This window comes from Aeoliella straminimaris (assembly GCF_024054565.1).
Taxonomy (GTDB): domain Bacteria; phylum Planctomycetota; class Planctomycetia; order Pirellulales; family Lacipirellulaceae; genus Aeoliella; species Aeoliella straminimaris.
Map to the genome: position 1 here is coordinate 115,343 of NZ_JAMXLR010000076.1, position 49,325 is coordinate 164,667.

35 protein-coding genes, 3 tRNA genes and 1 pseudogene (1 of these 39 cut by a window edge) are annotated in these 49,325 nt (G+C 59.6%); 20 read left to right on the forward strand and 19 right to left on the reverse strand.

Annotated elements, in window-relative coordinates:
- The 4 genes in view from NG895_RS22130 to NG895_RS22145 are tightly spaced (each overlapping or abutting the next) and all read left to right on the forward strand, a layout consistent with a single transcriptional unit that may run on beyond the window.
- Positions 1 to 690: the 3' portion of a VWA domain-containing protein gene (locus NG895_RS22130; protein WP_252854720.1), read on the forward strand. The gene continues 348 nt to the left of window position 1, outside the view; the window shows 690 of its 1,038 coding nt (coding positions 349-1,038); its start codon lies beyond the left edge, outside the window; its stop codon occupies positions 688 to 690.
- Positions 687 to 1,625, forward strand: a complete 939-nt coding sequence (locus tag NG895_RS22135) for a vWA domain-containing protein (RefSeq protein WP_252854721.1) — start codon at positions 687 to 689, stop codon at positions 1,623 to 1,625. The genes NG895_RS22130 and NG895_RS22135 overlap by 4 nt, the downstream gene beginning before the upstream one ends.
- Positions 1,622 to 2,203 (forward strand): tetratricopeptide repeat protein, encoded by a 582-nt coding sequence (locus NG895_RS22140; protein ID WP_252854722.1) that lies wholly within the window; start codon positions 1,622 to 1,624, stop codon positions 2,201 to 2,203. The genes NG895_RS22135 and NG895_RS22140 overlap by 4 nt, the downstream gene beginning before the upstream one ends.
- Positions 2,203 to 3,459, forward strand: coding sequence for a BatD family protein (locus tag NG895_RS22145; RefSeq protein ID WP_252854723.1), 1,257 nt, complete (start codon positions 2,203 to 2,205; stop codon positions 3,457 to 3,459). Before NG895_RS22140 ends, NG895_RS22145 begins: the two co-directional genes overlap by 1 nt.
- Here the strand turns inward: NG895_RS22145 and NG895_RS22150 are convergent.
- The 10 genes from NG895_RS22150 to NG895_RS22195 form a co-directional block, all read right to left on the reverse strand.
- Entirely contained in the window at positions 3,456 to 5,048 is a 1,593-nt protein-coding gene (locus tag NG895_RS22150; protein ID WP_252854724.1) for a reverse transcriptase family protein, read from the reverse strand. The two genes, NG895_RS22145 and NG895_RS22150, sit on opposite strands and share 4 nt — an antisense overlap.
- A 292-nt stretch (positions 5,049 to 5,340) precedes the next feature.
- Entirely contained in the window at positions 5,341 to 7,044 is a 1,704-nt protein-coding gene (locus tag NG895_RS22155; protein WP_252854725.1) for a metal-binding protein, read from the reverse strand.
- Positions 7,041 to 8,816 carry a hypothetical protein gene (locus NG895_RS22160; protein ID WP_252854726.1) on the reverse strand — a complete coding sequence of 592 codons (1,776 nt, stop codon included), beginning with the start codon at positions 8,814 to 8,816 and terminating at the stop codon, positions 7,041 to 7,043. Before NG895_RS22160 ends, NG895_RS22155 begins: the two co-directional genes overlap by 4 nt.
- Positions 8,817 to 8,910: 94 nt before the next feature.
- A complete protein-coding gene (locus tag NG895_RS22165) occupies positions 8,911 to 11,712 on the reverse strand; it encodes a hypothetical protein (protein ID WP_252854727.1) in 2,802 nt (933 codons plus the stop codon).
- The gene (locus NG895_RS22170; protein ID WP_252854728.1) at positions 11,699 to 14,524 is read right to left on the reverse strand and encodes a hypothetical protein; all 2,826 of its coding nucleotides are present in this window, start codon (positions 14,522 to 14,524) and stop codon (positions 11,699 to 11,701) included. Before NG895_RS22170 ends, NG895_RS22165 begins: the two co-directional genes overlap by 14 nt.
- Positions 14,511 to 15,260 (reverse strand): hypothetical protein, encoded by a 750-nt coding sequence (locus NG895_RS22175; RefSeq protein WP_252854729.1) that lies wholly within the window; start codon positions 15,258 to 15,260, stop codon positions 14,511 to 14,513. The genes NG895_RS22170 and NG895_RS22175 overlap by 14 nt, the downstream gene beginning before the upstream one ends.
- The gene (locus NG895_RS22180) at positions 15,233 to 16,405 is read right to left on the reverse strand and encodes an AAA family ATPase (RefSeq protein WP_252854730.1); all 1,173 of its coding nucleotides are present in this window, start codon (positions 16,403 to 16,405) and stop codon (positions 15,233 to 15,235) included. Before NG895_RS22180 ends, NG895_RS22175 begins: the two co-directional genes overlap by 28 nt.
- 17 nt (positions 16,406 to 16,422) lie before the next feature.
- Positions 16,423 to 17,046, reverse strand: coding sequence for a hypothetical protein (locus tag NG895_RS22185; RefSeq protein ID WP_252854731.1), 624 nt, complete (start codon positions 17,044 to 17,046; stop codon positions 16,423 to 16,425).
- Between the two features lie 257 nt (positions 17,047 to 17,303).
- A complete protein-coding gene (locus NG895_RS22190; RefSeq protein WP_252854732.1) occupies positions 17,304 to 19,034 on the reverse strand; it encodes a LamG-like jellyroll fold domain-containing protein in 1,731 nt (576 codons plus the stop codon).
- Between the two features lie 51 nt (positions 19,035 to 19,085).
- Positions 19,086 to 19,649: a sigma-70 family RNA polymerase sigma factor gene (locus NG895_RS22195; protein WP_252854733.1), complete on the reverse strand. Its 564-nt coding sequence runs from the start codon at positions 19,647 to 19,649 to the stop codon at positions 19,086 to 19,088.
- A 415-nt stretch (positions 19,650 to 20,064) separates the two neighbouring features.
- Here NG895_RS22195 and NG895_RS22205 point away from each other — a divergent pair, with 415 nt between their 5' ends.
- The 4 genes from NG895_RS22205 (at position 20,065) to NG895_RS22220 (ending at position 29,592) form a co-directional block, all read left to right on the forward strand.
- Positions 20,065 to 21,150 carry a DUF1559 family PulG-like putative transporter gene (locus tag NG895_RS22205; RefSeq protein WP_261361708.1) on the forward strand — a complete coding sequence of 362 codons (1,086 nt, stop codon included), beginning with the start codon at positions 20,065 to 20,067 and terminating at the stop codon, positions 21,148 to 21,150.
- A gap of 117 nt (positions 21,151 to 21,267) precedes the next feature.
- Complete coding sequence (locus NG895_RS22210; protein ID WP_252854734.1) at positions 21,268 to 24,465, forward strand: beta strand repeat-containing protein; 3,198 nt, start codon at positions 21,268 to 21,270, stop codon at positions 24,463 to 24,465.
- A gap of 78 nt (positions 24,466 to 24,543) precedes the next feature.
- Positions 24,544 to 25,368 carry a PEP-CTERM sorting domain-containing protein gene (locus NG895_RS22215; protein WP_252854735.1) on the forward strand — a complete coding sequence of 275 codons (825 nt, stop codon included), beginning with the start codon at positions 24,544 to 24,546 and terminating at the stop codon, positions 25,366 to 25,368.
- Between the two features lie 96 nt (positions 25,369 to 25,464).
- A complete protein-coding gene (locus NG895_RS22220) occupies positions 25,465 to 29,592 on the forward strand; it encodes a sulfatase-like hydrolase/transferase (protein ID WP_252854736.1) in 4,128 nt (1,375 codons plus the stop codon).
- Positions 29,593 to 30,451: 859 nt separating this feature from the next.
- Here NG895_RS22220 and NG895_RS22225 read toward each other — a convergent pair.
- The 7 genes and pseudogenes from NG895_RS22225 to NG895_RS22255 form a co-directional block, all read right to left on the reverse strand.
- Complete coding sequence (locus tag NG895_RS22225) at positions 30,452 to 31,543, reverse strand: MamS/MamX family magnetosome protein (RefSeq protein ID WP_252854737.1); 1,092 nt, start codon at positions 31,541 to 31,543, stop codon at positions 30,452 to 30,454.
- A gap of 512 nt (positions 31,544 to 32,055) precedes the next feature.
- Positions 32,056 to 32,556 (reverse strand): cysteine dioxygenase, encoded by a 501-nt coding sequence (locus NG895_RS22230; protein ID WP_252854738.1) that lies wholly within the window; start codon positions 32,554 to 32,556, stop codon positions 32,056 to 32,058.
- 14 nt (positions 32,557 to 32,570) lie between these two features.
- The gene (locus tag NG895_RS22235; protein WP_252854739.1) at positions 32,571 to 33,233 is read right to left on the reverse strand and encodes a YeeE/YedE thiosulfate transporter family protein; all 663 of its coding nucleotides are present in this window, start codon (positions 33,231 to 33,233) and stop codon (positions 32,571 to 32,573) included.
- Positions 33,234 to 33,252: 19 nt separating this feature from the next.
- Positions 33,253 to 33,849 carry a YeeE/YedE thiosulfate transporter family protein gene (locus tag NG895_RS22240; protein WP_252854740.1) on the reverse strand — a complete coding sequence of 199 codons (597 nt, stop codon included), beginning with the start codon at positions 33,847 to 33,849 and terminating at the stop codon, positions 33,253 to 33,255.
- Between the two features lie 52 nt (positions 33,850 to 33,901).
- On the reverse strand, positions 33,902 to 34,474 hold the full coding sequence (locus NG895_RS22245; RefSeq protein ID WP_252854741.1) for a YeeE/YedE thiosulfate transporter family protein: 573 nt from the start codon (positions 34,472 to 34,474) through the stop codon (positions 33,902 to 33,904).
- A pseudogene (locus NG895_RS22250) lies at positions 34,467 to 35,003 on the reverse strand (YeeE/YedE thiosulfate transporter family protein); the annotation flags it as partial. The gene NG895_RS22245 and the pseudogene NG895_RS22250, both read right to left, overlap by 8 nt.
- Before the next feature lie 30 nt (positions 35,004 to 35,033).
- Positions 35,034 to 36,428, reverse strand: coding sequence for an MBL fold metallo-hydrolase (locus NG895_RS22255; RefSeq protein ID WP_252854743.1), 1,395 nt, complete (start codon positions 36,426 to 36,428; stop codon positions 35,034 to 35,036).
- 278 nt (positions 36,429 to 36,706) lie between these two features.
- Between NG895_RS22255 and NG895_RS22260 the strand changes: the two genes are divergently transcribed.
- Both NG895_RS22260 and NG895_RS22265 read left to right on the forward strand, forming a co-directional pair.
- A complete protein-coding gene (locus NG895_RS22260; RefSeq protein WP_252854744.1) occupies positions 36,707 to 37,012 on the forward strand; it encodes an ArsR/SmtB family transcription factor in 306 nt (101 codons plus the stop codon).
- A gap of 162 nt (positions 37,013 to 37,174) precedes the next feature.
- Complete coding sequence (locus NG895_RS22265) at positions 37,175 to 38,512, forward strand: APC family permease (RefSeq protein WP_252854745.1); 1,338 nt, start codon at positions 37,175 to 37,177, stop codon at positions 38,510 to 38,512.
- Between the two features lie 599 nt (positions 38,513 to 39,111).
- Here the strand turns inward: NG895_RS22265 and NG895_RS22270 are convergent.
- Positions 39,112 to 39,184 (reverse strand) — tRNA-Ala (locus NG895_RS22270).
- Between the two features lie 84 nt (positions 39,185 to 39,268).
- Positions 39,269 to 39,342: transfer RNA gene (locus tag NG895_RS22275), tRNA-Ile, on the reverse strand.
- A gap of 259 nt (positions 39,343 to 39,601) precedes the next feature.
- Here NG895_RS22275 and NG895_RS22280 point away from each other — a divergent pair.
- The 10 genes from NG895_RS22280 to NG895_RS22325 all read left to right on the forward strand — a co-directional run bounded on the left by NG895_RS22280 (position 39,602) and on the right by NG895_RS22325 (position 49,049).
- Entirely contained in the window at positions 39,602 to 41,506 is a 1,905-nt protein-coding gene (locus tag NG895_RS22280; RefSeq protein ID WP_252854746.1) for a thioredoxin-like domain-containing protein, read from the forward strand.
- A 1,329-nt stretch (positions 41,507 to 42,835) separates the two neighbouring features.
- Entirely contained in the window at positions 42,836 to 43,147 is a 312-nt protein-coding gene (locus tag NG895_RS22285) for a hypothetical protein (protein WP_252854747.1), read from the forward strand.
- A 232-nt stretch (positions 43,148 to 43,379) separates the two neighbouring features.
- Entirely contained in the window at positions 43,380 to 44,243 is an 864-nt protein-coding gene (locus tag NG895_RS22290) for a BON domain-containing protein (RefSeq protein ID WP_252854748.1), read from the forward strand.
- A 285-nt stretch (positions 44,244 to 44,528) separates the two neighbouring features.
- Complete coding sequence (locus NG895_RS22295) at positions 44,529 to 45,137, forward strand: hypothetical protein (RefSeq protein ID WP_252854749.1); 609 nt, start codon at positions 44,529 to 44,531, stop codon at positions 45,135 to 45,137.
- A gap of 93 nt (positions 45,138 to 45,230) precedes the next feature.
- Positions 45,231 to 45,917, forward strand: coding sequence for a MotA/TolQ/ExbB proton channel family protein (locus NG895_RS22300; RefSeq protein WP_252854750.1), 687 nt, complete (start codon positions 45,231 to 45,233; stop codon positions 45,915 to 45,917).
- A gap of 9 nt (positions 45,918 to 45,926) precedes the next feature.
- Positions 45,927 to 46,367, forward strand: coding sequence for an ExbD/TolR family protein (locus NG895_RS22305; RefSeq protein WP_252854751.1), 441 nt, complete (start codon positions 45,927 to 45,929; stop codon positions 46,365 to 46,367).
- Between the two features lie 5 nt (positions 46,368 to 46,372).
- Positions 46,373 to 48,151, forward strand: coding sequence for a hypothetical protein (locus tag NG895_RS22310; protein WP_252854752.1), 1,779 nt, complete (start codon positions 46,373 to 46,375; stop codon positions 48,149 to 48,151).
- A 212-nt stretch (positions 48,152 to 48,363) separates the two neighbouring features.
- Positions 48,364 to 48,540 carry a Sec-independent protein translocase subunit TatA/TatB gene (locus NG895_RS22315; protein WP_252854753.1) on the forward strand — a complete coding sequence of 59 codons (177 nt, stop codon included), beginning with the start codon at positions 48,364 to 48,366 and terminating at the stop codon, positions 48,538 to 48,540.
- Positions 48,541 to 48,592: 52 nt separating this feature from the next.
- Complete coding sequence (locus NG895_RS22320) at positions 48,593 to 48,898, forward strand: Sec-independent protein translocase subunit TatA/TatB (protein ID WP_252854754.1); 306 nt, start codon at positions 48,593 to 48,595, stop codon at positions 48,896 to 48,898.
- Between the two features lie 77 nt (positions 48,899 to 48,975).
- Positions 48,976 to 49,049: transfer RNA gene (locus NG895_RS22325), tRNA-Val, on the forward strand.
- The last annotated feature ends 276 nt before the right edge of the window (positions 49,050 to 49,325 follow it).

Below are 49,325 nucleotides of genomic sequence, written 5' to 3' on the forward strand. Positions count from 1 at the left end.
ATCGATCGGCTGACGGCAGTAAAGCAGGTGCTGGGCGACTTTCTCGACCGTCGACAGGGTGATCGCGTCGGGCTGGTGGTGTTTGGCGACGCACCTTACTTGCAGGCTCCCTTCTCCACGGACCTGGATCTCGTCCGCAAATTGCTCGACGAATGCCAGGTCGGGATGGCAGGGCCCCGGACAGCATTGGGCGATGCAATTGGCTTTGGTGTGGGCCTGTTCGACGAAAGCGACGCACCCGCCAAGACGATGATCGCTCTGACCGATGGCAACGATACCAAGAGCCTGGTTCCACCGGTGCAGGCCGCCCGCGTGGCCGCGCAGCGTGATATTCGCATCTACACCGTGGCCATCGGCGATCCAACGACCGCTGGTGAGGACAAGCTCGATGAGCAGGCGCTCCGCGACGTGGCGTCGGCCACAGGTGGTTCGTACTTCTTTGCCGCCGACCTGACGAGCTTGGAGGGCATCTACGACGAACTCGACAAGATCGAAACCCGCCAGGTGAAAACCGTGAGCCATCGGCCGCGGCGCGACCTCTTCTATTGGCCGCTGGCCGTGGCACTGGTGCTATCGGTGTGCCATCGAGCGTATACGTTGCTCGCGGATCGTCACCGAGCGCCCCAAAGGCATGACGGTCATGCTGTGCACGTCAATCCGGTCACGGGCAAACTGGAGTGGACGGCATGATCGAGCAGTTCTCCAATTTTCATTTCCTTCGCCCGTGGTGGCTGCTGATGTTGCCCGTGGCGGTGGTCGTCTGGTGGTTCTGGCAGCGACGTAGCGATGCCTTGAGTGGCTGGCGAAGTCAGATCGACCCAAAGTTGCTCGAGGCCCTGGTCGTCGGTCGAGAGTCGCACCGCGACTGGCGACCGTGGCTGCTGCTGGCGGCCTGGCTATTGGTGGTGCTTGCCGTGGCAGGGCCCACCTGGCGGTTGGAGCCGAATCCCTTCGCTGCCGACGCGCAGCCGCTGTTGATTCTGCTTAAGGCCGACGACAGCATGAACCAGACGCCTCCAGAGCCTTCGCGGATGGAACGCGCACATTTGAAGATCGAAGACCTGGCCGAGTTGCGGCAAGGACAGCCGCTTGGTCTGATCGCCTATGCGGGCTCGGCGCACCTGGTGCTGCCGCCAACACACGACACCGAAGTCGTTGCCAAGATGGCATCGCAAGTCAGCCCCGCGATCATGCCTAAGCCGGGCGACCGTTTGGATCTGGCGATCGAGCAAGCGACGAAGCTGCTGGCTCAACTGCAGCAAGGGGGATCGTTGCTGGTGGTGGCCGATACCGCGGAAATTGACACCCAGGCGGTCGCGGCACTGAGCAAGTTAGAGCCATCGTTTCCTATTCAGTTCCTTTCTCTGGGCGGCGACGACAGTCCAGAGGGGGTCAGTATTCAGCAGGCGGCCGGCAAGCTACACGCCGAAGTGCAGGCGCTGGCCGTGGATGACCAGGACCTAACGAGCGTGATCAGTTTTGCCGAACGGCGAGCCTTCCAAGGCCTGGCAGGTGAGAGCGACCGTTGGCAGGAGGCGGGCTACTGGCTCTCGCCTGTGATTGCCTTAATCGTGGCCCTTTCGTTCCGCCGTCGACGAGTCGTCACGCCGGAGGGGCAGTCATGAGCCGATACTTTTTAGTGCTAGCCATCACCTGGGCGGGCCTGTGGCTCACGCCCGACCAACAGGGCCAACGCCTCATGGAACGCAAGCAGTATGCCAAAGCTGCCAAAACGTTCGACGATCCCATGCGACAAGGGGTGGCCTGGTATCGAGCGGGTGAGTTCGAGCAAGCGGCGCAATCCTTTGCCCGCGTGCATACGCCGGACGCCCACTTCAATGAGGGCAACGCTTGGGTGATGCTCGGCAAATACCAGCAGGCCATCGTCAGCTACGACAAAGCCTTGAAGCAGCGTCCCGGCTGGCAGGCAGCTCAAGAGAATCGCGATTTGGCGGCGGCACGCGCGAAACGACTTGACACGCAAGGCGGAGATCTCGGCGATCAGGAGGAAGGTGCCGATGAGATCGTATTCGATAAAAACAAGCCTCCGGGGGGCGAGGAGACCGAAGTGGCGAGCGATCAGGCGGTGACCGACGCCGGGGTGCAGGCAATGTGGCTACGCAACGTGCAGACCAAGCCGGCCGACTTCTTGAAAGCCAAATTCGCCTTTCAGGACGCCGAAGCAGGCGAGGAGACGGATTGATGCCAGGACTCTGCCGAAAAGTGGTTGCTGCGATCGTCACCCTGATTGTGATGCATGCGTACGCGGCGTTGGCCGAGGTGAAACTTGTCACGATCGACGCTCCGAAGTCCGAGGCCTGGGTCGGGCAAAAGGTTGCTTTTTACGTCAAACTGCGGGGCAAAGGGCCGTTCGTAGGGGCCGCCTCGTTCTCGCTTCCGGCAGTGCCAAGGACCGTGATCCTCAAGGTGGGCAATCCCGTTGTGTCTAATGAGGAAATCGAGGACGAGTCGTGGTTCGTGCAGACTCACGAGTTTGTGTTGTTCTCACAAGCCGATGGTGCTTTAGAAGTCCCAGCGTTCGATGTTCGCTACGCCAGTCGCGATAGCTTCACGGGGCCGGCGAAAGATTATCGCGAACAGGTGCCAGCCATCCAGTTCCAGATCGAGCGGCCGCCAGAGAGCGATCCCGCGACGTTCCTGGTGACCACCGACTCGTTGAAGGTCACGGAGCAATGGGACCCCACTCCGGGCAAAACGCAGCAAGGCGCCGTGTTCCACCGCACCATCACGCAAAACGCCGAGCAGGTCACCGGTATGGCCCTGGCCCCACCACCGACCAAGGAGCCCGCGGGGGTGAGTGTTCACTTTGACGATCCGGTGATTACCGACGATACCGAGCGGGGAGCATTTGCAGGCAGTCGGTCGGATCGAATCACTTACGTTCTCGAGGAACCGGGCAACGCGACGTTACCAGCGATTCAGTACGTGTGGTGGAATCCTGACAAGCAAGAGTACGGCTCAACAACATTGCCTGCCGCCACGTTCGAAGTGACCGCAGTCGCCACTGCCGATGATTCGGCCCCGGCCAATGAGCGTGACCTCAGCTGGCTACTGTGGCTACTTGTCGTCCTGGCGGCAGGCGGGTTGTATTACTGGCAGCGCCGGCGGTTGCAAGAGTGCTTCTGCAGCCTGTGGGAGAAGCTCAATCCACTCGAGCGGCGCATCGCGCGCGAGTTGCTGCGAGCTTGTCGGCGGAGCGACGCCCCCGCTGCCGACGCAGCTTGGCTTGAGTGGCAGGCAACACTGTCACCTCCACAGAACGTCTCCCCACGCCTGGCCACCGCGGCCACGGAATTGCAGCGAACGCTCTACGGCTGTGGTGATCCCTCGACATGGAACGGCAGCGAGATGGCGGCCGCTTTCCGAGAAGCGACAGCGATGGACCACGAGAAGCGACCCGAAACCGGGGCGTTGCCTCGGCTGAATCCAACGCGCTAGCGAAGCTGCTCCAGCGCGTCGACAAGTGGCGCCGCTTGTTCGGGATTGACCATCCGCACGTAGGCGATCATGCCCTGCAGCCAGCCCTCGAAATCGGGATGATTCTCGCGGTTTTGCGCGGCCAGGCCGGTGCGTTTGGCGTTGTGCAGGATGGCCCGCAGCTTGCGAACGGTCTTCCTCGATACACCCGGGCGGTCGTTCACCACGATGCCAGTGACCGACTGCTGGGCGTTGCGTCGCTGAACGCGGGTCTTTTCGCGGTTTAGGTGAAAGCCTTCATCGTGAACGATATGGCGCAGGCGCGCGAGAAAATAGCCCACCTGCTGAGAGCACTCCCCTGATGAAGAAAAGGTCAGATCGTCAGCGTAGCGGGTGTAAGTCCAGCCGAGCTTATTGGCGATTCCCGTCAGTCGCTTGTCGAGTCGCCAGGCAATCGCGTTGGATAGTGCGGGACTCGTACACGCACCTTGCGGCAGCGACCGCGGGCCGGTGGCCACCCACAGTTCTCTGCCGGCGTAACGCACTTGCTGGCGGGGACACTCGGTAACTAGCAGGGCAAGAATCGTTGCCACGGCGCCAGAGTACCCCAGGCCGCGAAAGAAGCCTTCGACCCGCGGAAAGGTGATTGAGGGGAAAAAGTCCTTCAGGTCGGCGTTTACTACTGCCAGCTGTCCAACATGTGGCGCTGCATTGGTCACGGTGCCGCGGCCTACGACAAATCCATGCGCTGCGTCATGTACCGCTAGCTTCACCAATATGTGCTCCAGGATCCAGCTCTGAGCCTTCCGCAGCTTCTGATGTGGTGAAGACAGCACCCGCAGGCCACCGCTTTTTTTGCGGACCGAAAACTGCACGTAGTGAATGCGTTCGGCTGCCTCGGTGTGGTAGGCGAGCCAGCGAAGTTCACCGACCGAGAGCGACATGGCCGCAGCCAATTCGGCCGGTGTGTGGACGACGGGGAGTTCGCGTTCTGCTAGCTTTGCGATGTCCGACTTGCGATCCGCAAGACCGCGCGAAACTCCACGGCCCAGAAAAACGATATCGCTGCGGCGGCGCTCTGCCACGGCTGCGGCGTGCAGACGTTTCTTCTCAGCCGCTTCCGCTTTCTTCTCCGCTTTGCGCCGCTGCCGCTCTTCGCGATCGCGGGCCGCCGCTTGCTGGGCACGTTTTGCGGCGTGCAAAAGATCGGGCCGCAGTCGGTCCATCTCGGCGCCAACGGCGTGGATCTCGGCCAACTCATCCGGCGTGGTCAAACCTTCGGTGACCATCAGCCGATCGATTAGCAAGGTTCGCTGATCACTGCTAGGCGGGATCACATCGCGGCGTCCAAACCAGGGGTTAGTCCACAGCGGTCCGAGCGACTTGGCTTGCCGCTTGGCTTCGCTCGTGTCGAGCGGCGCAAACTGCGCCGCGTCGAGTCCCTCGAGCCGTTTTGATTCTGGCGGTTGGGGTTTGGGCCGGCGTGCCGGAGGGCTTTGCTGGCCAGGGGCGGTCGATGTCGCGGGGGGGCCGCCGCCGTTATGGCTCGAGTCGGGACCGCGTGAACTCGATCCGCCGAACAGATTGGATAGCCAGTCAAAAAGACCCATGTTGCCGTGTATGCGTTGCGAGAAATATCAAAACAGGGGTGGCCGGCTTCCCAACTTCGCAGCCGCGGACCAAGGTCGTTCACTCAAGCAGGTGTACGTTACCGTCGCACCGGTGAGTCGAAGGCTCGTCTTGGCCAGGTGCGACGGTAACGTACACCTGCAAACGAACAACGGCCTTGGGGAAGCAATGCTAACCAATTTCACCCACGGCGTATCGCCGCAGAAAAGTCTTGGAAAGCCGACGCACCCCACTTTGTGTTATCTATTGTGTTAATGTCCTGTATCTACAAATTCAGTTCTTCGACAATCGGAGCAGCCGGTTGTACCATTCCGTGGTCGACTTATCTTCCGGCGCCTGCCCGAGTGCCATGGCTCGCAGTGCCAGCAAGTGGCGGCAGGGACCACGGCGGATGCCAGCGCGACGATGGTGGCTGCAATCGCAGATGCCGCGTTTGATCGCCCCGTCGGCATCCAGCACTAGTTTCACGGATTTGCCATCCGCGTTGCCAACCACAATGTCCAAGCTGCTTGGCCCGATAGTTCGGCTGATGATGGCCGTATGGCGTTGCTGCAGGATTCTCCGCGAGGCGACCAGTTCGGGCGACTCGCTGCCGATCTCTGCCGGGCCCACTGGCATCGGCATCACTTGACGCCAGCGGTAGACGCCCGCCGCCAGGTCGTGAATCACCTGGCCCGACAGGGCGAGTTGGTTAAGCGTTGCCGCACAATCGCCCGGATTGCAGACCATCGCGGCCTGCAGGGCATCGAAGCTGAGCGCGCGATCTTTGCGCAGCAGGTTAGTCGCCGACTGTAAGCGCCCACTGCCTACCTCGCCGGGCGGCAACAGCGCTTCGAGCGCCGAACCGCTGCTCCAATCGTTCACGGTCCAGCCACTCAGCCCCAGGGTGAGCCGCATTTCGCCCATGCGTGCGACCCAGAAGCTCGGCATGCCGGTTCCCAGTAGATAGACGTCGCACGATTCCATTAGTGGTAGCAGTCTGGCCAGCGACAGTACGCGCCGTGCCCCCCAGATGCGGATCGGCTCGGTGGGGGAGCCATCGTAGGTGGTGCCGTAGGAGGTAAAGCGTTGCTGCCAAGGCTCGAGGATTACCTCCGGGGCCTGCCCTGGCGAGAGTGAAAATCGCATCGCCCGTGGACTCTTATGGGCTTTGTGTCGCTTGAGCCAGGCGAGGATTGAGTAAACCGCGTCGCGCGAAAGCGTAACGCGTCGCATCGGCAGCGTCATCGCGCTCTGCAATTGCATGAAGCCGCGGAGCCAGCCGTCCGGAAGATCGATCTTTTCTTCGCGGTGTTCGCCACCGCCCGTGGTGGTGGCCGCGACGCCATCGGGGTCGACCTTCAGTCGTGTCTCGCGATAGCTGCGTAGCGTTTGAAAGTGGTCGTACAGGGCCCACGAGTAGTCTACATTCGTGGTGCCCAATTGCAGGCTCGAACTACTACCAAATGCGTCGTCGCGATTCACCGTCAGGCAGCCGTAGCTGGACTGATCGGCCGAGAAACACTCGAAAAACACCACGTCGTCGGCCACCGTGACCACTGGGTCGCATGGCATCAGCAGCCGCCACATCTCGGGATTGCGACGCATCAGTTGCATGGAGTATTTTGATCTCAACTGCCAGTAGCGTCGCCGCAGTGCGTTATACTTCTTCTCGAATTCGGGAGCGATTTCCGGCTTGTTGTCCAGGATTTCCTTCTTCAAACGTTCGTACTCGGTACGCTGCACTTGCATTTCGCGAGACCGCTCAGCACGTTTCCAGGCATCGTAGGCTTCACGGTCGCGGGGCTTGAATCGCAGGTCGCTGATTACCACGTCGTGTAGCGCCGAGATGGCTTCGCGAAAACGCAGTGGCGTTCGCAGCGAGGCGTCGAAGGCCACCGCCTCGCGCTGCAGGTTGGCGGCCAGACGCAGCGATCGGGCTCCACCGGCGGCGGAGACCAGACCGCTATGTCCTTGGTAGGCGACGTCGAGGTTCATGCGGGCGCCTCCGCCGGAATAATTTCCAGCTCAGGTAGGTTCCGCGCGACTGCTCCGGCCAATTGAGGGTTGGTGGTCAGCGATGACACAATGGCCGCCACGCCTGCCCGGGCTTCGGGTTGTCGAACCGAGCGAACGGCCGCGGCCAGGACCGGCAGCAGATCATTCGCTCGCTCGGGATGGCGGATTAGCTCGTCGGCCAGCTGACGGGTCGCCTTGAGCTTCTGTCGGCCGCCACGATGCACGCCCAATAGGACCGATGTCCATACCGGAACGAGGCCGGGCCGGGCTTCGCCCGGTAGATTGCGTCTTTCCAGCAGATCGACCACTCGCAAGCGAAGGTCGTCGAACGGAGTTTCCAGCAAGCGACAGAACAACACCGGATCGTCTGCCCCAGGGCACTCGTCGCATTCAAGCCACGCCCAGGTACGGCGTCGCACGCCGGGCGAGAGGCTATCGAAAAAACGGGAGACATGGTCGCGGTCGTATTCCGCCCTGGAACCAACCAGGCCCAGCGCCCAGTCGGCCGCTTCTTCGGCGATCGCCACACACCGCACATCGGCGAGCCGTGCAACCAGTTCGTAGTCATCTTCAGACTGTATCGACTTGCTGCGCGACCAACGAAGGCCGAGCTGGGCGATCGAAGTTGGCTCGCGAAGGGCCAGCTCGACGCACTGCTGGAGCGACAGTCGCTCGGCGGATAGGTTGCTCTCGATCACTTCGCACACCGCTGGCAGGGCAGTGGGGGGAGCCTGATCGATCAGCTCGAGCCAAGCTTCGAGCGGGATATTGTGGAGGTGTGGGTTGTCCTTCAAGCACCGCGCGGCGAACTGCCAGAGATCTTCATCCTCGCTGGTGAGCAGTGCGAGCAATTTCGCAGCGGGCAGCGAGGCGATTCGTTCGCTGTGATCTTGCGCCAGGAGTTGCATCGCCCACACGCGAACCAGCCGACTTGGCGCATTGTCCATCAGTTCGATCAGTTGATCGAACGCCGCGGTGGTTTGCCAGAGTTTACGAAATCGCGGCGCCGCAGTGAGTTGGCCCAGCGAACCCCCTTCGGCCAGGCGGATCCGTTCGCGTCCGAAGCGGAGCGCGGGGTGCTCGCGGAACGCGAGCTGCAGCAAGGTCCAGCAGTCGAGGATCCGCTCGCCACGTTCGAAGTCGGCATCGCGATACTCACGCAGCAAGAGTACCGCAGCATCGACATACTGCTGAGGAGCGCGAAAGGCCAGGCGACGAAAATATCGCCAGGCCCGCCGCTGCAGGTAATAGCGTGTCCGATACGAGAAATAGATCGCGTCTTTGGGAGCCGGAGGCGGCGGCACATCGATGGGCTCGCCCGTGAAAGGGTTTCTGGCTTTTCTGGGCCGACTTCCATAGGGGAGTTTCGGGCTGGTTGTGGCGAGATAGTCCTCCGTCCAGCTTGTGCGACTTGGCCAGTGATATCGGTACCGAGTGCGTTTCACATGCCGCACCAGTCGGTCGAACAACGCGGCGCACGCGGCCACCACGGTGTGGTCACTGTCTTCCTCGGCTTGCTTGAACAGCCGCTTCACGACTGGCTGGTGCCCCACGCAGTTGGGCTCGCCCCGCAGGTATTCGACTTTCTGTGTTCGAGACCAGATCCGTTGGTCATGCTTCCAGCGGTCGGCAAACTGCGCCAGGCGATTCGAATCAGTGACCTTGCGCAAGGCTGGAATGAAACGACTGTCTTCGGCCGAGTAATACTCCTCGGCCAGCAGCAGGTCGTGCGCTGGGGCATCCTTGGCCATTTTCAGCTGCCGCGTTGTCGTAGTTAGCAGAAAACCATGTAGTCGCTCAACGAGCGCCATGCAGCACGTAATATCCGGCAGTCGACTGCCGATGTCAACTCTTTGCTTCGTAGACCGATATCACACCGGTCTCCGAAACAAGAGTGAAACGGTTGGTTTGTTCTGCGGGCAGGATTGCAATTGGCTTGCCGGTACTGTGGTTGGCTTCAGCGTAGCCTTGTTTGTCGCTGCGATAGGTTTTCAGCCCCCCCAGTTCATGCGATTGGATTGTGCCTTTGTCGGCCGCTATTAGAAAGCCACCCGAGTTCAGTAACGCCGTCGGCTTTTGAAGGTCCTGTGCCACGGTCCTGACGTATCCGTCGTAGCCGAGACGCACCACGGCAACGCCCGACTCCATGCAGGCCGCCAACACGGGTGCTGCGTAGGGGCTGCCACCAACCAGTTCGATCACGCGATCGGGTAGCACTTCCAATTGCTCCACCTGACCGTTCTTGACGCTGAGCAACTTGTAACCGACTGCGATTACCAGATGATCGCCCGTAGCATGCATGGGAATGGGGTGGGACACCAGGTCCCACGGTGCATCGACGGCGGCGAGCAGCGATTGGGTAGAGATTACCGCGCCCTCGGAGTCGACACATACCAGCGCGGGGTCGTCGCGGTTGGCGATGGCCCACGTGTGACCTGTCTTGCCCGCTGCGACGCCCCACACCACGTCCAGCCCGCGAGGAGTGCCGGCCGTAACGGCGCCGGTGCCCGAGCCAGTGATCGAGAAAACCTGCTTCTCAGGCAGCGCTGGTTCGCCGATCGAATAGACTCGCAGGGGCGACTGGCCGCCGTGCATGACAACCGCGGTGTCCGACGGAACCGCCATTCTCGGCCAGGCCGTCAGGCATTTCTCGACCTCGCCGTTGCCGTGCAGGCGGGCGAACACAACTCGCCCCTCCATGACTCCAGCAGCAATGATAAACTCGCCCAAGGAGATGGCCGACCGCCACACACCGTCCAGGCCGAGTTCGAAGCGGCGAACGAGTTGCAGCTGGTTCTTTTTTGTCCGAGCGAGGACAGGCTGCAACGGTTGTGAAGCATCGGAGCGCTTGTCGACGAATCTCCACCCATCGCGACGGAGCAAGCGATCACTCGGATCCAATCGCAAAAGCACGGTGACCAGTTGATCGGCCTCTGCGAGTCCGGCATGGCGCAGGCGATTGGCGATCAGGTTACGCGAAAGTCGCGCCGCCTCGCCCTGAACCTCGGACTCGGGGTAGTGCTCGAATACGTTGGCGAGCATCTCCGCAATATCCGCATAGCGGCCCAGCAACTCGGCGTCGGCGGAGAGCTCGGCGGTTCGCTGCTTGGCTTCGTCGTGCCAGCCGAGTCGACCCCGTAGGGCGAAGCTCGCGGCTGTGCAACGTTGAGCTTGCGAGGCACTTGGCCAACCGGCATCGAGCGTATCGAGCGCCAGCCGGCAATCGTTGAGCTTCTCTTCGTAGATCCGCGCGGCACCCAACAGGTCTTGGCGGCTCTTCAACTCGTCGGCTGCCAAGTGATAGGCGGCGGCCGCTTCTTCGTACTGTTCGATATGCGTCAGCAGGTCGCCCACCTTCTCGTGCCGCCCGAGTTGGCGGTACGCTTCGATGGCTTCGTTCCATAGTTCGCCGCGTTCCAGGCACTCCGCGGCGGCTGACGCATTGTTGAGTTTGTCCTTGTAGAGGACGGCCGCCTCGCGAAAGTGCCGTCCTTGTTCGAGCGTCGAGGCCGCGGAACGCAGGTCGCCCAGCAGTTCGGCGTAGATGTAGGCGGCGCGGCGGTGGCGTCCAAGGCGTGTCTCGCGGGCGGCAAGCTCTCGATACTTGGTGATGAGCCGCTGCTGATAATCGGGCGACATATTCCAAAAGTCGGCGGCCCCCCCACCGCCCAGACGGCCGAGGCTGAACTCGACGTTCCGCATCCCCAGCCGACCGCCAGGCGTTGCGAGCCCGCGATGCTGCCCACCCCCGCCAAAGGGGATGGCAAACTTCAGTCCCTGGTCGGGATCGCTCTCGAGCATATGCAGCAACCGGCCGATTTCCTTGTTCCGCTGTGCTTCGAGCGACTGCGAGATCTTGTTGAACAGTTCGTTGGCGAAATTGGACAGACCGCCCGAGCCACTGCGAGAGCCACCCGTCAGAGAAGGACCCGGACGTATACCACCAAGCGATGCGATGTTGCCAAGGGCCGACAGCATCCAGCCGACTCCCATGGCGGGTACCGCGGCCGCGCGCATCGCCGAACGCATGGCTGCGCCGGTGACGTTGGAGAGAGGTTCGTTAGGCGACTTCGGCAGATCCTTCAATTCGCCGGCTCGCTCGCCGATGTCGTCCCGGCCTTCGTCGATGACATCATCGAAGGAGGGAAGCGCGTCGGGCAGAATGGCGATGAGCCGATGAGCAAAGGCGATGCCGGGGACGGCCTGGCTCCAATCGACGCCCGCGCCCACGGGAAGCTCCATCAGGTCTGCCACACGGAGCATGTCAACGGACTCGGCGGCCGTAAGTCCCCGACCGGGTAGCCACACATAGACGTACTCGGCTGCCAGCAGTTCGACGACTTCGTCTCGCGGTAACGCGGGAAACAGTTCGGCATCGACTGGCAGGTAGAGGTTCTCACCCACCCGAGCGAGAGGGACGCACTTGCCGCTTGTAGCGAACTTCTTGTCGCCCGGAATCGCCACGGCGCCGGCGATTTCCGCGCCGCTCGATTCGCGGATCGCGATCAGGCGAATCGCCGCATGGGCGGTCGGCCACCGCGCGATCTCCTCCAGCCATTCGGCGGTATTGCCGCCGGGCAGGTACCAGGCGACGGCTTCCGGCGGGTCACTGCTGCGAGGTCGGATTGTCAGTTCAATCGTTGGCACGGATAGCCTCCACGAAGCGGCCGATCGTGTCCTCGTAGACCTTTCGTTGCGCCGACGCACTACGGGTGGGCGTCTTGTCGTCGGGCAAGAAGTACTCTTTGCCAAATGTTGTGCCGTTGTTGCACCAGCCGGTCATTTCACCCTCGGCCAGTACCAGGGTGACTTCGGGCAGCTCGGCGTCCACTGGTTGCAGATGCAATAGACCGCGCGAATCGAGCACGGCACGGTCACCACTCGGCCAGGTTGCCACCTGCAGACGATAGCGGAAGCCAACCTGTAGATCTGCTTCTGCAAAGTCCCGTTCGGCAGCGAACGGAGTAGCACGGGGGTGTTGGCGGAGGGTAGAGCCGCCACGGTACCGATCGAAAGCTACGACGCTCCTTGTTGCTCGCATCGCGAGCGATCCGTTCTTTGTGATGCCAATGGAACGGAAACGCTTGCGAAGCGATGCCGGGCGGGCAATCGCTGCGATGCGCTCGTCCGCCTCGTCGCTGTGCCAGGAGCGGAGATTTATTTCCGGAGTGAGGGTGAGCAGCAGTGTCTCGTGGGCCATTTGATTGCGATTGGTGAGCACCAGGCGGGTGCCGTCGTAAATCGCGGACAGTACTTCGAACCCAGCTAGCCGCGGCATGAATTGCAGCAACTTGTAGTCATCGGCTTGTGAAGTGAGTAGTTCGCCACGAATGGTTAGAGCCAGCGGTCCACTGAATCCAACGGCGTCCCAGACATGTATTACTTCGTCCCGTAATGTTCCGAAATGCGGTAGCGGATCAAGTGTGGCGGAGTGTCCGTCGTGGGATAGCGCCATCCAGGCTTGCCTTTTTCCATCCACAAAGTAGCGGCCGCCTACCCAGGTCAAGCTGGATGGCGTGGTTAATTGGCGGCCGGCCATTCCTGTGATGGGATTGATTTCCGTCACGCCAAAGGGTTGCAGGCAGAAGAGCACGCCGTTGTGGAACGTGACTCCCATTGCAACAGGACACTGAATGGGCGTGCCCCGCAGTTCGCGATTGGGGAGGTCCAAGTCGTAGAACACGAGTTTCTGGGAAGACCCGAAGACGAACTTGGTTGATCCTTGTATGCAATCGGGGCTGGCCCACCAGAGCTTGCCCTTGGGCATGCGGTCGTTGAGTTGCTCGCCACCTTTTTTGGGTTCTGTCCACCTCAGCAAGCGGCCGTCGCTGGAAACGGACAGCGCGCCCCAGTTGCCGATGGACCAACTGCTTTTGTTGTCCAGCTGAGCCGGCAACCGCAATGGAAAGCGCTCGACGCGGAAGATGGCCGGCAGTCGATCGAGTTCCTGGGTGTCCTTCACCTGAGAACTGTCCGACATCAATTGGTCGAGCGACAGTTTCGCGCGGCGAATCACTTTCTCGCCGCGCATGCCGCGTTCGCTTAGCTGGAATTCTCCTTGCCGATCGACGGTGGCCACATAAACTCGGGCGGCTACCAACGCGCGAAGCGATTGTTTGACGGCCGGATCGGCCAGTGCGTCGGCCGGCATGAGGACAATCGCCTCGACGGGGTCCTCCGACTTCTCGATGTGCGCGGCGAAGCCAGGGATTGCGTCGCCCAGGTGCGGGTCGGGCTCGAGCGCGGCGAGATGACCGATCAGTCCTTGGGTGGTGCAGAGGTCGACTTCCGAGAGATTCTCACCGGTGCCTCGCCACGCCCCAAACGTGGCACCTTTAGGTGTGTTAGCGGCCAGGGCCAGCGCCACTGACGCGGCGAATACTCGCTGCACGCCCCACGCCCGGACACCGGAGTCGATGAGCAACTCGCGTCGCAACCGGGGTATGCTGGGCGGCGTCTCGCGATGCAGGTACATGGCCTCGTTCATGGCCACGCGGACCGCCAGGGTCAGCCCGTCCTGGGCGAGTTCACTCAGTAGCAAGCGGTCAGGAGTGCCGCGGTTGGCGATATCGGAGTATCCGCCCATTTCGTGTTCTTGCGACTCCGACAATTTGCGTGGCAGCGTTGTGCTGGCGAGCAATTGCTTGGCCAATTTTGCCATGCCGGCGTGCTCGGGCGAGTCGAGCAGTTCCTGAATCACTGCCCGGGCCGATTCGCTGGGGGCGAGCTGTTGCTCCTCCTCTTCCTCCATTGGCACGGGGGCAGGCAACTCCGAGAGTCCCGTTTCCATCCGCAGGCGAACTGCTTCGGGGGTCACTCGATCGAGCCCGGACGCCAGATCGGCCAAGTCACGTAGCAGCAAAATAGGCCCGTAACCGCTCGACACGGCGTCGCTGGTCGACGAGATCAGGTTCAGCAAACCGGGGCGAATTGCATCGGCCACGAAGCGAGCATCCTTTGCCTCGACGGCGGGTTGGGTATCGCCGAAAACCAACGCTGCGATGGCGGCCTTGGCTTCCAGCGAGGCGCGAAGCTTGCTATCCAGGGCTCGCACCTTGTGCAGCCCTGTGAGCACTCGCTCGAGCAGCGTCATGCGCTTTTGGGCTGGCGTAAATGGCGACCTGGATGGCGCAGACTTTCCGCGTCGCAGGAGATTCACTACTTCGTCTTCTGCTTTATCTGTGGGATCTGGGGCCGACTGGATCATTCCGGTTAGCAGCCCCGCCTCGCTGCCGTCGACGGCCCAGTTTTTCCGTGTGGCCGCCATCAGCAGCAATAGTGCCCCGAGCCGTGGCAATCCGTTTGGCGCAAGTTGTTGGAGGCAATGCGTGATCTCTTCGTTAAAGGCGATGAGTTTGCCATCGGACCAGCCAATGGCATCGCCCGCTTTATCCCAACGCCAGAAGCCGTCGTCCGCTGCGCCGTAGTACTCGCGGATCAGGAGTTCACGGTGCTGCATGGCCGGCGCCCTCCGTCAGGCGGACTGCGGAACGCGTGGCGCCCACGAATTGGTCGCTGCGAATCACGCTACTTCCACCGTTCAACAGCAATAGCGCGATGTCTCCCTCGCCCAAGCCAAACAGTTCGCCCAGCACCGCGGCGTCGATTGCCGGCGCCCAACGCATGCCAACCGGGGCGGCGATGCCGTGGCGAATCCAGTAGAACTCGCCAGGCAGCGGGGGAAGGGGGTGCCCCATTACGACGGTTCGATTCGCACTGGTCGCGAACACCAACCGCTCGAGCCGCGCTAGCGGAGCCGTGCTGGCGTAAGCCAACCAATCGGACCGGGCTACCGAAAGCAGTGCGGCGGGCTGGAAGTTGCCGCTGCGAACGAGCGAGAGCGGGACAGAGTCCACGGCTCGCACGGCCATGCGTGATTTGGGCAGCGTGGTGGTCAGCCACTGTCGCAGCGACGTCCACGTGCCTTGCGGCTCGTACCCCAGCGGAACGGTGTGCCCTAGGGGAAAGAGTTGGCCATCGCCGTGTGGACGATAGAGTCGGCAGCCAAGAACCGATCGCAGGGTGTCGTGGGTCCGCAGGCCGAGACTCGTGCCACGCAGCCACACCTCGTGGCTTTCGGTGGCAAGCACTTCGACACCAGCCACCAGGCGGAGCGGACTCACACGGGCCACCCCCTCGGTCGGTAAGCAAGCGTACCACTGATATTTCAGGTCTGAGCGTCCAGGCTGCGCCATAGCTCGTTGGCTTTGTTCTCGAGGAAGTTCCGTTGCTGGGCATCGACCACCCACTGGCATCGGGCGGTAAGCAGCGTCAATCGATCGCGGAGCACGCTGCGATCACTCGCATCTGCGCTGGCGAGCATGGTAGCGGCGCGTGACAAATCGGCTTCGAGTTGCTCGACATCAGGAGCGTCCGACACCAGCGAGCGAGGGTGGCCCACGGCCCGCTCCTGATCGCTGGATGCGTCGAGCGCCTGTGACACCAGCGAGGCGAGCAGTTCCTGTTCGTCCTCCGTGTCCCAGATATAGCGGAGTACCCACATGTCGGTCAGGTTCGCCTCGAGCCGCCCGCATAAGAGCGCGCTGGCCGCCATCAGCCGCTGCAGCTTCACCGCCCGGCGATCGGATATGTTCACGCCTGCGCTCCGCAACTTTACCACGAGTTCCACATACTTGGGACGAATCGCCTCGAATGCCACTTGTGGCACCAGCCGCTGGAGCGCGCGCAGATCTTCGGCCGTGATGTCAGCCGGGTGAGCCTCGGATCGGCTATCCATTTTCCAGCCCGCCGCGAGCACCTCCCCCAGGCTCTCGTCGGAAACGTTGTTGCAGTTCACGCGGATGAGGAACCGATCGAACAGGGCTCCCAAGGCTTCGTCCTCGGGCAGGTGGTTGCTGGCGCCAACGACCATCAAGGTGGGCAGCGCGCGCGTCTCGCGTCCGCGGCGGAAGACACGTTCGTTGAGCACTAGCAGCAGACTGTTGAGGATCGCACTGTTGGCATTCAACAGCTCGTCCAGAAAGACAAAGTCGGCCTCGGGCAGCATCCCACTGGTGTTGGTCTCGAGTTCGCCTTCGCGGAGTTTGCGGATGTCGAATGGCCCGAAGATTTCGTTGGGCTCGGTAAAGCGGGTCAGAAGATAGTCGAACACTCGGCCATCGATTTGCCGCGCAAGCGCCTGAACCAGGGCGCTCTTGGCGGTGCCGGGAGGCCCGAGCATGAACAAGTTCTCCCGCGCCACCAAACAGAGGCCCAGAAGGTCGACGATTTCGTCCTTGCCAACGAAGCTGCTTTTGAGGGGCTCGAGCACCTCCGCGCGAAGTTGGTGCCCCAGCCGTTGGGTAGCTGGCTCGACGGGATCGGTTTCAGGATTTGACATAAGACGTTTACCGACGCTCATTTTTGCGTGAGTTTTCGAGCCAAGCGGGGGCTGAGCTCAGAATAGTCCCCAATGACTTGCCTGACCACCTCTGCGACGGCCGGATCGTCGAGTCGCGAATGGTTTTCTGCGGCGATCACCCGGTCGGCATAAAGACGCATCAGTGTTGGCGAGGTTCGCAGCGGTGTTACATCCACCTGTTGAACAGACTCCACGGCAACCGAAGAAAGGGGCCAGTCGGTCGCCCAGCGGAGGAGTCGATTCACTAGCGGATCGTCCGTGGCGGCCGACTTGGCGAGTTTCAGCAGGTCGGGCAGAAATCGCATCGTTAAGTCGACGGCGTAATGCGACTCAGCCTGAGTGCGATCGGGGGGAGCCGTGCCGAGCAGCTTTTCGATCGCGTCAGTCCCGGCGTCGCGATGGATCACCAGCGACGCCGCATAGTACATTGACTCGGCTGCCCACGACGCGGCCTGGATGTCGAGCGGCGGGGGATCACCAGGCAGACCAGTCCGGTAATCCCGCTCGAATTGAGCTATCACTGCTGCGGCGTCGCTGCGGTCCTCGCTGGACACGTGACGAGGGGTGCCAACGTGGACCTGCTTCCCGCCGAGGAGGTCATTCAGAAAATCCAACAGCACCCTTCATCTCCACGGCGAATTAATGCAAACACCCCTTCTCCCCATCACACTTTGGACAGCCAGCGTGGCGTAGTGGTTCGGCAACACCGAACCATGGTTGGGGAAGCACCAAGATAGCATGTTCCGGAGCCCGGCGGACCATGGCGAGAAACCCCCAACAGAACTTGGGAGTCGTGTTGCCGCAAATTGCCCAGAATCGCAGGGCTGCCGCTTTCAGGGCTGGCAGCCTGGAGTCGCTGCTCGAGTCGACTCCGGGGCTATTCAGGTGAGCCCAGATCAAATCGCTGCATTAAATAGTCGGAGACCTGCGCAACCTCCTCGTCAGGCAGCGCGCGGTTGAAAATCAGCAACTCGCCGACGTCGCCGTGAAATATCCCGTCTTGATTGTTAAAGATGGGGTGGCGTCCGATGATCTTACGCGACGTGATCGCGATGTGGTGTTCGGAGGATTCCGAAGCGGCCTTATCTCCATCAACGAAGAGCGTCATCCGACCCTCCTTATGGCTGTGGCGGAAACAAATGACCACGGGCTGCATCAGATTGACGCGATCGGATGCGATGGCTTCCGATACGATCGACTGCTGGCGATTGTCGGTAAACCCGGAAAACAGGTGACCCTTCACGTTGAATCGTCCGTCGTCGTTGTTGTTGTCGAGGAAGATTTGGAAGACAGCTGGATTGATCGTTCCACCCTGCGGGCCGGTAATACGTTGGGGAGGGCCGTTGTAGTTCAAGACTTGCTGGAAATGCGGTTCGGCAGCATTTAGCGTGCACACGACAAACGCGGTTTGCTCGTCCGTGGTATACAGTGGTGGCGTCAACAGGAAGTTGCCATTGCCACCGAAACGAACGGAAGGATGTCCGTTGATACCCTTTTGCGTCAGGTAGGGGCGGTACTCGGCCGCCGGTTGCAAGGCGTCCTCGGGGTAATTGTTCGTATCGACCAAAAGGTCTCGCCAGCATTCGACGCGTTGCTGGTCGTCGGTCTCCACAAATCGATCCGCGGCAAGCCACAAGACGAGATTATTGCGAATGGGCAGCGCCGGCACTTCGTTGGCCGAGAGAACGTCTCTACGTCGCCAAGCAAATTTCGCCTCATTGGCCTGAAACTGATCCAACGTTACTCCAGCCACCGAGTAACGGCACGCTTGATCCTTCGAAAGGACAATGGACTTCTTCTGCATGTCCCCCGGTCCAGTGGGCTGGAAAGCAACCTCCCCCTCGAATACGTGAACTTCGGAGTCGCCGGCGTCGTCCACGGACACTCCGAACGCGGTGCCCAGATCGATGACCACACCACTGGGCGTTATAACCTTAAACCCGAACGAGGCCTCGACAGAGACGTCGCCAAAGTTCAGGCGGAACGTGTTTTCATCTTCAATCTGCAACCGACACGGCCCCCGCAGGGACACTCGCGCCCCTTGGCCAAAGACCAGTTCGGCGCGGCCACTATCGAGCTGCACCTGCGATCCCACGGCCAGTTGGTCCCCTTCGTTCCGCTCGTTTGCCTGCCAGACACAGTTTGTCAGGCGTCCTACGTAGGCGACCACCGAATCTTCTTCAGCCCGCGGTGCTTGCGCTTCGGCCTGAGCGGGGGCGGCGGCAATCTGAACGTCGCCTGGGTTCGATGAGGTTCTTGCGTACCAGGCAACACCCGTGGCGATCAGCAGCAGACAAGCCACGATGGCGCTGATGGCCCAATACCGGGGATTGTTGGCTTTGTGCAGAGACGAACGCCGACGGTTCAAACCGGTGTGCGGACCTTGGCCTACCGAATCGAGCAGCCCTTCGCGGGAAAATACTTCCTGCATGTTGGCCAGCCGTTCCGAGTCGCGGAGCTGCGCTTGCCAGACAAACCACTCCGCAAACTGTTGGGCGTTCTCGTCGGAAGCGTAGAACCAAGCGACGATCGCATCGTAACCGTCCTGAGACAGCACACCGTCTGCGTAGTCCTCGAGATAGCCAAAGATGTCCTCAGGAATCTTCATCAGACTCGTCTTGTGTTACGTATGACCGCGCCTGGGTGGGGCAATGTCGTCTTATCGTGTGGCCAGCCGCCGCTGGACACACTTAGCCAGAACTTTCCGTACCCTGAATAGCTGGCCCTTCAACGCCGGGACGGAAACTCCCATCGACTCTGAAATCTGGACAAGGTTCATTTCACGACTGTATCGCATCTTAAGCAATGATCGTCGGTCCTGCGACAACGAGCGAAGGCATTCGAGCAGTGCCTCGCGGCGCTGGTCGTCGGACCGGCTGGGCATGGTTTCCAGGTGAGATGCCACGATTCGCATCATGTCTTCCCCAAAAGCAAGGCGATCTCGCTTTCGCTGCCGGTAGTACATCAACGCTTTGTTTCGAGCAATGCCCAGAGCCCACGCGACAAAGGAGTGTTCTCGATCATGCTTGTGAAAATTCTTGGCCACCGCGACGGCCACCTCTTGTAGCAGGTCTTCTGCGTCGTGGATGGTGCCAATCTCCGCCAATAAATAGGCAAAGATGGCGTCTCTGGCATTCTCCCACAGGGCAGCGAGTCCCACTTCTCCCGGCTTGAGACCGGGTTGCTCTTCCGTGTTGTCCTGCGACGCGCCTGTGTGATCCATCTCAATTCAAGTACTGGTTAGCCACGGTGCGGAACAGGAAATCACTGCACCCGAGCGATCGCGGGAAGCCGTGGCCAGTTCGCTGGAAGTTTCTTTTCCTCTTATGTAGTTGCCGTGGTCCCGCCGCGGTTGCGCTCTAACTGTGCGGAAACAGGAATTTCACCAAAAAAACATTTTGTGCGCAACCTTCGTCAAGTCGCGGCAACGAAGAGGGTGTGACGCCAGCAATTCAGAGTCCAAGGCGGACTTGTCCCAATCTTATCGTATTCGCTTCTCGCCGGAACCGAGTGGCCTTGCGTAATAGGACCGTCTGTCGCTGGGATTCTGCCGCATCCACCACACCTGCGCCTGGCCGTGCCTTTGGCGATTTAGCCGTCGCCTTGCGGAAAATCAGGCATCTCAAAGGAGTTCATCGATGACACGGAATCGGAGAAAAGGGAGCAAAGAGGGCAAATTGGAGTGCCCAGTCCGTCTTGTGCCGCAGAAGGCTTTTACCCTCGTCGAGCTTCTGGTGGTGATCGCCATCATCGGTATTCTGGTCGCCTTGTTGCTGCCGGCCGTGCAGGCCGCTCGAGAAGCGGCTCGCCGCACTTCATGCCAGAACAAGATTCGGCAGTTGGCTATCGCTACCCAAAACTATGAGAGTGCTCATGGCAGTCTGCCCGGCGAGCCCGGCGGTGGTTTGGATGGCCTGACTTTCTACATTCACATCCTGCCTTATATCGAAGCTTCAGTCCTGGCTGACTTGTATGACCCTTCGGTGCAACCGCGGAAGCAGTTGCGAAACGTCTTTAGTCAGCCCGACCCTACCATGCTGTGCCCGTCGGACCAGCCCGTACAGGTGCTCTACGCTAAGGGATTCGACGCCAATAACTCGGGTACTGGTGACACCGCGCACGACTATAAAGGCAATTACGGCATCAACTGGGGCACCGGTTACTACGACCAGTCCCGTCCCCTGTGGAACTTCGTGACCCAGAGCAACCAACCCGGTGAGCCGGGGCCCTTCCAGCCGGACAAAGAGATCGAGCTGCGTCGAATTACCGACGGCACCAGCAACACGCTGCTGTTGATCGAGATGCTGGCGGCACCAACGGGGGGACCCAGCGAAGGCAACGCGGGCATCGATCGACGCGGTCGGTTATGGATTCCTGCCACGGCGAGTCATCAAATCTCTACCCTACTGCTACCCAACAGCTCGCCATGCGACTCTGGCGGTGGCGGCCGGGGTGGCGGAAGCACGACACTCGATCCTCGCACCGGTTGCGGCAAAGACCGCGGTTTCTGTATCGATAGGCCCGATTTAGGGCTTCATTGCGATCGTGGTAGCGACGGTGCCGGCGAGGCCGCGGGTTACACGTTGGCCGGGCGAAGCAACCATTCTGGGGGCGTCAACGCGGCTCGCTGCGACGCGTCGGTGGAATTCGTCACCAGCGATATCGATTTGGCGGTTTGGCGCGCGTTGGGAAGTCGAGCTGGTAACGAGGTCATCACCGAATAACGAACAGCATCTTTAGAACTCATCACCTCTACAAATTCTTCTAGCGATCTCGTATCGCGATCGAACTAGCTTGTGCTCACCCTCCCTAGGGTGCAAATCAGACGGAGTAGAAACAACATGATCTTTCAACTGCGCGTGCAGAGACTACTTGCCGGTTTGGGTTTCTTGTTTGCCTTGGCAACGGCCCAGTGGGGCCACGCCGAAGCCCTCATTTGGAACGACGGGACAGGATCTTTCGTAGGTGGCGCCACCTGGTCGTATGACGATGGTGGCACCGTGGTGACCACGGACAACCCGTTCGACCTGGTCGGTGTCGAGGGCGGCCTCGGTGGCGAGAACCTCGTGATTATTGGCAACGGTGGCGACGTCACACTCAACTCCGCCGGCCAAGGTCCCTTTGCCGACAACTCACTATACGAGTTGAGGGTGGGTACTCTTGCGCCCGAAGCCGATCTATCGGGTTCCACCGGAGGTGCCGACTACCGCGGCGATGGTACGCTCACGGTCGACGGGGTTGGCTTAATTCTGTTTAACGATGGCGTAGGGAGTGGCAACCTGATTGTTGGTGGGGCGAACGGCATTTCCGGCACGCTCAACTGGAATTCTAGCCAGACGCTGGTCGCCAATAACCAGCTGCGTGTTGGCCAAGGTGGTGTCGGTACGTTCAACCAGAATGGCGGGGCGGTGGAGATCTCGACGGTTGCTGGCCCCTCGGAGTTCACTCGCGTGGGAACTGGCGGCGGCACCGGCACCTACAACCTCAACGAAGGTAGCCTGAACATCGGATCCGCCGACGGTGGAGAAGGCGGACTCGAGAAGGTCGTGCCCGTGGGCATCGGCATCGATGGCGGTTCCATGGGAACTTTCAACTTGGGCGACGGGACGGGGGGAGCGGGTTCGGCGACCTTCGAAACATGGAGCACATTGACCATCGGGAGTGGTGGCGGCACTGGCGTGCTGAACGTTTCCAGCGATGGCCAACTGGCGACCAACTACGCACCCGGCATTGCCAGTTCGTCTGGAATTCGCGTTGGTAACCAAGGCGGCTCCACCGGATCGCTGGTCCAGAGTGGTGGAAGCGTGTCCACCGACGGGTTGATGAGCATGGGCTTTAACACGGGCCAGGCCAGTTACACGCTGAACGGGTCGAATGGCTCCGCCAGCGTGAGGGCGTTCGAGGCCTTTCAGACTGCCGAGGTCAATTTTAATCTCGATGCAGGGGGAGCAACTACTATCGAGGTCGCGGGCAGCACGAACGCCGCGGGCGATGTTGATGCCGGCAACTCCATCACACTCAGCAGCCCCACGCTGAACATTGCGGGTTTGAACAATTACGCCTCGATGGCAGATATCATTCTGTTCGACCAACTCGATCCGTCTGCTTCCTTGACAGGGTCTTTCGGCAATTTGACCCAAGGTCAGGTGGTTGGCCAAAACGCTGGTGGCAACGATTTCTATCTCAACCTGTTTGGTGGCACCGGCAACGACATCGTCCTGCAAAGCACACTGCCCAGTAGTAGTACCATCGGGCTAGTGTGGAATGCTGCCGCGGCTAACTTCGACGCCGGCTGGGCGTCGGGCGATGGCATGTTTGGAGTTGCTACGATGGGGGTCGACCCCTTCAGTGGGCCTCAGAATCTCTATCTGGGCAACGGCGGAGTCGCCACGTTTGACGACACCACCGATACCAGTTCGGGAACGACCGTACAGAACATCTTCATCGGCACCAACAAGGCGGGGGCGGTCGTCGCTGGACGAAACGGTAACGGGACGCTCACCGTCAATGGGGCACAGGATCTCACCGTCGACGATTCCGGTGCGGCTGGCGCCGAAGGGTTCTTTACGGTGGGTGAGCAAGGATTCACGGGGACCGTGAATTGGAATAGCACCGGAACTTTGGATGCGCAAGGTCAGTTCCGCGTTGGCCGGGATGGCGGCACGGGTGTGTTCAACCAGACGGCTGGCGTCGTACAGGGTGGCACCACCGGAGGCGGAGGCAAGTATCTGGCCATTGGCGACGGCGCCGGCAGTACGGGCACCTATAACCTGGATGGCGGTACCTTGTACCCCGACGGCCAGGGGGCGGGATCGCCTCGACGGCAATTCCGAGTGGGGCATAACGGAGCGACCGGCACGCTGAATGTTGGTGATGGCATCGGTGCCGCCGAATCGGCCGTCGTCGAGTCAGAAGACGACCTGTGGCTCGGCTCGAGCAATGGTACCGGCACGCTCACCATCGAATCGGACGGCGCTGTCCGGTTGCTGACCAACGATGCACCTTTCTTTGTCGGCAACGCGTCAGGAGGTGACAACAATAACGGCCTTGTCGTGCAGAATGGTGGAGTACTCGTAACGGAAAGTGTGTTCTCCATCGGGCAGGGCTCCGGTTCTGTCGGCGAATATCAGTTCAATGGCGGCACCATCATGGCTGCCAACGACGGAGGGGGTGACATCCGTGTTGGTGGTGGCGGCGGAAATGGCACGCTGCGAATCTCGGGCACGGCAAGCCTGTCTTCCCAGGGCAACATGATCATCGCGGAAGCCGCTGGTCAGGCGACGACAGGCCTGCTGGAAATCTCCGGCAGCGAGGCCAGCGTGACGCTCAATCGTTTGGCGAACCCGCCTGGAATGAATGGCCCCGGCAATGGCAACGATGAAACAATTCGCTGGGTGGCCGACGTCAATGGCGTAACGCCCATCACTATCCTAGGGGCATCCGGCAGCAACGTGCTCCAACTGCAGGACCCGCTGGAAGTGGAAGCGAATACTGGCACCAATGGTATGGGCGATCTGATGGGCGACGGTACCGCGCTCGAGCTCGATCTCTCGGCCATTGCGGGCAGCCAGATGCTTACTCTCTTCGACAATCAAAGCACCGAGGACGTGATTGGCTTCTTCGAAAACGGTTCGACCATGGACCTGTATGAAGAGGGCGAGTCGATTCTCGGCACGGGCTATAGTGGCTTGGTCACTATCTCCTACGTAGGCGGTACCGGTAACGACGTGGTGTTGTCACTGGTTGCTTCGGGCGGCCTGCCCGGTGACTTCAACGGCGACAATATCGTCGACATTGCCGACTACACCGTGTGGCGCAACAACCTGGGAGCCGCCGACGAAACAGGCATCTCCGGCAACGGCGACGGCGGCGGCGTGACGGCCAGCGACTACCAGCTGTGGAAGGAGAACTTTGGACAGTCGGCCGGCAGTGTGTCGGGGATTACGGCCAGCGTGCCGGAGCCCCAGAGCCTGTTATTGTTTGGGGCTGCCATTTGCATGGGCGGCTTCGTTGTTCGTCGACGCCGCGTCCGCCGCTGAGCATTCATCGGAGTCATGAAACAACCGACGGTAGTATCTTTTCTTGTTCTTGTTTTGCAACTTTGGGAGGAATGTCTAATGAAGTGGGTTCAAACGAGTCTTGTCATCCTGGCGGCGACTTCGGTGGTCGCCATGGAGAGTGGCGCGACCACCATCTACGCCGTGAACGACGTTGGTTTTGTCAAGCGATACACTGGCATTGATGCTGGTACCAACCCAATTACCGGCGGTAATTTTGCCTCTGGTGCCGGAGTGCAGGTGGCGACAATCCCCGGATACGGTGAGTATCAAGGCATGACCTATGTTCCTGGCGGCAGCGTTTTGGGCGTAAACCCCAGTGGCGATGTGGTGCAGTGGAGCAACGTGAAGCAGTGGCTTGCCAATGCCACTCCGACAACCTTGGCGGCCGACGTATTCGCCGACAAGACAAACGGCAATGGCGCCGCCGGCGGTGGTGGTGCCGGCACCATTCATGGCCTTAGCTACGACGGTAACACGGGCGGCTTCTATGTCACGCTGGAAGCGGCCGACGACTCCGACGGCGATATCCGCGAGTACGCATCGCTGGCCGACCTGCTCACCGATACCGGCGTGTCGTCGGCTGCCAGCTATGGCGGAAATCTCCTCAACTTTTACTACCCTGACGAAGATGCTCCTGGAACGGCCGGCGCGCCCAATGACATTCCGGGAGCCAACTATTTCCAGATCGGCGGCAATGGAACCATCGAAGGTCACCAAACCCTCGCCGACTACATTGCCTCGCCAGGCAACCGCACCTTCGATCTGCAGCCCTTCGGTGCAGGTCTGCGGGTGGCATTTGCAGTTCCCGAACCCAGCAGTGTCGTCTTGTCGATTTTAGCCGTGGGTGGCTTGCTATTTGTACGCAAGCGAGCCTCGGTCTAGGGCAGCAATCGATAGAGACTTGAGCCGCCCTGTGTCCTGTGTGGATCAGGGCGGCTTACTTTGACGGACAACGAGAAGAGAAAGCATCCTACAACCATGGCCGACACCCAAGAACCAGCGTGCGCTTCGAGACAAGTATCACTAACCATTAAGCTGCTTGGCTTGATCCTGACGGTCGTGGGGTTTTACGGCACGGGCCACGCCCAGTCGCCTAACGTCATCGTTGTCAACATCGACGACATGGGGGCCGGCGATTCTTCCTCCTACGGCAGCCAGTACTCATCGACACCGAATATCGACCGGCTGGCACTCGAGGGGACGCGCTTCACGCAATTCTATGCAGGGGCGCCCATTTGCTCGCCATCGCGGGCGGCCTTGTTCACCGGCCAATACGCCGCGCGGTCAGGCATTAACTCGTTCCTCGATAATTCTAACAGTAACCTGAATCGCGACAACGCGAACAACCTGTCGCTGGAGGCCCCGTCGATGGCCAGAGCCTTCCAGGACGCGGGGTATGCTACGGGGCATTTCGGCAAGTGGCACCTTGGTGGTGGCCGCGATGTCGGATACATCGATAATCCTTCGCCATCGACCAATGTTTCCGTGCCTCGGGTGGACCAGTACGGCTACGATCGGGTGTGGACGCAATTTGAAGGCTTGGGCAACCGTATCATAAATGTTGTCGACTACGGCGGCGACGCCGCCGGAGTTACCACGCGGCCCAGCGACTTCTACAATGGACTCAATTCTCTCAGTCATGCATTGGGAACCGATGGGGGCAGGGACCAGTTCGTCTACCTCGAACGCGAGTTCAACGCGAACTTCATGGTCGATCGGGCGATGGAATTCATCGGAGATTCCAAGCAGGCCAATCCCGATCAGCCGGTGTTCATGAATATCTGGCTAGACGAGGTCCATACCCCTCACGACCCTCCGCCCGCCCTCCGCTCGAAGTACGATGCACTCTACCCCAACCTTCCAGCGGAATCTCGCAACTATCTGGCGGTGTTAGAGGCGACGGACGCCCAGATTGGTCGACTGGTGGACTACATCGATCAACAGGGCCTGGGCGAAGACACGCTGATTCTGGTGACTGCTGACAACGGTGCTACCGCTACCAATGTGAACAACATTGGTTCAGCGGGGCCTTCGCTCCGTGGCAGTAAGGGCGATCTGTTCGAAGGTGGGTTTCGCGAGCCCCTGATCGCCCGCTGGACGGGAAACGTTGCCGCCAATCGAGTGGATGACGAAACCGTGATGTGGCAGACCGACCTGTTTCCTTCGCTCACTGCTATCGCGGGAATCAGCCCGCCCGCCGGTGTTGCGTTCGACGGCGAAGACATGAGCACCGCGCTGATGGGCACCGCGTCGCAGACTCGCACGACGCCCATGTTTTGGAACATGAATCGCGGAACAGAGGGCCGCCACACCAATCCCGATAGCAACGGCGCCGGATCCAATGGTCAGGAAGTGCTGGCCATTCGCTCGGGCGATTGGAAGTTGCTGATCAACGCCCGCGGGACTGCCCCCGAGCTGTACGACATTGCCAACGACCCCGGTGAGACGAACAATCTGGCCACGCAGCAGACGACGGTTGCCTCCCAACTGGCCAGTCAGGCACTCGGCATTCGTTACTCCACTCCGTCGCGAACGCTTCCCGATGCCGTAACCGCGATTACCCAATTGAAGGCCGAGGACCTGGCGTCTCAAGGCGATGGCGCTTCGATCGACACTTGGAGCGATGCAGCGGCCGGCGACTCCTTCAATGCAACGGTATCGCAGCGCACTGCATCGGCTCAGCCAACTTTAAGGACGAACGTGCTTAACGGAAAGGCAGTGGTGGAGTTTGACGGTGACGACTCGTTGGTATCCAGTGCCACCAACTCACTCCCCTCTCCAGGGGCCGGCATCACCGTATTCGCCGTTGCCAAAGGGGACGGTTCCGGCGAAGTGGCAGAGCGCCTGGCCCAGTTGGGCGATAGCGGTGGCACGGCCGGCGAGGTAGTGGGCCTGGATGTATCGACGTCCTCCACCTCCGAAAATAACGGTGGCGGCGGCTTCCGTTTTAACAATGGTGCATCACTTTACGACACCGCGCTGGACGCCAGCAAATTTCATATCGTTGCCTGGCAGGTCGATCCGGGGAAAACCTATGCCGACGCCACGATGTACGTCGACGGTACTATGCCCGACAACATCTTCAGCGGTAGCAGCACCAACCCTTCGGGCTCTGTGGGCTTTTCAGGCTCGGATCTCGAATTGATCCTGGGCACGGGGCGCGCCGCGAATGGCGGGCTGTTCGGCAGCGACCAATACACGGGCCAACTGGCCGAACTCGTGGTGTTTAACGAGCAGCTTGACCTCGGTCAGATGAATCTGGTGGCGAGCTACCTCAGCTCCGAATATGGTCTGCCGTTTGCCTATCAGACCAATCTCGACATCTTCGCGGTCAACGGTCTGGCGTGGGTCGGGGCCAGTGACAACTTCGACGCAGAGTGGAACGAGGGGGACGGCTCGGGCGCAGCGGCGGCGAGCAACGTCAATCCGTTTGCAGCAGGCGATTCCAACCTGTACCTGGGCAACGGTGGTATAGCGAGGCTCGATGCAACGACCAACCAGTCGTTCGGCACCCGCATTAACTCATTGCATGTGGGCACTGCCAGTAGTGGATTGATCGTATCGGGTTCTGCGGGGGCTGGCACCTTGCTGGTCGAGGATAACCTGAACTTGACCATTGGTAGTGGTTCGGCTCCATCGGCAGACCCGGCCACGGGCGACTTGACTATTGGCGAAGACGGATTCGAAGGCACCGTCACCTGGAATAGCACCGGCACGCTGAAGGTGGAAGGAAAACTCCGCATCGGGCAGGGCGGAACCGGCCTGTTAGAGCAAAACGGTGGCACGATCACTGCGGGCGATGTCTCAGGGCCCCTGAAGTTTGTTGCCATCGGCAGCGGCCTAGGGAGCAACGGAACCTATCGATTGAATGAAGGCCAGTTTCTGCCCGGCGGCGGCCCCGCTGGCTCGCAGCTTCGCCATCTGCGCATCGGATACAATGGAGCAGAGGGCACCATGGACGTGGGCGATGGGGTCGGCGGATCCGAAAGTGCCTCGCTGGCCACGACGGACGATTTGTACGTCGGCCACGATGGTGGGAATGGTACGCTTCGAGTCCATTCGGATGGTAGCGTGCAGTTGGTGGGTAATCAGGCTCCCTTCTTCATCGGACAAAGTGCCGGCAGCCAGGGCACCGTGGTGCAAGACGGCGGCCTCTTTGCCAGCGATGCGGACGTTTCCATCGGCAATGGGGGGGGCAGCATCGGTTCGCTGGAAATCAGCGCCGGGTCGTTCACTACTGGCAACGATGGTGCGGCCACGGTCTCGGTTGGTCGCAACGGTGGCAACGGTACACTGCGAGTGTTGGCGACTGCCAACGTAGTTCATAACGACACCCTGGTACTGGCCAATGGCGGAGCGAGCACCATGGGGCGGATCGAACTGGTAGGTTCGTCTGCTCACTTTGAGGCCGCCCGTTTGGAGAACCTCGCGCAGGGCGGGAGTGAAACCATGCATTGGACCGCCGATGCCGCCGGCGTGACGCAGATCACCATCACGGGGACCAACAGCGCCAACGACGTACAACTACAGAACGCCAGCGAGGTTGCCAGCAACACGGGTATGAACGGCTCCGGCAACCTTATGGGCGACGGCACCGCACTCGAACTGAATCTCGCCCAGCTCAACGGCGCACAGCAGTTGACTCTGGTCGACAATCAAACGGCGGAGTCGATCCTCGGATTCTTCGAGCAGGGCACCACAGGCAACCTGTATGAAGAGGGAGAAGAGATTTTGGGGACGGGCTTTATTGGCTCCGTTACCATCTCGTACTTGGGCGGCGATGGCAACGACGTCGTACTGAACCTGACCGCTGGCCTGATGGGCGACTACAACGACAATGGAGTAGTCGACTTGGCAGACTACGTTGTGTGGCGTAACCACCTGGGCGGTCCGGCTGGTTCGCTCCCCAACCGTAGCCCCAGCCTGCAGGACAGCCCCATCGGCGCCGACGACTACGCCGTGTGGAAAAACAGCTACGGTCAGGTAGCTTCGCCGTCCGACAGCGTAGTAGGCGAACACGTGGCAGAACCTTCGTCCGTGTGCCTGGTATCGGTTGCAGTCGTCCTATGCGAGTTCGCCCGCCGGGCTCGCGGGGCGACGAAATAGCCATCCCAACTCGGCCGATGCCCTGGCTGCAATTTGTCAGACGGACTGCTTCTGCGCGCGGCGTTGCGCGATCGTGGCGGGCGGCTTAGCAGACAATCGTTAGCAGAGGTGGCAATCTTCGGCGTCCGGCAGGTCCAGTCATGCGAGGCGCATTCCGCCCAGCAAAAAGGCTGCATGCTCGCGAGCCCTATACGGTAGGGCAGATGCTGGTGTAGATATTAGCATGAGTTTGCCTTGGAATGCATCGTGCGTCGAGGTGTTCGGTTGTAGCTACAATCACACCAATCACACTCAGAACTGTCGACTAGAATTCAACTGGTCCTTCCCGCGCCGTAGTCAGCAAACATCAGACCTCGTGTAGTGAAACTCGAAGAGCGGTTTCTCCAAGGATTGACCCGAGCTTGCCGGGGGCAGGGCTTAAGTCAGCATTGCTCCGTACCAGCCGTCGAGGACACCTCTGGCATAGAAGCCTAGGGCCCGCACTTCCTTTCGGACGTGCTGTGGTCAGACGAGGGGTCGAATCTCGCGATCAAAATTGGCAACGGTAACGTCATATACCGCAGCCGATTCGCCCTTGGTCAGCCTGTCGTCGACGACTCCGCATGTGCCGGCAGCGGCTCGAAATCTCATTCATTAGGAAGAGTAATGGCCCGCTGAATCTATCTCTTGTTTGGGGCACGCCGTCGGCATGGACATCAAGTCACGTCACCGACCAGGCGCGTTTCGGTGGACACAAGTGTCGAACAGGATTCCGGAGCAAGGCCGCACGAAAAACCGCCCGCGAACTTGCGTTCGCGGGCGGAGAAGCTTTTCCAATTAAACGTCAATGCAACAGCGGTTTTCGCCCTTCGTACGGGATTCAGCTACCGGCCGACTGCTGGCTCTGGCGACGATCGATTTTGATGGTCTCGCCCTGGTGCGTCACCTTGCTTGCCATCACCGTGGGCCGCTTGTTGGCACGGACTGGCATACCGTGGGCGGTGATCTCCTGACCTTTGCTGAAGTTTTGCGACAGCTTGTCGGCAGGGCCCATGTCCACCAATACCTTCTTTTGCTTGTCTTTCACGTTCAGAACGGCAAGTTGGTGCTGCGTACCCCGCACGGACGCCTTCTTCAGGCTCTTGATCGTACCGGTAACTTTCGCCTTGTCGCGGTCGACGGACGCCTCATTCTGACCGATCTTCACCTTCTTGGCGAGCATCACTTGCTTGTCGCCCACCTGAGTAACGGGTCCGCGTGCGGCAAGTTGCGTACCTTCCGAGATGCTCCAGCCACTAGCCTTGTCTGCCGGACCAAGGTCCACGTTAAACGTTCCCTGATCGGCCTTTACGTGCGCGATCAGATTCTTGCCCTGGCGAACCTGCACCTTCTTCGTCTTTTGCACCTCGCCAGTTACTTGATACTCCTTCGAAGACTTTTCTCCCTGCGGTTGATCGGCCTGCTGTTGGGCCTTCTTGTCAGCAGACTTCGTTTTCGAATCGGCTTCTTCGAGATTTGCGAAGCTGTAGTAGTTATAGTCTTCGTACACTCCGTCGTTATCCCAGTCATAGTAGCTGGAGTAGGCATCGTATACGCCATCTCCGTCGTAGTCATAGTAGTTCGACGTATAAGCGTAGACGCCGTCGTCGTAGCCGGCGTCGTCGTAGACATGGCTATCATCATAGTAGTCGTAATACCAGTCGTCTGTGGCGTCGTAGTCGTCATAGGTGTCACCATAGTATCCATACCCGTCACCCCAGTCGTACTCGTACTCGATGCCTTTATCCATGTCGAACCAATCACTCGGGTCGTACCACTCTTCTTCGTGGTAACCCTCATCCGATTCCCATTCGATATCATCGTAGTACTCTTGGGCGAGCGACGTGGATGGTGCAACAATACCGATCACACCTCCCACCAGTAGCGTCAGCCCCGCGATCCACGTTGCTGTCATTTTGATTACGAAAGTCATTTGCAATTCCTCCTTTTGTCGTTACATAAATCGGGTACAACGCCTGGTTCGGTTTGACAGACGTTTCGAGATGAGCAAGCCGCGATAACGCACATGTACGTTCAGGCGACCGCGAATCATAGGCCACGTGCCGATTTCGCAGTTGCCCACCAAGCACAGTCGATAGGTTCGCAAGTGTTATGCCGAAAAGAGAAGTCGCCGCTTACCGCACAAGCGCGGCCAGTTGGTCACAAGGCTCGAGATAGCTGATCGCAATGTGCCCACCCTGCTGCACGCGCGTTGAGCGCCAAGGAGTTGCGGCAGTCAGGGTGATACCATTCCATGCAATTCGGTCGAAGAAGAACCAGGGCAACGAAGCTATCGAGCAAATCAATGCTCTCCTTGCAGTCCACGGGCTGTCCGAAGTACCAAACCTGACTTGCGCGCTATTGGTGCTGAACTCGGCAAGACGTGTGAAGAGAGGCTGATTTGCTTCGTTTTTCCACTGTCGCACCGGACACGAAACAACTACTTCATCGAAATTGCCTTTCCGAAAGCGGTCGCAGGGGCGGCGAGTACAGATGAAGCGTTACTAAATCTACTCCGCACGGCTGTTCATTGCCGCAGCGATGAATCTCCCATCCGCTACGAGAGAGGATTTCACCAGGGCCAAGTTCAAATCGCGCCGTCTCGCTGACTGTACTGCCGGCAACGGTGCAGTAGTCTCGGTTGGTGAGCGTGCCATCCAGGATGAGAACACAACAAGCCGTGCCGCGATGATCGTGCACGAAACTGTACTGACCGCTTCGCCAGCCGATGAGATTGATCTCGAAATGTGGCGACTCGTAAATGGTCTGAAAGCAGAACCGGTAGGGATTGAAGCGAAGGTGCTCTTGCCAATGATCGGGTGACAGTTGCAGCCGAAATGTGAACTCCAGAAGTTCCGGCGCCGTCAAAGGACGCTGGAACGTCTCCAGGGCCGAGCAGAGTTCGTCGATTGTGGTGACGGTATGGTGGCGGACGGCGGACTGCATGCGGACGGACCTCCTCAGTAGCCGGCGAGTTCAAGAAAAACTAGCACGGCAGCCAGGACAGGTGCTGCAAAAGCAATGAACATGCCCTGCGAAACGCCAATCAACTCCGGGAGCGTCAATTTGCCGCGTTTGCCCCAGCGGCTGAAAACGCCGCCGATGAATTTCGAGCTAAGTGCGTAGAAATACGAGCCGAGAATAAGCCCGACAACACCGACCAAAGCATCGAGATTGCCCTGCCCGATGGCTGCGGCGTTAGTTCCGGGGCAGTACGCCAACAGACCGAAGCCGACACCAAAGATCAATCCGCCAAAGATGTTAGCACCGTAGTTGGTCTCGTTGATCTGAAGTTGGACGATCCCCTTGCGCCGTAGTAGGTAGCTTCCCACCATTCCCACGATGATCGCTGATAGCATGACCTTGACGACGACAAAATTTTCTAGCAGCAGCACGCCAACCAGGATGTCCAACTTGGCGACGCCTCCCTTTTGTAACAGGAACCCGAACACTATTCCGAAGAACAGTCCCGTGGCAAGTTTGCCGACAGAAACTTCCAACCAGGGCCAGCGTCGTGGATCGTCTTGCACTAGATCCTTCGAGTGCGCCGGGGAAGAGTGCTGCGATCCCGTTTCGACTTTATCATCCGGGGTTGGCTCAGTATCAGTAGACGTGGTGTTCATGGTAGTAGCCTCTCAGGGGTCAAACGCGGTACATCAATATGGCTGCGGCAATCCCGCCGATGAAGAAGCAGATTACGGCGATCCAGGAACTGACTGCCAGCTGCAGCGTCCCGCTGATCCCATGCCCGCTCGTGCAGCCGCCGGCCATTCGAGCTCCAAAAGCCATCAAGGCCCCACCGACAATTGCTACGAACGTTCGCAGTCCGGCGCTATCCGTACCAAAACGAGCGACCCACAGGTCCTGAAGGAAAGTTCCCGTCAGTTCGCCACCGGTCCAAGCAGCCAAGAACGATCCGAGGATAACGCCCAGGACGATGGTGAACGTCCAGCCGATCATAGGTTTGCTATTCCGATAGTAAGGCAGCGAGGCGATGTGCTTAGGCGCAATCAAGCGCCCCAGCATTCCAGCAGCATCCGAATAGGCGCTGGAGGCCCCGATTTTTTTACCGGCCAATGCCAGCGTCGAGAGCACAAGGAGGCCGATCAAGGCGCCCACCAGATATGGCGTCCAGGCAGGCTCCGGGTAGGGATACGGTGAGGGAAGCTTGCTCGCTGCTTGTGCGGGGGCCACGGGCCAGAGCAGAATGCTTGCCACGAGGCATGCTTGAATCTTCACGGATCATGCTCCTTGTTCTGCGCCCTTAAATTAATCCGACCGCGCTGTGAGATTATCGCGCATCCTTCTGTAGACGCTGGGAGGCTCCACTGGAACCGCGAGTCGAAAATGCGAATGCACTTACCGCCATCAGGCAGAGCCCACCAACCCACAGCCAGGGAGAGGTACTGGTCCACTCCGGAAGCGTAATCTTGCCGGCATCTCCCCAGGTTTTCAGTATGCCGGAGAGTTGCGGATAGAAGACCACATAGAGACCCGCCCCCAAAAGCATCCCCAGTACGCCCACCATCGCATCACGGCGACCTTCGCCGCTTGCGGCCACACTCGTGCCAGGGCAATAGCCAAATATTGCCATACCAATGCCAAAGCAGACTCCACCGGCAACGACGCCCAGCCAGACGAGTGGCTTGATGTGCAGCGAAACGGCCTCGGTTGGCAACAATGCGTAGATGCCGACCGCCCCCACCACAACGGCCGTACCCATTACTTTGACTACGGTCCAATCCCGAAACAGAAATTGGCCGACAATTACATGAAACTTGGCCACCCGCCCCTTCTGGAGCAGGATCCCAAAGACAATGCCCGTGAGCAGTCCGAGGGCGAGCTTCCACAGTGGATCAAACATTGCTTGTCCTCCTTCCAAACACCAGATGTGCGGTGAGAATGGCCGTGGAAAAGAAGATCAGCGAGAACAACCAGCTTGAAGCCGCCAGTTGCAGATTTCCACTGATGCCGTGGCCGCTGGTGCAGCCCTGTGCCAAGCGCGCGCCGAACATCATCAAGCCCGCGCTCAGCAGGGCGCCCGCCAGTCGTAGCGGAACGCTCGAGCCAAATCGACTCTTCCACAGCGGTGGCACGGTGATCGGCTCTCGGTCTCCGGATGCGAACGAACTGATCATGCTACCGACAAATATGCCGACGACCAACATCCACTCCCAGCCGATCTTGGGCGACTCATCTTGATAATAGCTGTTCGACTCTGCCAGCGTGGGCAGCGCGGACTCCATCGCCAAGGCGGCGGTATGTTCAAACGCCGTGGTGATTCCCAAGGGGTGGTCGGCACTCCAGAAGGCGAACCAACTCAGCACGCCGATTCCTGCGCCGACCAGATAGGGTGACCACGATTTTCGAGCCAAAGGGTTGTTCATGACCGTTCTCCTTGCCTCTGAACTTGGTCAGTTCAATCAGTTCTCTAGATTGAAGCCCGCGTTCTTCCAAGCCTGCATGCTGCCCGGAATGTTGCAGACCTTCTTAAAGCCGCCCCGCTTCATCAGACTGGCAGCAATATTGGCCCGATAGCCGCTGCCGCAATATACGGCTACGGGCTCGTCAGGATTGAGACCGAGGTCTCCCTCGACGCCATCGCGCATCTCGGCGACGAACTTGTGCTTCGCATTGTCGATCCGCCCGCTCTCGAACTCACTGGAAGATCGGACATCGAGAAGTTGGAATTCATCCTGATGGTCGGCAAGGCGATGAACCGAGATTTGCGGCAAAGTCTCGAGAGGCAGCCCCTGGTTGTCCCAGGCCTTCATGCCGCCCGCCAGATAGCCTGCGAAGTTGGTGAGACCAACGTAGGCGAAATGCCAGATGATCCAGTCGAGCTGCGTCTCGTCCTCGACGACAAGTAAGGTGGGTTTCTCGTACGAAAGCATGTCTCCGGCCCACACGGACAGTTCGGGACGGTCGCCGATGTTGATGGCTCCGGGAATGTGCCCGCCGCCAAAGGCCAGCATCTGGCGAGTATCCACAAGCTGCGCTGCCCCCTCATCTACCACCTTCTTGAACTCCTTCGGCGGCAAGCCGGGGACCGTGGGTGCGCCACCGATGATGGCTGGACCCTTGACATTCATCTTTTTGAGAATCGGGTAATGCTGTGGGACCGGAGGAGCCCCTGATTGGACGAATGTTTTAAAGTCCTCGAAGTCTTCATACTGGAGAAAATCATTCGTTCGCCGTTCGTAACCGATGGTGCTGGCCGGCCGCTCGCCGATGTCCGCCCCGCAAGCTGAGCCCGCCCCGTGGCACGGGTGGATGATCACGCCGTCGTCGAGTTTCAGGTAATAGTCTCTGAGTGTATGGAACAGTTGTTGGGTCAGCTCTTCGGTTTCTTCCTCGCCGAGCAGATCAGGCCGGCCTGCCGAGCCGACAAACAGGGAATCACCAGTCAGCACACCCCACGGATCATCTGAACGGTCCTTCTCCGCCAGTTCATACGAGACGTGCTCCGGAGTATGCCCCGGAGTGTGACGTGCCGTAAGCATCACCGAGCCGAATTCGAACCGATCGCCATTGTGGATCTTTTCCACGGGGAAATCATACTTTGCTCCCCCTTCGCCGCTGGCAAAGATCCTAGCAGACCCCACCCGCTGTTGTAGTTCCCGGGCGCCACTCATGAAGTCAGCATGAATATGGGTCTCGAAAATGTGCGTGATTGTCACGCCATGTTTTCGACATAGTTCTAGATAGACTTCGACATCTGGGCGCGGATCGACCACCGTGGCAGTTTGGCTGGCGTCGTCTCCGACCAAGTAAGACAGCTGGGAGATACCGGCCGTCTGGACTTTTTCAAATACCATTGTCATAGGACACCTCCTGTTTCTAAGGTCGTAAAAACGAGGACGATAAGGCCTGCTCGCACCGTGATCGCCCCAGAGATGTAACCGTCGCAAGTGTCGTACCGTCTCTACCTGTCGACCTTTCATGACCGAGATGTCCGAGTTCCATTGTCTCCTGTCCGGCATGCGATCTGCACTCTTGAGCCAGCGAGATGTTTGATCATCGCCAGCCTAAGTTCCCGTATTGGTGTCCGAGGCCTGGAACATAATTATGGATAGTGGTCTTCCGGAGTGCGTGTATGGCCAAACAAGTCCCCCGCAAGCTGACACCGCTCGAGACCCTGGAGGATGCAGCGGAGTGTCTCAAGACGGTGGCTCATCCGTACCGTTTGCGGATAATTCAAATGCTTCTAGCGGGCGATTACATGGTGTCAGAACTAGCCGAAGCTTGCGATATTCAACCGCACATGGCATCCGAGCACCTGCGGCTAATGCAGCGGGCGGGGTTGCTTGCAAGCCGGCGCGATGGGAGGAAGATTTTCTATTCCGTGGCCGAACCTCACCTTGAAGACATCATCCGCTGCATCGAGGCAAGGTATTCGTAGGTGGCCTCGGCGCCGAGGACTCACTCCGTCTCATACTTGGGCTGTGGCAAGCAAGTTTGCCATAAATTCGAGCCAAGAACTCGGAGTTGATCAGGGTGGACTGATATATGCGGAACTTCGCCGCGGGTAATGGATCGACCAACAGCACAAACGAGGTTCTTCTTGTCCGAATCAAGCTCTCATTCTTCTCAATACGACGAAAACAGCCTCACTTTGACTGGCTCGGTCGCGATGGGTACCGGCGTGATGATTGGCGCAGGCATCTTCGCGCTCACTGGCCAAGTGGCCGAGCAGTGTGGAGGCATGTTTCCACTAGCGTTTCTCGCTGCAGCGATTGTGGCTGGATTCAGCGCTTACTCCTACGTCAAGATGGCTGAGCAGTATCCTTCGGCCGGCGGCATCGCCATGTTCTTAATGAAGGCATATGGCAAAGGCACGATCACCGCTGGCATGGCACTGCTGATGTATTTCTCAATGGTCATCAACGAGAGTCTGGTCGCACGAACATTTGGAACATACACGCTGCAATTGTTCGATGCCAAAAACAATGCTCTTCTCGTGCCCGCGCTGGGGGTCGGCCTGCTTGTCACAGCATTCATTGTGAACATTCTCGGCAATAAATTTATCGGTACGTTCTCGACGGTAACGGCCGTCATCAAGATCGTGGGCATCGTGTTGTTCGCGGCTGCGGGTCTGTGGGTATCGGGATTCACCTTCGAGAGTGTTGGCGTGACGCAACGGTCATCAGCAGGGAATTTTCTCTCGGCCACAGCTTTGGCGCTACTGGCCTACAAAGGATTTACCACGATTACCAACAGCGGCTCGGAGATCATCGACCCGAAGAAGAACGTAGGTCGTTCAATCATCATTTCGCTCTCAATTTGTCTGGTCGTTTATCTGCTCGTTGGTTTTGCTGTGGCTGGCAATCTATCCGTCGCGGAGATCATTAAACGCCGAGACTACGCACTGGCAGAAGCCGCCCGACCGGCATTTGGCCAGTGGGGAACCTATTTCACTGTTGGTTTGGCCATCGTCGCAACGATCTCCGGACTGATCGCCAGTACATTTGCTGTTTCACGGATGCTGGCAATGTTGACCGAGATGAAACTCGTGCCTCACCGACACTTCGGCATGCCGGGCAGCATTCAAAAGCACACGCTGGTCTATACCGTCGTTTTTGCAATTACCCTGACCATTCTATTCGACCTATCGCGGATCGCGTCGCTGGGCGCAATCTTCTACATCATCATGGATATCGCCGTGCACTGGGGAGTGCTGAGATACGTCCGTGAAGAGGTCCAGGCAAGAAGTTGGGTCCCCATCATTGCCATCGCGTTGGATGCTGCAATTCTTGCCGCGTTTTTGTGGATGAAGGCCACAAGCGATCCCCTTGTGATCTGGGTCTCTATTGCCGCTATGGCCTTCATCTTTATTGGCGAAAGATGGTTCTTGGAGTGGCGTGATGAACATAATAGGGAGGGGGCAGAAAACATTGCCTGAGGCCAGTCACCACCGGGGCCAGTTGAATCCCTACCGCTTCGCGCTATATCAAGGTCGTCTGGATCCGAACTTGTTGGTGCAGACTGTATTTCGCAGGGCCGCTCGATCTTGTGAAGTACTTACAACCTCACGAGTGCAGTTGGACGTCTGATCCGTGTCCAGTTTGGTGAAGTCAGAGCGTTCTGAACGACACTGGCATCTTGAAGCGGCATCACACCAGCCAAAGTGGGACCATGGCCCTCACTGCCGAGCAGAGGTGAGGTAGTGCGGCAGCTACGACTTGTGGGGCGACGGGCCGGACGGGAGAAGTTTCGGGAGCCACCGAACGACCACGTCTTGGCATTAGCACCATAGCGAGGGCCCAGAGCACCGATGGGGGGATCTTTGCCTTCGCTGGCCGCCCTGCGGAAGATGCAAACCATACGATCGCTTGGCCGCTGGCTCGGTGCTTGCGGACGGAATTGACGAGTCGTGGCATGTGCGGAACTTCCCAGGGTTGCCAAAACGAGGTATGTACCGTTTTGCGCTTTGGGAAAACACCGCACTGCCGACCGCCAGTAGGAATCTTTAGTCCTGATTCGGCCTGCATTTAGAACAAGTGGAGCCGGCCGGGCTCGAACCGGCGACATCTAGCTTGCAAAGCTAGCGCTCTCCCAACTGAGCTACGGCCCCAGGAGAGAGATTCGAGGCAAGAGGCCAGGGGCTAGAAACGAATTTTCCAACCTCTGGCCTCCAACCTCTAGTCTCTCACTTGAGTGGGTGCGCCAAGACTCGAACTTGGGACCTCAGCCTTATCAGGGCTGCGCTCTAACCAACTGAGCTACGCACCCGCAATTCGCCACCCGCAGGTGGCAAGTCCAGTATTTTAAGTTGCCGGCCGCTGCTGTCAAAGGGCTCCCCATGGCCTGTGGGGCGGATTGAGGGACAAAACTCGTTTCCCCGCCGATTTTGACGGTCGGGCGAGATCTTCCTCGCCCTACTAACACTGACCTAGCCGCAGGGCGGAAGGTTCGATATTCTTCCGTGCCATCGTTAGGTTTCACAACCATTTGGGCCAATTCTGCCCCCGCAGTTTCCAAGGATGCCGCCATGTCATTAAGAAGTTCGGCTTTCATCATTTCTTGCACCATACTTACGGTAACCACTGCACCGTGCACATCGCTGGCCGCCACCACGGCCCGGCAGGCCTTGGGCCTGAAGCCGATCCAGTCGAACATCGACTACGACCGTCCCGAGGCGGATGAGATCGACAAGTGCAAAATCCAGTCGGTGGAAGGCGGGTCCGCCTGGGTGGTAACCGGCCCTGACGGACGGGTCCTGCGGCGGTTTGCCGACTCAAACAGCGACAAGGTGGTCGATACCTGGAGCTACTTCAAAAGTGGCCTGGAAGTGTACCGTGACATCGACGCCGACTTCGACGGCAAGGCGGATCAGTACCGCTGGTTCCATTCAGCCGGCACCCGGTGGGGACTGGACGAAGATGAGAATGGCAAGATTGACTCGTGGAAACGGATTTCGCCCTACGAGGTTGCGGAAGTGGCCGTCGAGGCAATCCAGAAGCAGGACGCCAGCCTGTATTCCACGCTCTTGATGAGCAACAAGGACGTCGACAGGCTGGGCATTGCAGGCGAGTTGAAGGACCGCGTTACCAAGGGCATTCGTGATGCCCAATCGGACTTCACGAAGTTTGCCAAGGAGCAAAAGGTGGTCGACAAGTCGACTTCGTTCCTGGACTTTGGAGCCAGCCGTCCGGCCATTATTCCGGCTGGTGGCGAAGGCGTGAAGCAGGACCTGCATGTTTACGAAAACGTGGCTGCGCTGGTAAACAACAATGGAAAGCCAGAGCAGGTGTACCTGGGTGCCATGGTGCAGACGGGCGACACCTGGCGGCTGATTGGCTTGCCGCAGATCGGCGATTCGTCGGCCACGGCCCAGTTGTTCAATGCACCTCAAGCCGAATCGGTTGCAGCCCTGCCCAACGGCGAGGCACCGTCGGAGGAGGTGCAGAAATTGCTTGCCGAACTGGAGAAGCTTGATACACAGTTTGGCGGAACCAACGATCAGCAGATTGCGGTGACGAAGAAGCGGGTGCAGGTGCTGGAGAAACTGGCCGCCGAAAGCCCCGCCGGCGCCGACCGCGAACAATGGCAACGCCAGCAGGTCGACATGCTGAGTGCTGCAGTGCAGACCATGCAGTACTACGACGCCATCGAGCAGATTGAGGCTCTGGCGAGTGAACTTAAGAAGCAAAAGGCATCCGAAGAGCTGCAGGCACACGTTGAATTCCGCCGGCTGTGGTCGGAATACATCAAGGCCAGCATGGACCCGAAGGGCAACTATACGAAGGTCCGGGATGCTTGGCTCGAATCGCTGCAGAAGTTTGCCACCGACTATCCCAACCTCCCCGACACTTCCGAGGCCATGCTGCAATTGGGCATGGAAGAGGAGTTCGCTGGTGAAGAAGAAACGGCCATCGAGTGGTACAGCAAGCTAGCCAAGCAGTTCCCCAACTCCGACGCCGGCAAAAAGGCCACTGGAGCCATCCGCCGCCTGGAATCGATCGGCAAGGCGATGCCGCTTGCGGGCGATGCCGTGGGGGGTGGCAAGGTCGATCTGTCAGGATACCGCCGCAAGTACGTGCTGATTCACTACTGGGCCAGTTGGTGTGAGCCCTGCAAGGAAGACATCGAAGAGCTCAAGGTGCTTCACAACAAGTACTCGCGTCGAGGGTTCGATATCATTGGTGTGAACCTGGACAGCTCGGTGTCTGAAGCCGAAAAGTACCTGAGCAAGAATCGCCTGCCGTGGAAGCACGTGTACGACGAAGGCGGCCTGGACGGACGCTTGGCGAACGAGATGGGCGTGATGACGCTGCCGCTAATGCTGCTTGTCGATGACAAGGGGCAGGTGGCGAACCGCAACGTCCATATCTCGGAGTTGGAAGCGGAGCTGCAGCGAGTGCTGGGCAAAGCTCCTCAGATTGGCCGTCGCTAGACCGAGCATACGGGGCGGCGGGCAACTCGCTTAGTGCCCCGAAACTAAAAGTGCAAGCAAAAACCACGTGCCGCCTCGACCGAGGATTGGCACGTGGTTTTTGGTATATGTAGATCGCTCTCGGCTGAGACTTAGACGTGGAAGCGACGATTGCGGCGGGCCCCGATGCCACAACCGGGTGCCGTAGCAGTTCGTCTGCGGCCGCGCCTGCGGTGAGCAGTTGCTGATCGCTTACGGTTATAACGCAGTTGCCTTTCTTCCGCGTAGTCGCCTGTCTCGACGGCGTCGATCAAGCCAGCTCGGAGAGCGTAGTCGATATTTCGATTTCCGTAGCTCATTAATCCCTCCTTCGTACCACTTGCTGGGGTCGATGTATGTGATTTTCTGAGGTCTGGGCGAATGCACGCACTTCACACTCAGCAAATCGGCAAATGTATGTAGCGACCGTCTAAAGCAACGGATGTGCCAATACCGGCTGGTGAGGCCAAACCCATTGGGGCAGGCGGCGTAGTTTCTTTCCGGGCGTGAATTCCCAGGGATTATTTGGGCAACTGCCCGCAGAAAATTTGCTCGAGTCGGGCTCAAGCCCCGGACCGCGGAAGACGCGCGTCACGAAAACGGTGAGGTCCGTTGGGATAAGCGATAACTCTTTGGTTTACAGGCCTTTGCGATTGCAGGAGGGATTGGGACCCAAGGCCCGCAGATGGGGGCGTCGCGATAGCTGTCGCCCTAAGTCGTCCCGTGGCAATGGCTTACAGTGGGGCCACAAAAACAGGGAGACAATTTCACCATTTTGGTGAAACGCCTTTCGGTCTGCGGGCGCAGCACTAGCCCCGTCGCGAAGGTGGCTGGTGGGGCTATTGCCGCTCGTCAGTCGGTGTTTCGTGAGGCCCATGCGGCGGCTGGCCCACCCGGAACGGGCATTGGAAGCGGCAGCCCAAAAACGTAGGCGAAGCATACGGGGGCGGACGCACTGTATGCGGAAACCCCTGCGGCCTCACGCGGTGAATTGTTATTTGCCCCATGAACTGGAGCACCAAGTTTAAAAACGTTCCGGCGAGTCTCGCAAACCGCGGCCGACCGAATGTCTCTACCATCAGCACACGCCCGCATGTAATCGGGGTGCGGACCTGAAGGTGGTGTGTTTGCACGCCCAGCGCGAGCGCCGAGCGTAGCGTGAGAGACAATAAGCAAGAGACGTGCCGAAGTGGCGGGCCAGCGCAGAAAAGGCACGACGGGATGGAGCGGATGACGTTGACGATTGGGACGATTGCGCCTATTGTCTGGCTTCCAACCTACCCCCAAGCCCATCGCCCCGGAGTTCGCAGCATGGAAGCTGTTCACTGGGTCCCGCCCCACGTCTGGCTAGCTGTTCACGTCATCGGGATCATTCTTGCCATTTCCAGTCGCACCCATTTAGGACCCACTTGCGCGTTCTGTACCAACTGCCTGATGGCTGTGGTGATGGCGTTGGTCGGAGTTGTGGCGGTGTGGGGATTCCTTTCGCAACAGCCTTTTTGGGCAGCCTCCGGCACCACGCTTGGCATGATGGCTGTCGTAACCTGTTTCGAACGGCAATCTTATGAGCCCGATCGAGTGCTTCAGGCTTTCGCCTCCAGCGACGAACAACCGGTGGGCTAGTACCGCGGTGCTAGCAGGCTAGCGGTGAAATGACCGGCAAAACCGGAAAAAAACTCCCCTTCGCTACCACCGTCTGCCGAAGTCTATAGCGTCGCCTAGTCTGCGCCGCCCAATGGTGCACGATAAGGCACATCGTTCAATGCTCGAGTCCCGGCGGAGAGTGTCGGGCTGAAGTTGATGGTCCCTGGATTGGCATGGATCGTCGACTCACTAAAACCTAGGAGGGGGGAAAATGGGAAGGCGTTCGATCCATCTCGTGTACGCCTGCGCGTTGCTGGTGGCCACTGCCGCTAGCTCGGCTCAGGCTCAAGCGCCCGAAGACACCGCGATGGCGCAGCAAATTGCTAGCTCGATCAAGGAGAGTGGGCAACTTTCGAATTATCGACTGGGTGTCAAGTATCAAGACGGAGTTGCCTGGCTGTTGGGCAACGTAACCAGCGTCGATCAGGAGCAGCAAGCGATTGAGTTGGCTCGCTGCGTCCAGGGAGTCGACCAGGTCATTTCAAAGCTCGAAGTCGAGGGCCAAGCCGGCAAACTGGTGTCGCCGGTCGCTGAAACCATCAAGACTGAGAGTGCCAGCAAGGCTCGCATTTCGCTCACCAGCACCGAAGCGCCGGCCGAGCAGATGTCGGCACCTGCACCTGCTGCACAGGCTCCTGTGAGCCGTCCGCGGATGGCTCGCCGTCCCATGGCAGGTCAGATGCCTCGCCCGGTAGGACCTCACCAGGCCACGGCGATTCGCACGGCCGGGGCTCAAAGTCGGCCGATGCCCGCTAGCTACTGTGGGCCTGGTGGTCCTGGTGGAGGCGGATACGGTGGTGGCATGGGCCCCATGCCTTCGGGTTACGTCCCCAATGGCGGATCCGCCGGTGTGAGCTATGACAATGCCAACATGCCTGGCTACGCTTGGCCGAGCTACGCTGCTTACCCGAACTACTCGGCCGTGACGTACCCCAAGCAGTACTCGCCGACGGCCTGGCCGTACATCGGTCCGTTCTATCCTTATCCCCAGGTACCCCTGGGATGGCGTAAGGTCACGCTGGAATGGGACGATGGCTGGTGGATGCTCGACTTCAGTCACTGCAAGACTCAGTGATCTGGAAGCGATGCTAGCAGTAACACACAAGAACTCGGCCTTCTCCGGAAGGCCGAGTTTTTTTGGTGTAATAGACGGCCGTGAGCGATCTGGCGAGCTGGTCTTTGCCTTCACCTGGCCGCACGCAGAAGCCCGTTTGGAAGTTTTTTCGTCAAATTCCAAACAACCCGCAAGATTCACCCAGATTATCTCGATAACAACATCAACGACTCGTCCGCTTCGCGTGGCGGGACTTATCCACAACCTCATCCGGCTGTTCTCCCAACTGCAATCAAAGGTTGATCCATGCAACCGCACGCTCAACAAACATTCGCACCCCGCAGAGCCGCTACCTTGGCCATGGGGCTGATCATTGGTGCCTCGTCGCTTTGTTCCACCGGCTGCTTCTGGGGGCTACAGACCCTGGGGCCCAGCATCGGCATGTTGTCGATCCCGGTGCCGGTGAGTCCTTACTTCCAGAAGGACAAGGAAGACGAGTTCTGGCGTAAAGAACGTTACGACCGGGTTCCTATCCTGGGACCGATCACTTCGGGCAGTGAGCCCGTGGCGCTCGATCCGCCCAGCGATGACGAAGTGATGGTCGCCATGGAGAAGGCAAATCCCGTGCAGGGTGGCTGGCCGTTCCTGTACGAGCGTAACCGCAACAACGTGCGGATCGTCAAGGAAAAGATCGCCGACTACGTCGATCCGCCCCGCGTATATCCGCTGATCGGCCCGGCCCAGCAGCATCACGCCCACTACAAGTGCACCGTGTACTACGAGGACGTCCGCAACATCGGCTGGCCAGTGCCGCACCGTTTGGTGGACCAGGACGCTCGCGAAGTGTTGTACATCGACCACAACCACCTGCATATGGTTGGCAATGTCGACGATGGCAGCCAGCCTCAGTTCTGAGCTTCAACGAGCCGAAGTAATAGATAGCCGGACAGCCAGCCTAGCCCCGACCAATCGTTGGTCGGGGCTAGCGGCGTATCGTGAGGTGCCAGCATGCTAGCCACACAAGCCACGACTGAAATTCCCACTCAGAGCCTGCTGGAGATGGCCCTGGCAGGTGGGCTCAGCATTTGGCCCATCGCCCTGGCGTCATTCCTGATGCTGGTTGTCGTATTCGAGCGATTCGTCAGCCTGCGGCGCGGACGCGTCCTGCCAGGCCCATTCATCCACTGCTTCTTGTCGCAGGTGGAAGATGGCACACTCGACAGGCACGAGGCGCTGGAGTTCTGCGAAGACGACTCGAGCCACATGGCACGGGTGTTCGCTGCTGGCGTGCGGAAGTGGGGCAAGCCGGCCGTCGAGGTCGAGCAAGCCATACTGGACGAAGGCGAGCGTACGGCCAACGTGCTTCGCAAGTACTTGCGCGTCATCAACGGCGTCGCCACGGTCTGCCCGCTGTTGGGACTGTTGGGCACCGTTTGCGGCATGATGACGGCCTTCAATGCCATCGCCGGAAGCGACGCGATGGGCCGTCCCGAGTTGCTTGCCGGCGGCATCAGCGAAGCACTGCTGTCGACGGCCGCCGGGCTGTTCGTCGCCATTCCTGCACTGATCTTCTACATGTACTTTGTGGGCCGCGTCGACTCGCTGGTGATGGAAATCGACAGTTACGGTCAGCAACTCGTAAATCTGATCTCGGCCGAAGCAAGTCAAAGTCGCAGCAAGAAGAAAGCAGCTTAGCTTCCCACAATGCCACTGAAGACCAGCCAAGACGATCAGATCCAACTGAACCTGACGCCAATGATCGACGTCGTGTTCCTGCTGATCATATTCTTCATGGTGGCAACAAAGTTCACCGAGATCGACCGCAGCATCGAGCTCGAACTGCCCAAGGTTGGCAGCGCCGGCGAGGCGGCCGTGCCGCACAAGCCGAAGGCGGTGACAGTATTCGCCGATGGGCGAATCGAACTGGATGGAGAACCGGTCGATCGGGCGACACTGGTAACGCAGTTGTCGGCGGCCCGACAAGCCACGCCCGATCTGGACGTCATCCTGCACGGCGATGCCAACTGCCCCTTCCAGCATATAGCCGACACGATGGCCGCTTGCCACGAAGCCGATGTTACTCAGATTGGCATCACCGTTGAACTGGCTACGGCCATGAGCCAAAGCAAAACCTCAACACGTTAAATGGCGTGCACTGCATTCCCATCATCGTCGCCGTCTCGGTAGGCTACCTGGCACTTTGGGGTGCCATGGCGGGGGTGTGCATTGGATCGCTGCTGCTGTTGCGAACCCAATGGGCACGGCGACGACCGATGTGGCGCTGCGTGCTATTGTCGCTGGCTGCCCACGCGATCCTGGTGGGAGTGGCGGCCACCATACGGTTTGTCGGAATGCCTCCTGGTGCCGAGCAAGATAAGCCGGTTCGCGTGACCATTGTCTCGATGGCGCCACAGCCATCGATTGAAGCTCCCGACACTCCTGCGGCGACTCCGGAGGAATCGTTGCAGCCATCCGACGAGCCGGCGGTTCCCGAGGTCGTCGAGGCTCCCAGTGAAGAGCAGGTCGAGGAGCCGACGCCAGCGGAAGAACCGCTCACGCCACCGGACCTGATGCCGGAACCGGTACCCCAGCCCGAGCCGACACCGCAGCCCGTGCAGGAGCCCCAGCCCAGTGAGCTGGCAGAGCAGCCGGTTGAGAAGCAACCGATGCCGGAAGCCTCAGAGCCGGTCGAGACGGAACCTGTGGTCGCTCAGGCCCCGGTGCAAGAACCTGCCATGCCGCAGCCCACTTCGACGCCCACACCACCCCAACCAGCTACTGAGCCGCTGCCACCTGCGGTGCCGGCTTCGCTCGCCGAACGCATCAAACCCGATCGCCTGCAGTCGGTCATCGAGCAGGGGGGAAGTCGCGAGACGGAGCATGCCGTGGGCAAGGCACTGGAGTGGTTAGCGATCGCCCAATCCGACGACGGACGGTGGGATGCCAGTCGTTGGCAGGCCGGCCGCGAAATGTACGTGCTCGGTCACAACCGCGAAGGGGCTGGCGGGCAAGCCGATACAGCGGTTACCGGGCTGGCCCTGCTGACGTTCCTCGGAGCAGGGCACACTCACCTCGAAGGCTCCTATCAGCACGAAGTGGCTCGTGGGTTGGTATTTCTCATGCGCTCGCAGGACAACCAGGGTTGCCTGGCGGGGGGAGCAGCGAAGTACGCTCGGACTTACTGCCACTCGATGGCCACCTTCGCGCTGGCCGAAGCTTACGCGCTGACCAAGGACAAACGTCTGGAACCGACGGTCCGCCGGGCAGTCGACTACTTGCTGTGGGCCGAGAACAAGTCGGTGGGCGGCTGGCGATATGTCCCCCACGACCGTGGCGACGTTAGCCAGCTTGGCTGGGTGATTATGGCGCTCCGCAGCGCGGAGCTCGCGGGCATCAATGTGCCTGACGACACCTGGGCTCGCATCGAGAGTTTCCTGGCTCGAGTGGCCCGTGGACGCCACGGAGGCCTGGCCGCCTACCAGGTTCAATCGGACTGGAGTCGTGCAATGACCGCCGAGGCGATGTATTGTCGCCAGGTGCTAGGGGTACCATTGAAGGGAGCAGCCCAAACCGAGGCCCTCAACGCCATCGCGGCCGAACTGCCTGGCGACAATCTGACGAACTATTACTATTGGTACTACGCCGCTTTGGCGCTGCACCACGCTCAGAACGACGGATTGGCGGCTCAGCACACTTGGAACCGCTGGAACCAGCGAATGAAGCGTGAATTGCTCACCGCCCAGGTAGCCGAAGGCGCCAATGCCGGTAGTTGGAGCCCGAACACCGTTTGGGGGGGCTACGGTGGCCGTGTCTACACCACAGCCATGGCGGCCATGTGTCTGGAGGTCTACTATCGATACGGTTCGCCAGCTGGGGGCAACAGCCCTTGGATCGCCAGTCGTCCTCGGGGCGAAACCACTCAGCGATAATCTCGGCAGGCGTTTCGGGCCGGAAAATGCGGGAATTATTGTGGTTGTAACGATTCGCCGCGTTTGACGAGGTGCCACACCGTTGTAGAATTGCGGGTGGCGTTGGTCTATACTATAAGGTCAACGGTCGGGCGGATTTGCGCCCGATTGCCCCACCCCCACCCGCTTGGTCCAACTCTGAGCGGCTTTCCTCGCTGCGAGGCACTTCGGCGATGTTTACTCCAGGCCCCCTCCAAATTCTGATTGTCTTGGTGATTGTGTTGCTGCTCTTTGGCAACCGCTTGCCTTCGCTGGCACGCTCCATGGGCCAAAGTCTTGTTGAGTTCAAGAAGGGCGTGAAAGAGATTGACGAGAAGAAGTCGGACGAAACCCAAGAACCGTCGCACTAAGGTCGATTAGGGCTTGCCATAAACTGGCTGTTGTGGCCATCAAGAGGAAAGTATGTTCGGAATCGGCTATCCAGAACTGTTGATCGTTGGCATCGTTGCCCTACTGCTGTTTGGCAGCCGCTTGCCCGAGGTTGCTCGCTCGTTGGGCAAGAGTCTCACCGAGTTCAAAAAGGGCGTCCAGGGCGTCAAGGATGAGTTCAGCGACGCGGTAAACTCAGGTACCAATGCCGCCCGCTTCGACCTGGACTACAACGACCACCGCGAGGAACCGGCTCCCAAGTTCGAGCCCCCCACCAGCCCACCTCGCGAAGAGGTCAAAGAAGAGGCCGCTTCAGGTCCTCCCACACCCGCCACCTAGCAGGGGGTAAGCCACTGGTGGCATCGGGCCGGGAATGTTAAAATCCCGCGATCAGGCGCCCAAAGCGCCACACTCTGGGGCGGCTAGCTCAGTTGGTTAGAGCGCTGTGTTCACACCGCAGAGGTCACTGGTTCGAATCCAGTGTCGCCCACTTGTTCTAAATTTCTTGCTGAGCAATCCTTCGAGGCGACCCGCCAGCGGTTGCCGGTGCAGCTACTTTCGAGAAGACCTATCCAATTGGGTAGCTCTTATCGCACACCGAGGGCGTGTTCAAGCGAATCCGCGCCAGCCATGGCGATCTGTTGGCCAAAGACTTCGGGCCCAAAGCGTATGGGCGAGCGCTTCGATGCGCTATCAAGCGTGCAACCGTGACACGGGACGAGTCGTCTGCGCTTAAGACTTGACCAAGGAACACCCAGAGGGTGGA

Bases quoted from the DNA above. Each gene is read 5' to 3' on its own strand.
- NG895_RS22320 (WP_252854754.1), top strand. From the start codon at position 48,593: ATGTTCGGAATCGGCTATCCAGAACTGTTGATCGTTGGCATCGTTGCC.
- NG895_RS22305 (WP_252854751.1), top strand. From the start codon at position 45,927: ATGCCACTGAAGACCAGCCAAGACGATCAGATCCAACTGAACCTGACG.
- NG895_RS22180 (WP_252854730.1), bottom strand. From the start codon at position 16,405: ATGTCAAATCCTGAAACCGATCCCGTCGAGCCAGCTACCCAACGGCTG.
- NG895_RS22145 (WP_252854723.1), top strand. From the start codon at position 2,203: ATGCCAGGACTCTGCCGAAAAGTGGTTGCTGCGATCGTCACCCTGATT.
- NG895_RS22235 (WP_252854739.1), bottom strand. From the start codon at position 33,233: ATGAACACCACGTCTACTGATACTGAGCCAACCCCGGATGATAAAGTC.
- NG895_RS22225 (WP_252854737.1), bottom strand. From the start codon at position 31,543: ATGACTTTCGTAATCAAAATGACAGCAACGTGGATCGCGGGGCTGACG.
- NG895_RS22230 (WP_252854738.1), bottom strand. From the start codon at position 32,556: ATGCAGTCCGCCGTCCGCCACCATACCGTCACCACAATCGACGAACTC.
- NG895_RS22260 (WP_252854744.1), top strand. From the start codon at position 36,707: ATGGCCAAACAAGTCCCCCGCAAGCTGACACCGCTCGAGACCCTGGAG.
- NG895_RS22175 (WP_252854729.1), bottom strand. From the start codon at position 15,260: ATGGCGCAGCCTGGACGCTCAGACCTGAAATATCAGTGGTACGCTTGC.
- NG895_RS22150 (WP_252854724.1), bottom strand. From the start codon at position 5,048: ATGGGTCTTTTTGACTGGCTATCCAATCTGTTCGGCGGATCGAGTTCA.
- NG895_RS22300 (WP_252854750.1), top strand. From the start codon at position 45,231: ATGCTAGCCACACAAGCCACGACTGAAATTCCCACTCAGAGCCTGCTG.
- NG895_RS22155 (WP_252854725.1), bottom strand. From the start codon at position 7,044: ATGAACCTCGACGTCGCCTACCAAGGACATAGCGGTCTGGTCTCCGCC.
- NG895_RS22170 (WP_252854728.1), bottom strand. From the start codon at position 14,524: ATGCAGCACCGTGAACTCCTGATCCGCGAGTACTACGGCGCAGCGGAC.
- NG895_RS22135 (WP_252854721.1), top strand. From the start codon at position 687: ATGATCGAGCAGTTCTCCAATTTTCATTTCCTTCGCCCGTGGTGGCTG.
- NG895_RS22255 (WP_252854743.1), bottom strand. From the start codon at position 36,428: ATGGTATTTGAAAAAGTCCAGACGGCCGGTATCTCCCAGCTGTCTTAC.
- NG895_RS22210 (WP_252854734.1), top strand. From the start codon at position 21,268: ATGATCTTTCAACTGCGCGTGCAGAGACTACTTGCCGGTTTGGGTTTC.
- NG895_RS22140 (WP_252854722.1), top strand. From the start codon at position 1,622: ATGAGCCGATACTTTTTAGTGCTAGCCATCACCTGGGCGGGCCTGTGG.
- NG895_RS22315 (WP_252854753.1), top strand. From the start codon at position 48,364: ATGTTTACTCCAGGCCCCCTCCAAATTCTGATTGTCTTGGTGATTGTG.
- NG895_RS22220 (WP_252854736.1), top strand. From the start codon at position 25,465: ATGGCCGACACCCAAGAACCAGCGTGCGCTTCGAGACAAGTATCACTA.
- NG895_RS22295 (WP_252854749.1), top strand. From the start codon at position 44,529: ATGCAACCGCACGCTCAACAAACATTCGCACCCCGCAGAGCCGCTACC.
- NG895_RS22160 (WP_252854726.1), bottom strand. From the start codon at position 8,816: ATGGCCAAGGATGCCCCAGCGCACGACCTGCTGCTGGCCGAGGAGTAT.
- NG895_RS22245 (WP_252854741.1), bottom strand. From the start codon at position 34,474: ATGTTTGATCCACTGTGGAAGCTCGCCCTCGGACTGCTCACGGGCATT.
- NG895_RS22215 (WP_252854735.1), top strand. From the start codon at position 24,544: ATGAAGTGGGTTCAAACGAGTCTTGTCATCCTGGCGGCGACTTCGGTG.
- NG895_RS22190 (WP_252854732.1), bottom strand. From the start codon at position 19,034: ATGAAGATTCCTGAGGACATCTTTGGCTATCTCGAGGACTACGCAGAC.
- NG895_RS22280 (WP_252854746.1), top strand. From the start codon at position 39,602: ATGTCATTAAGAAGTTCGGCTTTCATCATTTCTTGCACCATACTTACG.
- NG895_RS22205 (WP_261361708.1), top strand. From the start codon at position 20,065: ATGACACGGAATCGGAGAAAAGGGAGCAAAGAGGGCAAATTGGAGTGC.
- NG895_RS22290 (WP_252854748.1), top strand. From the start codon at position 43,380: ATGGGAAGGCGTTCGATCCATCTCGTGTACGCCTGCGCGTTGCTGGTG.
- NG895_RS22285 (WP_252854747.1), top strand. From the start codon at position 42,836: ATGGAAGCTGTTCACTGGGTCCCGCCCCACGTCTGGCTAGCTGTTCAC.
- NG895_RS22195 (WP_252854733.1), bottom strand. From the start codon at position 19,649: ATGGATCACACAGGCGCGTCGCAGGACAACACGGAAGAGCAACCCGGT.